This window comes from Streptomyces sp. AK08-02, assembly GCF_033795085.1.
Taxonomy (GTDB): domain Bacteria; phylum Actinomycetota; class Actinomycetes; order Streptomycetales; family Streptomycetaceae; genus Streptomyces; species Streptomyces echiniscabiei.
The window spans coordinates 400456-456766 of the sequence record NZ_JARAZV010000004.1; the positions used below are offsets into that span (position 1 = coordinate 400456).

General features: G+C 70.2%; 52 protein-coding genes (2 of these 52 running past the window's edge). 31 read left to right on the top strand and 21 right to left on the bottom strand.

The window, feature by feature from the left end; translation table 11 throughout:
* On the top strand, positions 1-409 hold the final stretch of the coding sequence (locus PV734_RS10340; protein ID WP_319090826.1) for a sensor histidine kinase. Its footprint begins 1058 nt before the window's first position; only the last 409 of its 1467 coding nucleotides appear in the window; its start codon lies off the left edge, out of view; it ends in the stop codon at positions 407-409.
* Between the two features lie 130 nt (positions 410-539).
* Positions 540-1184 (top strand): NAD(P)H-dependent oxidoreductase, encoded by a 645-nt coding sequence (locus PV734_RS10345; protein WP_319090825.1) that lies wholly within the window; start codon positions 540-542, stop codon positions 1182-1184.
* Positions 1185-1206: 22 nt separating this feature from the next.
* On the opposite strand, the gene PV734_RS10350 is transcribed toward PV734_RS10345, so the two are convergent.
* Complete coding sequence (locus PV734_RS10350) at positions 1207-1800, bottom strand: TetR/AcrR family transcriptional regulator (RefSeq protein ID WP_319090824.1); 594 nt, start codon at positions 1798-1800, stop codon at positions 1207-1209.
* Between the two features lie 22 nt (positions 1801-1822).
* Positions 1823-3895, bottom strand: a complete 2073-nt coding sequence (locus PV734_RS10355; RefSeq protein ID WP_319090823.1) for a discoidin domain-containing protein — start codon at positions 3893-3895, stop codon at positions 1823-1825.
* A gap of 269 nt (positions 3896-4164) precedes the next feature.
* Between PV734_RS10355 and PV734_RS10360 the strand changes: the two genes are divergently transcribed.
* The 8 genes from PV734_RS10360 to PV734_RS10395 all read left to right on the top strand — a co-directional run bounded on the left by PV734_RS10360 (position 4165) and on the right by PV734_RS10395 (position 12435).
* The gene (locus tag PV734_RS10360) at positions 4165-4815 is read left to right on the top strand and encodes a GntR family transcriptional regulator (protein ID WP_319090822.1); all 651 of its coding nucleotides are present in this window, start codon (positions 4165-4167) and stop codon (positions 4813-4815) included.
* A 64-nt stretch (positions 4816-4879) separates the two neighbouring features.
* On the top strand, positions 4880-5629 hold the full coding sequence (locus tag PV734_RS10365) for a PIG-L deacetylase family protein (protein ID WP_319090821.1): 750 nt from the start codon (positions 4880-4882) through the stop codon (positions 5627-5629).
* Positions 5626-6393 (top strand): 4-carboxy-4-hydroxy-2-oxoadipate aldolase/oxaloacetate decarboxylase, encoded by a 768-nt coding sequence (locus tag PV734_RS10370; RefSeq protein ID WP_319090820.1) that lies wholly within the window; start codon positions 5626-5628, stop codon positions 6391-6393. The genes PV734_RS10365 and PV734_RS10370 overlap by 4 nt, the downstream gene beginning before the upstream one ends.
* Positions 6394-6425: 32 nt before the next feature.
* Positions 6426-7514, top strand: a complete 1089-nt coding sequence (locus PV734_RS10375; protein WP_319289365.1) for a 4-oxalomesaconate tautomerase — start codon at positions 6426-6428, stop codon at positions 7512-7514.
* A complete protein-coding gene (locus PV734_RS10380) occupies positions 7514-8464 on the top strand; it encodes a catechol 2,3-dioxygenase (RefSeq protein ID WP_319090819.1) in 951 nt (316 codons plus the stop codon). Before PV734_RS10375 ends, PV734_RS10380 begins: the two co-directional genes overlap by 1 nt.
* Before the next feature lie 184 nt (positions 8465-8648).
* Positions 8649-9980 carry an aromatic acid/H+ symport family MFS transporter gene (locus PV734_RS10385; protein WP_319090818.1) on the top strand — a complete coding sequence of 444 codons (1332 nt, stop codon included), beginning with the start codon at positions 8649-8651 and terminating at the stop codon, positions 9978-9980.
* 164 nt (positions 9981-10144) lie between these two features.
* Positions 10145-11344, top strand: a complete 1200-nt coding sequence (locus PV734_RS10390) for an NAD(P)/FAD-dependent oxidoreductase (RefSeq protein ID WP_319090817.1) — start codon at positions 10145-10147, stop codon at positions 11342-11344.
* Between the two features lie 164 nt (positions 11345-11508).
* Positions 11509-12435: an RNA polymerase sigma-70 factor gene (locus PV734_RS10395; RefSeq protein ID WP_319090816.1), complete on the top strand. Its 927-nt coding sequence runs from the start codon at positions 11509-11511 to the stop codon at positions 12433-12435.
* Between the two features lie 23 nt (positions 12436-12458).
* Here PV734_RS10395 and PV734_RS10400 read toward each other — a convergent pair whose 3' ends face one another.
* The 4 genes from PV734_RS10400 to PV734_RS10415 form a co-directional block, all read right to left on the bottom strand.
* Positions 12459-13394: an alpha/beta hydrolase fold domain-containing protein gene (locus PV734_RS10400; protein ID WP_319090815.1), complete on the bottom strand. Its 936-nt coding sequence runs from the start codon at positions 13392-13394 to the stop codon at positions 12459-12461.
* 87 nt (positions 13395-13481) lie between these two features.
* A complete protein-coding gene (locus PV734_RS10405) occupies positions 13482-14291 on the bottom strand; it encodes an SAM-dependent methyltransferase (RefSeq protein ID WP_319090814.1) in 810 nt (269 codons plus the stop codon).
* 252 nt (positions 14292-14543) lie between these two features.
* On the bottom strand, positions 14544-14789 hold the full coding sequence (locus PV734_RS10410; protein ID WP_319090813.1) for a DUF397 domain-containing protein: 246 nt from the start codon (positions 14787-14789) through the stop codon (positions 14544-14546).
* A 3-nt stretch (positions 14790-14792) separates the two neighbouring features.
* Entirely contained in the window at positions 14793-15614 is an 822-nt protein-coding gene (locus PV734_RS10415) for a helix-turn-helix domain-containing protein (protein WP_415924186.1), read from the bottom strand.
* Positions 15615-16082: 468 nt separating this feature from the next.
* Here PV734_RS10415 and PV734_RS10420 point away from each other — a divergent pair, with 468 nt between their 5' ends.
* Complete coding sequence (locus PV734_RS10420; RefSeq protein ID WP_319090811.1) at positions 16083-16655, top strand: DUF6624 domain-containing protein; 573 nt, start codon at positions 16083-16085, stop codon at positions 16653-16655.
* Positions 16656-16713: 58 nt separating this feature from the next.
* Complete coding sequence (locus PV734_RS10425; protein WP_319090810.1) at positions 16714-17679, top strand: SDR family oxidoreductase; 966 nt, start codon at positions 16714-16716, stop codon at positions 17677-17679.
* A 45-nt stretch (positions 17680-17724) separates the two neighbouring features.
* On the opposite strand, the gene PV734_RS10430 is transcribed toward PV734_RS10425, so the two are convergent.
* The gene (locus tag PV734_RS10430; protein WP_319289310.1) at positions 17725-18312 is read right to left on the bottom strand and encodes a hypothetical protein; all 588 of its coding nucleotides are present in this window, start codon (positions 18310-18312) and stop codon (positions 17725-17727) included.
* A 189-nt stretch (positions 18313-18501) separates the two neighbouring features.
* Between PV734_RS10430 and PV734_RS10435 the strand changes: the two genes are divergently transcribed.
* Positions 18502-19197, top strand: coding sequence for a L,D-transpeptidase (locus PV734_RS10435; protein WP_319090808.1), 696 nt, complete (start codon positions 18502-18504; stop codon positions 19195-19197).
* Positions 19198-19223: 26 nt separating this feature from the next.
* Here the strand turns inward: PV734_RS10435 and PV734_RS10440 are convergent, their stop codons facing one another.
* The 4 genes from PV734_RS10440 to PV734_RS10455 all read right to left on the bottom strand — a co-directional run bounded on the left by PV734_RS10440 (position 19224) and on the right by PV734_RS10455 (position 23768).
* Entirely contained in the window at positions 19224-20426 is a 1203-nt protein-coding gene (locus tag PV734_RS10440) for a Gfo/Idh/MocA family oxidoreductase (RefSeq protein ID WP_319289311.1), read from the bottom strand.
* 47 nt (positions 20427-20473) lie between these two features.
* On the bottom strand, positions 20474-21829 hold the full coding sequence (locus PV734_RS10445; RefSeq protein WP_319090806.1) for a sugar ABC transporter substrate-binding protein: 1356 nt from the start codon (positions 21827-21829) through the stop codon (positions 20474-20476).
* Positions 21830-21892: 63 nt separating this feature from the next.
* Complete coding sequence (locus PV734_RS10450) at positions 21893-22849, bottom strand: carbohydrate ABC transporter permease (RefSeq protein WP_319090805.1); 957 nt, start codon at positions 22847-22849, stop codon at positions 21893-21895.
* Between the two features lie 16 nt (positions 22850-22865).
* Positions 22866-23768: a sugar ABC transporter permease gene (locus tag PV734_RS10455; RefSeq protein WP_319289312.1), complete on the bottom strand. Its 903-nt coding sequence runs from the start codon at positions 23766-23768 to the stop codon at positions 22866-22868.
* Positions 23769-23940: 172 nt separating this feature from the next.
* Here PV734_RS10455 and PV734_RS10460 point away from each other — a divergent pair, with 172 nt between their 5' ends.
* Both PV734_RS10460 and PV734_RS10465 read left to right on the top strand, forming a co-directional pair.
* Entirely contained in the window at positions 23941-25101 is a 1161-nt protein-coding gene (locus PV734_RS10460; protein WP_319289313.1) for an ROK family transcriptional regulator, read from the top strand.
* A gap of 109 nt (positions 25102-25210) precedes the next feature.
* Positions 25211-25396: a hypothetical protein gene (locus PV734_RS10465; RefSeq protein WP_006380218.1), complete on the top strand. Its 186-nt coding sequence runs from the start codon at positions 25211-25213 to the stop codon at positions 25394-25396.
* A gap of 176 nt (positions 25397-25572) precedes the next feature.
* Here the strand turns inward: PV734_RS10465 and PV734_RS10470 are convergent, their stop codons facing one another.
* Complete coding sequence (locus PV734_RS10470) at positions 25573-26931, bottom strand: S1 family peptidase (protein ID WP_319289314.1); 1359 nt, start codon at positions 26929-26931, stop codon at positions 25573-25575.
* Between the two features lie 149 nt (positions 26932-27080).
* Complete coding sequence (locus tag PV734_RS10475; protein WP_319090800.1) at positions 27081-27902, bottom strand: SAM-dependent methyltransferase; 822 nt, start codon at positions 27900-27902, stop codon at positions 27081-27083.
* A gap of 272 nt (positions 27903-28174) precedes the next feature.
* On the opposite strand from PV734_RS10475, the gene PV734_RS10480 reads away from it, so the two are divergent.
* The 6 genes from PV734_RS10480 to PV734_RS10505 all read left to right on the top strand — a co-directional run bounded on the left by PV734_RS10480 (position 28175) and on the right by PV734_RS10505 (position 34049).
* Positions 28175-29500 carry a sugar ABC transporter substrate-binding protein gene (locus PV734_RS10480; protein ID WP_319289315.1) on the top strand — a complete coding sequence of 442 codons (1326 nt, stop codon included), beginning with the start codon at positions 28175-28177 and terminating at the stop codon, positions 29498-29500.
* Positions 29497-30408, top strand: coding sequence for a sugar ABC transporter permease (locus PV734_RS10485; RefSeq protein WP_319090798.1), 912 nt, complete (start codon positions 29497-29499; stop codon positions 30406-30408). Before PV734_RS10480 ends, PV734_RS10485 begins: the two co-directional genes overlap by 4 nt.
* Positions 30405-31349 carry a carbohydrate ABC transporter permease gene (locus tag PV734_RS10490; protein WP_319289316.1) on the top strand — a complete coding sequence of 315 codons (945 nt, stop codon included), beginning with the start codon at positions 30405-30407 and terminating at the stop codon, positions 31347-31349. Before PV734_RS10485 ends, PV734_RS10490 begins: the two co-directional genes overlap by 4 nt.
* A 40-nt stretch (positions 31350-31389) precedes the next feature.
* The gene (locus tag PV734_RS10495; protein WP_319090796.1) at positions 31390-32298 is read left to right on the top strand and encodes a 5-dehydro-4-deoxyglucarate dehydratase; all 909 of its coding nucleotides are present in this window, start codon (positions 31390-31392) and stop codon (positions 32296-32298) included.
* A 32-nt stretch (positions 32299-32330) separates the two neighbouring features.
* The gene (locus PV734_RS10500; protein ID WP_319289317.1) at positions 32331-33593 is read left to right on the top strand and encodes a glucarate dehydratase family protein; all 1263 of its coding nucleotides are present in this window, start codon (positions 32331-32333) and stop codon (positions 33591-33593) included.
* A gap of 63 nt (positions 33594-33656) precedes the next feature.
* A complete protein-coding gene (locus PV734_RS10505; RefSeq protein ID WP_319289318.1) occupies positions 33657-34049 on the top strand; it encodes a PPOX class F420-dependent oxidoreductase in 393 nt (130 codons plus the stop codon).
* A gap of 72 nt (positions 34050-34121) precedes the next feature.
* On the opposite strand, the gene PV734_RS10510 is transcribed toward PV734_RS10505, so the two are convergent.
* The 5 genes from PV734_RS10510 to PV734_RS10530 all read right to left on the bottom strand — a co-directional run bounded on the left by PV734_RS10510 (position 34122) and on the right by PV734_RS10530 (position 41252).
* A complete protein-coding gene (locus PV734_RS10510; protein ID WP_319289319.1) occupies positions 34122-36908 on the bottom strand; it encodes a hypothetical protein in 2787 nt (928 codons plus the stop codon).
* A gap of 183 nt (positions 36909-37091) precedes the next feature.
* Positions 37092-37502 (bottom strand): Zn-ribbon domain-containing OB-fold protein, encoded by a 411-nt coding sequence (locus PV734_RS10515; RefSeq protein WP_319090790.1) that lies wholly within the window; start codon positions 37500-37502, stop codon positions 37092-37094.
* 108 nt (positions 37503-37610) lie between these two features.
* On the bottom strand, positions 37611-38336 hold the full coding sequence (locus tag PV734_RS10520) for a TetR family transcriptional regulator (protein WP_319091312.1): 726 nt from the start codon (positions 38334-38336) through the stop codon (positions 37611-37613).
* A gap of 151 nt (positions 38337-38487) precedes the next feature.
* The gene (locus tag PV734_RS10525) at positions 38488-39780 is read right to left on the bottom strand and encodes a cytochrome P450 (RefSeq protein WP_319289320.1); all 1293 of its coding nucleotides are present in this window, start codon (positions 39778-39780) and stop codon (positions 38488-38490) included.
* A 101-nt stretch (positions 39781-39881) separates the two neighbouring features.
* A complete protein-coding gene (locus PV734_RS10530; RefSeq protein WP_319289321.1) occupies positions 39882-41252 on the bottom strand; it encodes a glutamine synthetase family protein in 1371 nt (456 codons plus the stop codon).
* A 361-nt stretch (positions 41253-41613) separates the two neighbouring features.
* Here PV734_RS10530 and PV734_RS10535 point away from each other — a divergent pair, with 361 nt between their 5' ends.
* From PV734_RS10535 to PV734_RS10580, 10 genes are all read left to right on the top strand, one after another.
* Entirely contained in the window at positions 41614-41802 is a 189-nt protein-coding gene (locus tag PV734_RS10535) for a ferredoxin (RefSeq protein WP_055535835.1), read from the top strand.
* 1 nt (position 41803) lies between these two features.
* Positions 41804-43072 (top strand): NAD(P)/FAD-dependent oxidoreductase, encoded by a 1269-nt coding sequence (locus tag PV734_RS10540; RefSeq protein ID WP_319289322.1) that lies wholly within the window; start codon positions 41804-41806, stop codon positions 43070-43072.
* Positions 43069-43881: an acetoacetate decarboxylase family protein gene (locus PV734_RS10545; RefSeq protein ID WP_319289323.1), complete on the top strand. Its 813-nt coding sequence runs from the start codon at positions 43069-43071 to the stop codon at positions 43879-43881. Before PV734_RS10540 ends, PV734_RS10545 begins: the two co-directional genes overlap by 4 nt.
* A 103-nt stretch (positions 43882-43984) precedes the next feature.
* Positions 43985-45481: an aldehyde dehydrogenase gene (locus tag PV734_RS10550; RefSeq protein WP_319289324.1), complete on the top strand. Its 1497-nt coding sequence runs from the start codon at positions 43985-43987 to the stop codon at positions 45479-45481.
* Positions 45474-46394: a 3,4-dihydroxyphenylacetate 2,3-dioxygenase gene (locus PV734_RS10555; RefSeq protein ID WP_319090782.1), complete on the top strand. Its 921-nt coding sequence runs from the start codon at positions 45474-45476 to the stop codon at positions 46392-46394. Before PV734_RS10550 ends, PV734_RS10555 begins: the two co-directional genes overlap by 8 nt.
* A 1-nt stretch (position 46395) precedes the next feature.
* Positions 46396-47241: a fumarylacetoacetate hydrolase family protein gene (locus tag PV734_RS10560; protein ID WP_319090781.1), complete on the top strand. Its 846-nt coding sequence runs from the start codon at positions 46396-46398 to the stop codon at positions 47239-47241.
* A 26-nt stretch (positions 47242-47267) separates the two neighbouring features.
* On the top strand, positions 47268-47876 hold the full coding sequence (locus PV734_RS10565; RefSeq protein WP_319090780.1) for a TetR/AcrR family transcriptional regulator: 609 nt from the start codon (positions 47268-47270) through the stop codon (positions 47874-47876).
* Positions 47877-48024: 148 nt separating this feature from the next.
* Positions 48025-49485: an APC family permease gene (locus PV734_RS10570; RefSeq protein ID WP_319090779.1), complete on the top strand. Its 1461-nt coding sequence runs from the start codon at positions 48025-48027 to the stop codon at positions 49483-49485.
* A 106-nt stretch (positions 49486-49591) separates the two neighbouring features.
* Complete coding sequence (locus PV734_RS10575) at positions 49592-51082, top strand: aldehyde dehydrogenase (protein ID WP_319090778.1); 1491 nt, start codon at positions 49592-49594, stop codon at positions 51080-51082.
* On the top strand, positions 51079-51798 hold the full coding sequence (locus tag PV734_RS10580; protein WP_319090777.1) for a gamma-glutamyl-gamma-aminobutyrate hydrolase family protein: 720 nt from the start codon (positions 51079-51081) through the stop codon (positions 51796-51798). The genes PV734_RS10575 and PV734_RS10580 overlap by 4 nt, the downstream gene beginning before the upstream one ends.
* A gap of 423 nt (positions 51799-52221) precedes the next feature.
* Here the strand turns inward: PV734_RS10580 and PV734_RS10585 are convergent, their stop codons facing one another.
* The 3 genes from PV734_RS10585 to PV734_RS10595 form a co-directional block, all read right to left on the bottom strand.
* A complete protein-coding gene (locus PV734_RS10585; protein ID WP_319289325.1) occupies positions 52222-53922 on the bottom strand; it encodes an amidohydrolase in 1701 nt (566 codons plus the stop codon).
* A 94-nt stretch (positions 53923-54016) separates the two neighbouring features.
* Complete coding sequence (locus tag PV734_RS10590) at positions 54017-55006, bottom strand: ABC transporter permease (protein ID WP_319090775.1); 990 nt, start codon at positions 55004-55006, stop codon at positions 54017-54019.
* On the bottom strand, positions 55003-56311 hold the 3' portion of the coding sequence (locus tag PV734_RS10595) for a sugar ABC transporter ATP-binding protein (RefSeq protein WP_319289326.1). It continues 434 nt past the right edge of the window; the window shows 1309 of its 1743 coding nt (coding positions 435-1743); its start codon lies beyond the right edge, outside the window; its stop codon occupies positions 55003-55005. Before PV734_RS10595 ends, PV734_RS10590 begins: the two co-directional genes overlap by 4 nt.

Here is a 56311-nt window from a genome sequence, read left to right on the forward strand (position 1 = left end):
GACGGCACCTCCGAAGGAACTGCGGCTGCGTCTCGACCCACTGCGTATCCGGCAGGTCCTGGACAACCTGCTGACCAACGCGGCCGTGCACACGCCCGCGGGCACAGCGGTGTCCCTGGAGGTGAGCGTCGACGACGGCCACGCGGTGGTCCGGGTCGCCGACGCTGGCCCCGGTATTCCGGCCGCCGACCGGGACCGGATCTTCGACCGTTTCTACCGGGTCGACAAGGCCCGCAGCCGTGACCGGGGCGGCAGCGGTCTCGGACTCGCGGTCGCGCTGTCCCTGGTCCGGGCGCACGACGGCACCCTCGACGTGACCGGCGGCCCCGGCGAGACCGCCTTCACCCTGCGCATCCCGCTCGACAGGACGGACAGGCCAGACGGGACGGACAGGCCACCGAGCAGCTGATCGAACCGGTCAGCGATACGAACACAACGACTCAACCGAACAGCACGACTCAACCGAACACAATGATTCAACTGAACACAACGACTCGGTCCGACGGCTCGGCACGGACGATCTGAGGAGACCCCCCACCGTGAACGTACTGATCGTTTTCGCTCACCCCGAACTCTGCTCATTCAACGGCGCGTTGAAGGTCAGAGCCGTGGACGTCCTGAAGCGGGCCGGGCACGAGGTCGTGGTCAGCGACCTGTACCGGCTCGGCTGGAAGGCGGCGGTCGACGCCGAGGACTTCCCCGGAGTCTGGACCGACCCCGACTTCCTGGATGTCTCGGCCGAGCAGGAACGTGTGTCGGCGGCGCACGAGACCCCGCCCGACGTCCTCGCGGAGCAGGAGAAGGTCACCCGGTGCGATCTGATGATCCTTCAGTTCCCGCTGTGGTGGTCCGGAATGCCCGCCATCCTCAAGGGCTGGATCGACCGCACGATGGCCCGCGGCTTCGCCCACGGCGAGGGACGCGCCTACGACACCGGCCCACTGAAGGGCAGACGCGCCCTGGTGTGCACGACCACGGGCACCGCTTCGGGCCTCTACGGCCGGGACGGTACCGACGAGGACCTGGACCGCGCCCTCTGGCCCATACAGCACGGCATCCTCGGCTGCCTCGGCTTCGACGTCCTCCCGCCGTTCGTCGCCCGCGCCCCGGGGGAGGCGTCGGCGAAGCAGCGGGAGGAGTACCTCACGGAGTACGCCGAACGGCTGCTGGCGGTGGCCCCGTAGGGGAGCGGGAGGTCCGGTCGGGCTACTCCCGTACGAGGGCGGCCACATGGTCGGTGACCGTGTCGAGGATCTCCGCGCAGGCCTTCTCGTCGCCGAGGGCCAGGAAGTTGAGCGTCAGCCCGTCCGTCATCGTGGCCAGATAGCGGGCCAACACCGGGACGGGCACGCTCAGTTCGAACTCCATGGTCTCGCGCAGCTGCTCCAGCAGTTCGGCGTACGTCTCGGCGTACAGCTCGTACTGCCGGCGGGCCAGATGTGCGAACCCCGGCTCGCGCAGGGCGTACTGGGTGAGTTCGTACGTCAGCATGTGCTCGCCCGGGTGGGCCGCCACATGGTCCCAGTACGCCCTGAAGCCCGCCCTGATCGTCTCCCGCAGGGTGGACTGGGGCTGGATCGCCTCGTGCACCACATCGACGTAGTGATCCATGATCGTCGTGATGACCGACTCGATCAGGGCCTGCTTGGAGTCGAAGCAGTAGTGGAAGACGCTCAGTGACACGCCTGCCTCGGCCGCGATGGACCGGGTCGTCGTCCTGGGGACGCCGTCCCGGGTCATCGCGCGGATGGCCGCCTCTGTCAGCTGCCGGCGCCGCTCGGCCGACGGCTTGCGTGCCATGAACTCCCCCTTGGTACGGAACTCAGCTGCTGTAGACACCTACCTCGTAGAGTGAGTATCCCCAGTCAGTGCCCCGATCCAGTCCGTGGACGCGCACATAGCGGGCAGGTACCCCCGCGAACTGCGCGGTGTCCAGGCCGCCGTCGCCGACGGTCGTGGACCACGCGGTCTGCCAGGTCGTACCGTCGGTCGAGAGCTCGATGCGGTACTCCTTGCCGAACGCCTTCTCCCAGTCGAGGGTGACCCGCTTGACCAGGTTGGTGGACCCGAGGTCGAGCTGGAGCCACTGGTCGTCGCTCCAGTCGCTCGCCCAGCGGCTGCCGGAGTCGCCGTCCACGGCCCGGCCGGGCTGGTAGCTGGTGAACGGGTTCGACTCGGACGAACTGGCCGTCGCCGTAACGCCCTTGGCGAGGTTCACCCCGGCCTGGTGGGTCTCCGAGGCGCCCCAGGTGTCGAGGTAGGACTCGGCGCCCCGGAACAGGTCGCTCACCGCGTCCGCGCCGCCGACCCGCTTGATGTCCTGGATCCAGTCCGGGATCATCCCGACGTGCGCGGCCCCGTCGGTGTTGATGTCCCAGGTTCGGGACCCGGTGGTCTGCCGGTCGATCACCGAGCCGCCGTCGACACTGGTGAACGGGTACGTCACCGTCGTACCGGTGTCCGTGCCGCGCGGGGCGGGGTGGTCGCCGATGCCGTTGAAGTCGGTGCCGTAGCCGTAGCCCTTGTCGTACTTGGTGCGCAGGGCGTCGGTGCGAGCGGCCTCCGCGACGAACTCCTTGGAGGAGTGCATGTACTGGGCGATGAAGCCGCCGAGACCGTAGACCCGGTCGGTCCAGTTGAGGTCCATCCAGCTGTGCGAGGAGAGGATGCCGGGGTAGGCCTCCGCCGCGAAGATGTCCATCGCCTGGCCGGCGGCCTTGACGCCCATGTGGTCGATTTCGAGCATCATCTTGCGCTTCACCATGCCGCGCACCGCGTACTCGCCGAGCGAGGTGAGCCCGCGCTTGTTGCACTGCGCGTCCGAGGCGTACGTGGGCAGTTCGGTGCCCGTCGGCAGGTCCTCCGTCGCGCTGGTCGCCGTGGCGCCGCCGATGGGGTTGTCGTGCATCGCGCTCGTGCACTTCTCCGTCTGCCAGAAGGTGCCCGTCGACAGGAACTGGCCGACGTTGATCGCCGTGCCGAGACCGCCCTCGTCGAACCGCACCCCGCACAGCGCGTTGTCGAACTTGTGGCACAGGAACATGCTGCGCACACCGAGGCCGTACAGCTCGTCGAGGCCCTTGTCGATGTCGGCCTTGCTGCACTGCGCGATGTCCAGGATCTGCTTGCAGCCGAAGGGCTCGGACGTCTCGACACCGAGGACGACGGCCAGCTTGCCCTGCTTGATCACCTCACGTGCCTGCGCGCTGTCGGTGACGATCCGGAACCAGCCCTTGCCGGTGCCGCCGTACTGGGCGTCGATGAAGTCCTGCAGCTGGTACGTCAGTTTCGCCTGGAGGCGGATCGACGTCATCTCGTCGCAGCTGCGGTCCTTGAACGGGTAGATCGAGCAGATCATGCCGTTGGTGACCAGGTCGTTGACCAGTACGCGCTGACCGCCGCGCCAGGCGCGCTCGATCCAGGCGTAGTAGTTCGCCTGGTGGGTCATCGAGTCGTACGCGGGCCAGTCCTTGAACGTCGGGTAGCCGACCGGGTCGTGCTTGCCGTCGCCGCCGTGGGTGATGTAGTCGAAGATCGCGAGGGTGCCGTCCGGGTAGTGCTCCGGACAGTCCTTGAGTGCGTCGGCGATCCCGCTGGTGGAGAAGACCTTCCCGCAGATGAGCCGCCCGCCGAAGGCCTCGTTGGAGAACAGGTGGTTGTGCGCGTCGACGAACCCCTGTACCTCGCCCTGGGAGTTGGTGCCCTTGAAGGGCTCACCCGTGACGTTGATCTGGGAGTCGGGCGTCGGGCGCGCGGTCGGCGTCCACCAGTCCGTGCCGGCCGCCGAGCTGGGCCCGGTACCGAGCATCAGCGCCAGTACGGCGAGCAGGAGAGGCAGCACGGTCAGGGGTCTGCGACCGCGACGCGGGCGAGGGGGGAAAACAGGCTCGGTCATCACTCACGTCCTCGCACAAAGGTTGTCATGGCTCGCGCAAATCTGTGATGAGGATCGCTACAGCAAGGTGATGGAGTCAATAGTCCGGGACGCTTGACCTGATGGCCGGAGGGGCCGTAACGGCGGTTATCTGCGCGTAAACCACGAGCCAAGTGCTCGCCAATCGAAGGCCAACGGCCTGTCAACTGTGCGTGAATATGGAGAACAATATTGTTGACAATGTTGTCCGTCTAGATTTAGCGTCGACAGGCACTCACCCAGGAGGGCACATGCCGAACCAAGCCCGCCCAGGCACCGGAGAGCAGGCCAAGCAGCACGCACTTGAGCGGCTGCGGCAGGCGATCCTGCGCGGCGACATGGCGCCGGCCCAGCGGCTGGTGGAGAACGAACTCGCCGAGCAGTTCGGTGTGACACGGGCCAGCGTCCGGGCGGCGCTGATCGAGCTGGAGTCGGAGGGACTGGTCGAGCGGATCCTCAACCGCGGCTCGCGGGTTCGGGTGGTGACCGTGGAGGAAGCGGTCGCCATCACCGAGTGCCGGATGGTCCTCGAAGGGTTGTGCGCGGCCAAGGCGGCCGTGGCGGCCACCGACGACCAACTCGCCGAACTGACCGGAATCGGCGAGGCGATGGCCAAGTCCGTGGCCGACGGCGAGCCGGTCACGTACTCCGAACTCAACCAGGAACTGCACGCCCGGATCAGACAGTTCTCCGGCCAGCGGACGGCCGTGGAACTGCTGGAGAGGCTCAACGCCCAGTTGGTGCGCCACCGTTTCCAGCTCGCGCTGCGACCGGGGCGGCCCCAGCGCTCCCTGGGCGAACACCTGGCCATGATCGAGACGATCACGGCCAGGGACCCACAGGCGGCCGAAGCGGCCGCTCGGGCCCATCTCACGAGCGTGATCGCCGCACTGCGCGAATAACGCGATGCCCGAATGACGCCGCCGAGGTGGGCCGACCGACCTGTCCACCAAGGAGATCTCTGTCATGACACACGACGCGGTGCCCGCCGCCGCTCGCTCGACGCTGGTGATCAGCGCACACGCCGGTGACTTCGTCTGGCGGGCGGGGGGTGCCATCGCGCTGGCGGCCTCGCGCGGCGAGCGGGTCGTCATCGCGTGCCTGTCGTACGGGGAACGCGGTGAGTCGGCCAAGGCCTGGCGCGAGGGCAGGTCCCTCGACGAGATCAAGGGGATACGCCGGACCGAGGCCGAGCAGGCCGCCGCCGCTCTCGGCGCCGAGGTCCGCTTCCTCGACGCCGGCGACTACCCCCTCCTCGCCACACCCGAGTTGACCGACCGACTGGTGGGTGTCTACCGCGACACCCAGCCCGACGTGGTCCTCACCCACCCGCTGTCCGACCCCTACAACGCCGACCATCCCGCCGCCTCCCGGATGGCGCTGGACGCGCGTGTCCTCGCCCAGGCCATCGGCTATCCCGCCCCCGGTGAAGTCCTGGGCGCCCCACCGGTGTTCTTCTTCGAACCCCACCAGCCGGAGATGTGCGACTTCACCCCGCAGGTACTGCTCGACATCACCGAGGTGTTCGACACCAAGCGCAAGGCCATGGAGTGCCTGCCCGCCCAGCAGCATCTGTGGGACTACTACACCGACCTCGCGAAACGACGCGGCGTCCAGCTCAAGCGCAACGCCGGCCCCAACCTCGGCCTGCCGCACACCACTTACGGCGAGGCCTATATGCGCCCCTACCCGCAGGTCACGGGAGAACTGGCATGAGCGGCGTGATCGTCACCGACCCGCCCCGCGCGGCCGCCGCGGACGTCGAGGCGCTGGCAGGCCACGGCGTGGCCACCGTCCATGAGGCACTGGGCCGCACCGGTCTCCTCGGACCCGCCCTGCGCCCGATCCAGCAGGGCGTGCGCGTCGCGGGCACCGCTGTCACCGCCCTGTGCTGGCCCGGCGACAACCTCATGATCCACGCGGCCGTCGAACAGTGCGCCCAGGGCGACATCCTGGTCGTCACCACCACGTCCCCCTGCACGGACGGCCTGTTCGGCGAGCTGTTCGCCACCGCCCTCCAACGCCGGGGCGTACGCGGCCTGGTCATCGGCACCGGGGTACGGGACACCGCCGAACTGCGCGCCATGGGTTTCCCCGTCTGGTCGGCGGCGGTCTCCGCGCAGGGCACCGTCAAGGCGACGGGCGGCTCGGTCAACGTCCCCGTCGTGGTGGGCGCCCAGCAGATCCACCCCGGCGACGTGATCATCGCCGACGACGACGGTGTCATGGTCGTGCCCCGGCTGCGGTCCGCCGAGGCGGTCAAGGCGTCCGAGGCCCGCACAGCGAAGGAGGAGGCGTCCCGACTCGCCTTCGCCGAAGGTCAGTTGGGGCTGGACCGGTACGGGCTGCGCGAGACCCTCGTACGGCTGGGGGTGCGGTATCAGTCGTACGAGGAGCATGTGCGGGCGGCCGACCCGGAGACCGGCGTGGAGACTGGTGCGGGACCCGGCCGGGACGCCGGACCGGGAACCCGCTCGTGAGCACGGCCCGCCCGGAGGAGGGCCTGCGCTGCATGCTGATGCGGGGCGGCACCTCCAAGGGCGCCTACTTCCTCGCCGAGGACCTGCCGGCCGATCCCGCCGCCCGCGACGACCTGCTGCTGCGGGTCATGGGCAGCCCCGACCCCCGCCAGATCGACGGACTCGGCGGAGCGCACCCCCTCACCAGCAAGGTGGCCGTCGTCTCCCGCTCGCGCGACGGACAGGCCGACGTCGACTATCTGTTCCTCCAGATCGGCGTGGACCAGGCGACAGTGACGGACCGTCAGAACTGCGGGAACCTGCTCGCGGGCGTCGGACAGTTCGCCGTGGAACGCGGACTGGTCGTGGCGGGGGAGGAGTCGACCTCCGTACGCGTCCGCATGGTCAACAGCGGCGGCCACGCCATCACGACCTTTCCGACAGCGGGCGGGCGTGTCGTGTACACGGGTACGACCGAGATCTCCGGTGTGCCCGGCCGCGCCGCTCCGGTCACGATCGGGTTCGAGCGGGGGAGCGCACCCCTGCTGCCGACCGGCCGGGCCCGCGACACCGTCGCCGGAACACCGGTGACCTGCGTCGACAACGGCATGCCGACCGTGCTGATCGCCGCCGCCGCGCTCCAGGTCACCGGTTACGAGGACCCGGGGGACCTGGAGGAGAACGTCACCCTCAACGAACGGCTGCACGAGATCCGGCTGGCGGCAGGCGAGTTGATGGGCCTCGGCGACGTCTCCGCGACGACCGTGCCCAAGCTGACCCTGCTCGCCCCGCCCGCTCACGGCGGCACCGTCATGACCCGCACCTTCATCCCGGTCCGCTGCCACCCGGCGATCGGCGTGCTCGGCGCCGCGAGCGTCGCCGCCGGCCTGCGCCTGACCGGCGGCGTCGGCCAGGGCGTGGCGCGCCTCCCCGCCCACGACGACGACCCGCTGCGCATCGAACACCCCACCGGATTCCTGGACGTCGAAGCCGTCGTCGACACGGACGGCCCTGCCCCGGCCGCGCACCGCACGGCCGTCGTCCGCACCGCCCGCAAGATCTTCGACGGCACGGTCCACCCCCGCCCGGCCGCCCCTCCCCGCGATCTTCCCGCTGTCCCTCACTCTGTCAGGAGCCGCTGATGACCCCGCCGCTCGGCGACATCGCCCACCTCGGCCACGTCGAACTCCTCACCCCCGACCTCGACGCGAGCGTCCGGTTCTTCACCACGATCCTCGGCCTGACCGAGAACGGCCGCTCCGGCGACTCGGTGTACCTGAGGACCTGGGACGACTACGAGCACCACAGCCTCACCCTCACCGCCCACTCGACCTCGGGCATCCGCCGCACCGCCTTGCGCGCCTCCAGCGAGGAGGCCCTGCGGCGCAGGGTGGAGGAGACCGAGAGCGCCGGCCGCCCCGGCCGCTGGGTGGAGGACGAACCCGGGCTCGGCCCGCTCTACGTCACCACCGATCCCGACGGTCACGAGATCGCCCTGTACTGGGAGAGCGAGTGGTACGAGGCGCCGCCCGGGCTGCGGCCGGGCCTCAAGAACCAGCCGCAGGCCAAACCCGCGACCGGCGTCGGTGTCCGCCGCCTCGACCACGTCAACTTCCTCGCCGCCGCGGTCGAACCGAACGCCGGTTTCATCCAGCACGTCCTCGGCGCCCGCCCCACCGAACAGATCGTCCTCGACGAAGGACGCCTGGCCGCCCAGTGGCTGACGTTCACCAACAAGTCGTACGACATCGTCTACACGGAGGACTGGTCCGGCTCCACCGGCCGCCTCCACCACATCGCGTTCGCCACGGACACCCGCGAGGACATCCTGCGCGCCGCCGACCTGTGCCTGGACAACGGCGTCCACATCGAGACCGGCCCGCACAAGCACGCCATCCAGCAGACGTTCTTCCTCTACGTCTACGAACCGGGCGGCAACCGCGTCGAACTGTGCAACCCGCTCACCCGCCTGGTGCTCGCCCCCGACTGGCCGCTGATCACCTGGACACAGGCGGAGCGCGCCAAGGGGCAGGCGTGGGGCCTGAAGACCATCGAGTCCTTCCACACGCACGGCACGCCTCCGCTCGACTGACGCCCCGCCGACGGTGTGGGCGGCGCACGGCGAGGTCACGGCCCACACCGTTCCTGAGATTGTTGACGAAAACGTTGACACTAATCCCGATGGCTCCCTACCGTCGGGCGCACCCCCCTCCCCATGGCGCAGCGACTCCTCCCCTCCCCAGGGGACCGACTCTGCCGGACGACAGGAACCAACGATGTCTCCTTCCTCCGCCCCACCCGCTCGCGGCGGCAGACTGGCCGCGCTCGTCGTCGGCCTGTGCTGGCTGGTCGTCTTCTTCGACGGCCTCGACATGTTCGTCTACGGCGCCGAACTGCCCCACATGCTGGAGCACAAGGCCCTCGGACTCGTCCCCGGCCAGGCCGGAGACCTCGGCAGCTACGCCACCTTCGGCATGCTCATCGGCGCCCTGTCCGCGGGTACGGTCACCGACTGGATCGGACGCAAGAAGGTGATCATCACCTCCACCGCCGTGTTCTCGCTGGCGTCCGCCCTGTGCGCGCTCGCCCCCAGTCTCGGCGTGTTCGGCCTCGGCCGCTTCATCGCCGGCCTCGGCCTCGGCGGCCTGCTGCCCACCACGATCACCATGGTCGCCGAGTACGCCCCACGCGGCCGGGGCGCCCTGATCGTCGGCACTCTGATGACCGCGCACCAGGCCGGCGGCATCATGGCGGGCTTCCTGGGGCTGTGGACGAGCGGCCCCGACGGATGGCGTGTCGCCTACTGGATCTGTGTGGTCCCGCTGCTCGTCGGCGTCCCGCTGGTCGCGAGGTTCCTGCCCGAGTCGATGCGCTTCCTGCTCGCCAAGGGCCGCGTCGAAGAGGCCCGCGCGCTCGCCGACCGCTACGACGTCGAGCTGCCCGTCGCCGCGACGGAGCGTCCCGCGACCGGGAACCGCTGGAGCGCCGTCGCGGCCCTCTTCCGCGGCGACCTGTGGCGCACCACCGCCCTCTTCTGGCTGGCCTCCTTCTGCGGCCTGCTGCTCGTCTACGGCGTCAGCAACTGGCTGCCGACCATGATGCGCGGCGCGGGCTACGAGCTCGGCTCGTCCCTGTCCTTCCTCATCGTCATCAACCTCGGCGGCATCGTCGGCATGCTGGTCGCCGGCCGCTGCTCCGACCGCTACGGCGCCGCCCGCATCGCCACCGTCTGGTTCGCGTGCACCGCGGTCGGCGTCCACCTCCTCGGCGTCCACATGGCGCTGCCGCTCACCTACACCGTGGTCTTCCTCACCGGCATGTTCCTCTTCAGCGCCCAGGCCATGGTCTACGCGGCGGTCGCGGGCCGGTCGACCGACGCGAACCGTGCGACGGCGGTCGGGTGGGTGTCCGGCATCGGCCGCTTCGGCGCTGTGTTCGGCCCGTGGCTGGGCGGCCGGCTGGTGGCGAGCGGTTCGGAGGGCTGGGGGTTCACGGCGTTCGCCGTCGCGGCGGTACTCGCCACGGTGTTCGTCGCCCTCACCGGCCTGCGCACATCCCGGCAGCCGACGGCGGCCGAACCGGCCCAGGAACTGTCCACGGCGGGCTGAGGGGTCCGGGGGCCGAGCCGTGCGGGGGTCCGGAGACCGAGCCGTGCGGGGGTCCGGGGGCAAGAAAGAAGAAATGGTCCCCGCACCTGTCACAACCCTCGCTCAGCCGGTGTCTTGAGGCCGAACCCCCTTCAGGGGGCGACCGTCGAAGCGGAGGAGACACCATGAGCGGCAACACCGAAGTGGTCGTGATCGGCGGCGGCTACGCCGGAGTCATGGCGGCCAACCGTCTGACACAGCGAGCCGACGTGACCGTCACCCTGATCAACCCGCGCCCGGCCTTCGTCGACCGGATCCGCCTGCACCAACTCGTCAGCGGCACCCACGACGCGGTCACCGACTACCGGAAGATCCTGGCCGAGGGCGTCCGGCTGACGGTGGACACCGTGACCCGGATCGACACGGCCGGGCGCGGTGTCACGCTCGCGAGCGGTGCCACCGTCGGATACGACCACCTGGTCTACGCCGTCGGCAGCGGCAGCGCCGACCCCCGCGTCCCCGGTGCCGCCGAGTTCGCGTACCCGATCGCCTCCATGGAGGAGGCACAGCGGCTCCGGCCGGCCCTCGACGCCGCGCCCGCCTCGGCGCCGGTGACCGTGGTCGGTGCCGGTCCGACCGGTATCGAGACCGCCGCCGAGCTCGCCGAACAGGGCCGCACCGTGACCCTGGTGTGCGGCGGTCTGCTCGGTCCGTCGCTCCATCCGCGGGGCCGGCGTGCGGTGGCCAAGCGGCTCGCCGCACTCGGGGTGAGCGTGCTCGACGGCCCCGACACGAAGGTGACGGAGGTGACCCACGACGCCGTACGACTCGCCGGTGGCCGCGAGCTGCCGAGCGCGGTGACCGTCTGGACCGCCGGATTCGGGGTGCCGGACCTGGCCGCCCGCAGCGGACTGCGCACCGACGCCCTGGGCCGCCTGCTCACCGACGAGACACTGACCAGCGTCGACGACGAGCGCGTCGTCGCGGCCGGGGACTCGGCGGCGCCGTCGGACCTGCCGTTCCGGATGAGCTGCCAGGCGGCGGTCCAGCTGGGCCCACAGGCCGCCGAGACAGTGCTCAGCCGGATCGCGGGGGAGCGGCCCGCCGCCATCGACGTGGGGTTCGTCGCCACCTGCATCAGCCTGGGGCGTCACGCCGGCGTCTTCCAGGTCATGGGCAAGGACGACACCGCCAAGGGGTACTACCTCGGCGGCCGGACGGGCGCGAAGGTCAAGGAACTCATCTGCAGGAGCATCCCCTGGCAGCTGTCGTACGAGGCACGCAAGCCCGGCGCGCGCACCTGGTGGAGCAAGGACGCCAAGCGCCGTCAGCTCCTCCAGGCAAGGACCGGCCAGGAAGGGGTCACCGCCGAGCGGGCAGCCTGAGACACTGCCCGGCGTGTCACCGCCGGGCGCCGGGCAGTGTTCCCCTGCCGATCGAACGGCTGTCGACCGGCTGTCGACGACAAAGAAGAGGACCCCGCTGTGGAATCACGCCCGAGAACCGACGGCGGCCGGTGCCGCCCCCCGCGCCGGACGGGGGCCGGGACATGAGCGACCGCACCACGGCCCCCGGCACCGGCCCGGGCCCCGCGACCGACCCGGCGACCGAGACGTTCGTCGCCCACCGCAACCTGCTCTTCACCGTCGCCTACGAGATGCTCGGCTCGGCGGCCGACGCCGAGGACGTCCTCCAGGAGACCTGGCTGCGCTGGGTCGCGGTCGACCTCGCCCAGGTCCGCGACCAGCGCGCCTACCTGGTCCGGATCACGACCCGGCAGTCCCTCAACCGACTGCGCACGATGAGCCGCCGCAAGGAGGCCTACGTGGGCCAGTGGCTGCCCGAGCCGCTGCTCACCGCGCCGGACGTGGCCGACGACGTCGAACTCGCCGAGAGCATCTCGATGGCACTGATGCTCGTGCTCGAAACCCTCTCGCCGACCGAACGCGCCGTCTTCGTGCTCCGCGAGGTCTTCGACACGGGCTACGACGAGATCGCCGCCGCCGTCGACAAGACTCCCGCGGCCGTCCGTCAGATCGCCCACCGCGCCCGTCGGCACGTCGACGCCCGCCGCCCCCGCCAGAAGGTGTCGGCCGAGGAGACCCGGGCCGTCCACGAATCGTTCCGGCGTGTGCTGGAGACCGGGGATCCACAGACTCTCCTGGACGTACTCGCCCCGGACGTCGTCATGGTGAACGACGGCGGCGGAATCAAACAGGCGGCGCTGCGCCCGATCACCGGCGCCGAGAAGGTGGCCCGGTTCCTGGTGGGCGTCCTGGGCAAGAACAAGGCCCCGATCACCGTCGCCCCCACCGTGGTCAACGGCGGCCCGGCACTCGTCGTGCACCTGGACGGCGAGCTCGACGGCATCATGGCGATGCGCGTCGAGAACGCCCTGGTCACAGGCCTCTACTACGTCCGCAACCCGGAGAAACTGACCCGGGCCGAGACGGAGACCCCCCTCACCCTGCGCTGAACGCCCGGGCCGGCGGCACGAGATCAGAGGGCCGCCGTGGCCTGCCGTACGTGGTCGGCGACGAGGGGGTAGACCTCCCGGGCCTTCTCCTCGTCGTCGAGGTCGTAGCCGTGGTCGACCCCGGCCATGTCGAGATGCTCGACCAGCGATCCCACCTGGCGCAGCCGCTCGGCGTAGCGCACGGCCTCCGCCCGGAGGCGGTCGTGCGCCGCCGTGACGACCAGGGCCGGGGCGATGCCCTTGAGGTCGGCGGTCTCCTTCGGGTGGGCGGGGGAGACGAGCCGGTCGGTGCGCTCGCGCGGGTCCGGTACGTACGCGCTGTCGAACACCTCGCCCATCCACGGACGCAGCATCGGCTTGGCGATCGCCGCCCGCTTGTCCTTCGCCGCGGTCGCGAGATCGAGGGGCGCGTAGTGCAGGACCTGGAGCGCGATCGAGGGGCCGGCCTCCTCCAGGGCCTGGCGGGCCACGGCCGCGGCGAGACCGCCGCCGGCGCTCTGCCCGCCCACGGTCAGCCGGGCACCGTCCCAGCCGTGCTCGGCGCCGTGTGCCGCGATCCACCGGACGACCTCGTACGCCTGCAGGGGCGGTGCCGGGAACGGGTGCTGCGGGGCGACGACATAGTCGACGTTGACGACCACCACGCCCGCGAGCGCGGCCACGGCACGGCAGAAGGCGTCGTCGGACTCCGTCAGCGGCATGATGAATCCGCCGCCGTGGAAGTTGACGTGGACCGGCGGGGCCGGGTCCTCGGTCGCGGGCCGGTAGACCACGACCCGGGCCGGGGCGACCGTGGTCGGGATCGTCAACTCGCTTGTGGCACGCGGGAATTCGGGAAGGCGAGCGTGGGACGCGGCGGCGGAGCCCCGCCCGCTGGGCCGTCGGTCCGCCAGTATGGTGAGACGCTGCAAGATCTTGGCGATGAGGGAGGCCACCGCAGGCCTGGCCAGGAGGGACATGCGGGTCCGTTCGGTCGGGCTATTGCCAGGAATCCTGTCGATCGACAGGATGACATTAAACACGACCGACCGGTACGGCGGAAGCGGCTACGGCTTGTACGCGACGCCTCCGTACACATCCGTCGGCTGCGGAGTGGTGCCCGGTTCCGGGCGCCACAGGGGGCAGGAGACGATGCCCGGCTCCATCAGTTCCAGACCTTCGTAGAGCGCGGAGAGCTTGTCGGGGCTGCGCAGGACGTACGGGACCGCGCCCGTGTCGTCGTACCCCTGCTGGGCGCGCTTGAGCTCCTCGTCGGTGTCCGTGCTGTCGTAGTGCACGAAGTAACTGCCCGGCGGCAGGGCCGCCTGGAGGCGTCGTGTGATCGCCTTGGCCTCCTCCCAGTCCTGGATGTGGCCGAGGATGCCCATCAGCATCAGCGCCACCGGCTTGTCGAAGTCCAGATACCGGCGAGCCGCCTCGATGATCTTCTCGGGTTCGTGCAGATCCGCGTCGATGTAGTCGGTGCTGCCCTCGGGAGTGCTGGTGAGCAGGGCCTGCGCGTGCCGCAGGACGAGCGGGTCGTTGTCGACGTAGACGATGCGCGACTCGGGGGCCACCTTCTGGGCCACCTGGTGCGTGTTGTCGTACGTCGGCAGGCCGGTTCCGATGTCGAGGAACTGGCGGATCCCGCGCTCGCTGGCCACGAAGGTGACCGCGCGGATGAGATAGGTGCGTGAGGCGCGTGCCATCGTCTCGATGTCGGGGGCGATCTCGCGGTACTCGTCGCCCGCCGCGCGGTCGACCTCGTAGTTGTCCTTGCCGCCCATCCAGTAGTTCCAGATGCGGGCGGAGTGGGGCACCGTGGTGTCGATCTTGGACAGTGCTTCCTGGTCGGGGGTGGGCCGGCCGTCTGTCATCGGAGTTCTCCTGACTTGCCTCGCGCGGACCTTGCCAACCTATCGTCAACTGCCGCTTTGATCACGGGAGTTGGGACAGATGAGGCGCGGGGGCACGGATGCGGCGAGGCCGCGCGGTGGCGCGTCGACTCCCTCAGTGTGTACGGGACTCCCGCGCGGCGGGAGTCCCCGAACGGGTTGTCCGGTTGTGTGGATGGGGTGGTGCGCCGTACGCGGACCGTTCGCGCCGGAGGCGTACGGCGGGCCGGGGCGTCAGGCGATCAGGAAGTCCGCCTGGCCGGACTTGGCGCCCTCCAGGAACGACACGATCTCCTCCCGGGAGTAGACCAGCGCGGGCCCGTCCGGGTCCTTGGACTGCCGGAAGGCCACACTGCCGTCGGGCAGCCGCTTGGCCTCGACGCAGCTTCCGCCGTTGGTGCCGCTCCAGGGCTTGTGCCAGCCCTCGGAGCCGAGTTCGGCCGCGGGCATGCCGCTGTGGACGGGGTTGTCGGTTGCCATGGTTCACAACTCCTTACGCAGTGCTGCCAGGGTCTCCCTGGTCCGAGCGACCGGGTCCGCCTGAACGGACATCCGGTCCAGTACCTCCAGGTACGTCACGACGTCGGCGGGCTGGTCGAAGTACTGCGCGCCGGCGAGGCTCTCCGTGTAGACGACGTCGGGCAGTTCGGAGAAGCCGAAACGGAAGTAGTGAAAGGGACCGAAGGCTCCCGGATGCGGACCCGCGGCGAAGCGCATGATCTGGAGCCGGACCTTCGGATACTCCAACACCTCACTGAGGTGGTCGATCTGAGCCCGCATCACCTCGGCCCCGCCCACGGGCCTGCGCAGCACGGTCTCGTCCAGTACGGCCCAGACGGCGGGCGCCTCGGGCTTGTCGAGCAGATCCTGGCGCTTCAGCCGCAGGGCGACCCGGCGCCGGATGTCCTCGGGACTGTCGTTGGGGAAGCCGATGCGCAGCAGCGCGACGGCGTAGTCCTCGGTCTGCAACAGGCCGGGGACGTAGTGGGGTTCGTAGAGCCGGATGACGGTGGCTTCGCTCTCCAGGCTCACATAGGCGCTGAACCAGTCCGGCAGCACATCGCGGTACGTGTACCACCAGCCAGGCTGGTTGGCCTCCCTGGCCAGGTGGAGGAAGTCGTCGATCTCCTTGGCCAGGACCCCGTAGGTGCGCAACAGCTCCTTCACGTAGGGGATGCGGAGGCCGACCTCGGCCTTCTCCATCCGGCGGACCGTCAACGGCGTGACCTCGATCGCCCGTGCGGCTTCCTCGAACGACACCCCTGCTCGCTCCCGCAGATGCCTCAGCCGCTTGCCGAGGACCATCCGAAGGACGGTGGGGGCACTTCCGCCTGAGCGGTTGTCGCTCACGTGGGACCTCCGGAAACCGCCGTCACAGCGGGCAGTGTGCCATGTCTTCGGTTGACACCGACAGGGCTTTGCGCTTCATTCTGAAATTATCAGAACGAAGGTTGCGAGCTGTGTCTGTCGGTCACCATAGTGATCGGGTGACCTGCCGCACATCGCGCGGTGCGTCACCGAAGCCCGTCCCCCGCCGGGAAGTTGACGTCCCGACAGATCCGGACGAGTACACAGCCCCACCCCGATGCGAGACCTGGATGGCCGCCGTGACGAACGGACAACCGAGGAGCCCCCGCGGGGGCGCGGGCGGAGCCGACACCGCGCCGCCGGACCCCTGGGCGCCGGGCAGGAAGGTGCGGCTCTCGATGTCCACCGAGGAGAAACCGTGAAGTCCGTCGGGGGCAGGAGAACGTCATGAGGAGCGCACCACCCATGGAGACCCCGCGAGGCGCGGCGGCCGAACCGCGACACCTCGCTCTGGCCGCCGAACTGGTACGCCGGTCCGAGGAGGACCAGCGGCTGACCCGGTTGGCCCGCGAGACACCCACAGCACTCAACCGGCATTTCGTCACCCGCTGCCGGGGTGCCAACGCCGACGCGCTGAGATCGGTCGTGGCCCGGCGAGGCTGGCCCCAGGCCGCCCAGGTCGGCGAGCCCGCGTCGACGGCGGCGCTGATGATCCTGCTGCACACCGCGGACCTCGGCTTCCAGCTCACCTGCCGCGACCTGATCGCGGAAGCCGTGGCGGACGGCGGCTGTCCGGCCGTGCACCACGCCTACATCGCCGACCACTGCGCGGTCGAGCTGGGCCAGCCGCAGTTCTACGGCACCCGCATCGACGCGGACACCCTGTGCCCGTACCCGATCCGCCACCCCGAGACGGTCGAGGAGCGCCGCGAGGACGTGGGCCTGGACCCGCTGGCGGAACAGCTGCCCGCCCTGCGGCATGTCGTCGGCGGAATACCCGACAGTGGATGTCCGGTATCAGCGACACCCTGGACGTGACGCCGGCCCGCAGGCCGGGCCGGTCGGGTTTGCGGTCACGCACGGAGGAGACACGGACATGCCGAGGACGACGGACAGCCCCCTGGACGGGCAGCGGGACGAAGGGGCTCGGGGCGGGAGGCTCGCGGGCAGGGTCGCCCTGGTCGCCGGGGCGACCCGCGGGGCCGGGCGCGGTATCGCCGTGGAGCTCGGGGCCGCCGGGGCCACCGTCTACGTGACCGGCCGCAGCACCCGGCGGCAGCGCTCCGAGTACGACCGGCCGGAGACCATCGAGGACACCGCCGACCTGGTCACCGCCGCGGGCGGCCACGGTATCGCCGTACCCACCGACCATCTGGACCCGGCGCGGGTACGGGCGCTGGTGGACCGGGTGGCCGAGGAGCAGGGCCGGCTCGATGTCCTGGTCAACGACATCTGGGGCGGCGAGAACCTCTTCGAGTGGGAGAGCCCGGTGTGGGAGCACGACCTCGACAACGGACTGCGGCTGCTGCGGCTTGCTGTCGAGACCCACGCGATCACCAACCACCACGCCCTGCCCCTGCTGCTGCGCAACCCCGGTGGCCTGGTCGTCGAGATGACCGACGGCACCGCCGACTACAACGGGAGCACCTACCGGAGCTCCTTCTTCTACGACCTCGCCAAGTCGTCCGTCCTGCGCATGGGCTTCGCCCTCGGCCACGAACTGGGCCCGCGCGGCGCCACCGCCGTGGCACTGACCCCGGGCTGGATGCGCTCCGAGATCATGCTCGAACACTACGGCGTCCGCGAGGAGAACTGGCGGGACGCCCTCGAACGCGTCCCGCACTTCGCCATCTCGGAGACCCCGCGTTTCGTGGGCCGCGCCGTGACGGCCCTGGCGGCCGACCCGGACGTGTCCCGCTGGAACGGTGAGTCCCTCTCCAGCGGCGGGCTCGCCAAGGTCTACGGCTTCACCGATCTCGACGGCAGCCGTCCGGACGCCTGGCGCTATGTGGTCGAGGTCCAGGACACGGGGAAACCGGCGGACGTGGCCGGTTACCGATAGAGATCATCGGGATCATCGGCTGACGCGCGGACGTGGGCCCGCGCGTCAGCCGCGGTCGCCTGTAACGCCCGCACTGCCCGTGCCGCCCGGGTCGCCTGTGGTCGCGGCCGCCGGGACCACAGGCCAGCGGGCGGAGTGGCCCGGTGGCAGTGCCAGGTCGCTGCGAACAGCCGCGTAGTAGCCCTCGCGCCCGGACCGCTGGCGTTGCAGCAGTACCTGCCAGGCTCGCGGATCCTCGGTCCGCTCGCGCAGGAACGCCTCCATCTCCAGCAGCGTGGCGACCCACTCCCGGGCCTTCGCCACCACCTCGGGGTCGCCCAGCAGAAGCAGGGCCTCCCCGTACGGGTCCCTGGCGACGGTGGCCTCGGCGATGAGCGGTGCCGCCTCCTCGGGCGTCAGGGGATGCGGATGCGGGTCGTTGCCGAGGCCCGCCGCGACCCGGTACGTCAGCGTGACCGACTTCTTGAGCACCCGCGCGTAGTCGGTGTACACCGACAGCCGCCGCTCCTCCCACCGCGCCTCCCGTTCGCGCGTGAAGCGAACCCGCTCCCCTCGTGCGACGGCCCAGTAGGAGCCGAGGGCGCCGATGACGACACCTATGAGAGCGGGGAGTTGCTGAATGAACGCGGACATGTCCGAACGCTATCTGCCCAGTTGATCGCCGGGACAGTACGGTTCGGACAGGACAAGGCCCTGCCACGGGAGTGTCACCGTTTCGTCCCGGCTCGGGCGGATCCACAACCGATCAGCCGGAACAGCGGTCTAGCAAGCAGAGAACGTTCATGACAACCCGCTCGTAGCACGCAGGAGAGAGGTACCGACATGGGGGACGTACGCAGACGAGGGGTCGTCGCGCTCGGGGTCGCGGGGCTCGTGGCGCCGCTCGCGCTCGTGGCCACCGCCGCCCCGGCGCAGGCCGCGAGCTGCACGACGCAGACCGGCCCGTACCAGAAGAAGGTGGAGAAGTTCCTGGGGCGGCCCGTCGACGGTGTGCAGTCCGCCGCCGACTGCAGGGCCACCCAGAACTTCCAGAAGAAGCACGGCATCACTCCCAGCGCGGGCTACGCCGGCTCCGTCACCTGGGGAGTGATGGACCTGATGCTGAAGCAGCGGGCCGTCGGGAACAACCCCAACAAGGAAGGCAAGTGCCCGACCAACAAGGGCCGTATCGCCTGCGTCAACCTCACGCTCCAGCTGAGCTGGATCCAGGACGGCAGCCGTCTCGTCTACGGCCCGGTGCCGGTCCGCACCGGCCGCGACGGCTACGAGACCCGCACCGGACTGAAGAAGATCTACTGGCGGGACATCGACCACGTCTCGAACATCTACAACGTGCCGATGCCCTACAGCCAGTTCTTCGACGGCGGGCAGGCCTTCCACTCGGTCGGTCTCAGCATGTGGAACCCGCCTGGCTCGCACGGCTGCGTCAACATGACGAAGGCGACCGCCAAGAAGTACTGGTCGTTGCTGAGGAACGGCGACGACGTCTTCGTGTACGGGCGCAAGCCGGGCACCTGAGGCACCCGGCCGACCCCAGGGCCTGGTCACGCCTCGGGCGCGTCCCCGAAGTCGGGGATCGGCAGCCTCGCCCCGCCCTGCCGCGCCGAGTCGTGCGCCACGATGCCCGGCAGGGTGTAGCGGGCGGCGACCCACGCGTTCACCAACGGCAGGGTGCGGGTGTTGACCGCCGTCACGAAGTCGTCCACCAGGAAGTGGTGACTGCCCTCGTGGCCGTTGTGCAGCTCGTCGAACTCCCTCGGGAGGCGGGAGCGGTCGTGCACCGGCGCGGAGCCGGAGGTGAACGCGGCCCGCAGGTCCGGGGCGATGTGCTGGAGTGACGGATCGTCAGCAGCCATGGTGGGCTTGGGCTCCAGCAGCTCACTGATGTCCGTGACCCCCTTCTTGTCCTGCCAGAAGGCGACCGTGGCGAGCTGCTCCATGCTCGCTTCCGTACCGAAGAAGCGGAACCGCGACTCCCTGATCTGCGAGGGGTAGCCGACCCGGCGGAACTCGTTCGTACGGAACGACCCGCCGCCCGCGACCTCGAACAGGGCGCTCGCGTTGGAGTAGTCGTTGCCGAACTGGCTGACCTCCTTGTCGAACACGCCGTCGCCGCGCTCGTCCCGTACCCCGATCGCCGACACGCTCACGGCGTGCGTCTGCCAGGCGCCGAGCACCCCGCCCACCGAGTGCGTCGGGTACAGCAACGGGGGATAGCTGGCCGTCGCCTTCCAGTTCTCGCCGCCGCTGTACTGGTAGGCCTCGTAGAACCCGAGGTCCATGTCGTGGACGTAGTCGCCCTCGGCGTAGAAGAGCCTGCCGAAGGCGCCCTCGGCGATCTGGTTCCGGGCGTGGACGGTCGCCGGGTTGTACTGACTCGTCTCACCCATCATGTACGTGAGTCCGGTGGCCCGTACGGCGTCGATGATCGCGCCGATCTCCTCGGCGGTGATCGCCATCGGAACCGCCGAGTACACGTGCTTGCCCGCGCCGAGGCCCTGGAGGACCAGCGGCCCGTGCGTCCAGCGCTGGGTGAAGATCGCCACCGCGTCGACCGCGGGCGACTCCAGCATCGCCTCGTACGACGCGAACGTGCCCGACAGGCCTTCCGCCGCGGCCAGTTGCTCCGCGCGCTCCGGCAGGAGGTCGGTCACATACACCTCGCCGACGCCCGGATGGGCGAGGAACAGCTTGGCGAACTGGCCGGAGAACTGCCCGGCGCCCACGATGCCGAGGGAGAACGTCATGTTGTGCGTGCCCTTCGTATGGTGTCCGACCGGTGACTTCGGTGACGTCACTGGTCGAGGATCAGGTTGATCTGGCTGTTGGTCCGGTCGAGGCTGGTCACGGACCTGCCGTTGCCGAAGACGTCCTGCATGGCCGGGTGCATCAGCGCGTACACGTCGGCCGCGTAGTTGGTGATCGGGTAGGAGAAGGTGGCGAACTCCTTTCCGCCCGCCTTCTCGTCGGCGACCGGCCGGGTGAACGCCGAGACGTCGATGCCCTTCTTCCTGTACGCGGCCACCGCGGCCTTCGTGCCGTCGGGCGTGGCCGGGAAGACGATTCCGTAACTCCCCACCGCCCGCTGGCACTCGGCGGACGCCAGGTACGCGACCCACTTCTTGGCGCCCGCCATGTTGTGGGCGTCCTTGGTGATGGAGTCCGCGAGGCCGTTCATCATCGTGGCGCGCTTGCCCGTCGGGCCGGCCGGAGTGACGGCGGTGGCCATGTCCAGCCCCTTGAAGCCGGCGTACGACGAGATCATCCAGGCACCGTCGAACGCGGCTGCCGCCCTGCCCGACGAGATCTGGGTGTTCGCCTGGTTGGACTGGGAGTTGTAGTCCGTGAAGGGGACCATGTAGCCCTTGTCCGCCAGCCCGAAGTACCACTTGATCACCGACTGGAAGGTCTTGCTGTCGTACTGGTACTCGGTGCCCCAGCGTTTCTTGTTCGTGTAGGTCCAGCCCGCCGAGGCGGCGAAGGTGCTCCACTGGGTCTGGCCGTCGCCGTCACCGCCGCCGTTGGTGGCGAGGCCGTACACCTTGACGTGGTTCTTGTCGAAGCCGGCCTCGTCACCCCGTTTGCCGTTCCTGTCCACGGTGAGGTGCGCGATGGCCTTCTCGAAGGTGCCGCCGTCCTTCGGGTTCCAGGACAGGTCGTTCAGCTGTGCGGCCGTGAGACCGGCGGCTTTCGTCAGTTTCCGGTTGTAGAAGAGGGCGACGGTGTCCCAGTCCTTCGGAGCGCCGTAGCGGTGGCCGTCCTGGCCCATCCAGTTGGCGGCCAGGCCGGGCTGGTAGGCGGAGTCCTCGATGCCGAGGTCGTCGAGCGGTTCGAGGACCTTCAGATCGGCGAACTGGCCGAACTTCTGGATGTGGTCGGTGAAGACGTCCGGCTGGGTGCCCGCGATGAAGCTGGCGGTGAGCTTGGTCCAGTAGTCGTCCCAGCCCAGTTGGGTGATCTTCACCGTCAGGCCGGGGTTCTCCCGCTCGAAGCCCTTCGCGCAGGCCTGGTAGGCGGGTTGCTGGTTGGCGTCCCACAGCCAGTACGTCACGGTGTCCGACGACGAGCCGGCCGCCCCGCCCCCCGCGCAACCGGTCGCGAGGGACAGCGCCAGAGCTCCGGTCAGTGCCACGACCGTACGAATTCGCATGTCCGTCCTTTCAGGTGAGCCGGTGTGCGGGTGAGCAGGCGGGCGGACGATCGGTCGGGGCGGTCACTTGATGCCCGTGAAGCCGACGGAGCTCACGATGCGACGCGCGAAGCACGCGAACAGCACGAGCATCGGCAGTGCGGCGATCAGGGTCGCCGCCATCAGCCCCGACCAGTCGACACCCGTCTGCGGGGTCTGTGCCCGGAAGATCGCCAGCGCCACCGTGAGGACGCGTGAACTGTCGCTGTACGACACCATCAGCGGCCAGAAGTAGTCGTTCCAGGCGGTGATGTACGTGAGGATCGCGAGCGTGAGCACCGGCGTGGACGCCATCGGCAGCAGCACCCGGAAGAACACGCGGATCTTGCCGGCGCCGTCGAGCAGCGCCGCCTCCTCGACCTCGCGCGGGATGTTCATGAAGAACTGGCGGAGGAAGAACACGGCGAACGGCGTCATGAACATCGTCGGCAGTGCGATCCCCAACAGGTTGTCCACCAGGCCGAGTTGCTTGATCAGGACGAAGTTCGGCAGCAGGGTGAAGATCGCCGGGACCATCAGCCCCGCCAGGAACAGTCCGAAGACCGTGTCCCGGCCGCGCCAGCGCAGCCGGGCGAAGGCGTACGCGGCCATCGCCGAGAAGAAGATCTGACAGCCGGTGATCAGGGTCGACACGAACACCGAGTTGAGCAGGTAGCGCCAGAAGTCCAGGCCGCCGCCCGCGCCGCCCTGCGCTATCGCCTCCTTGGTGGACTGCAGACCGAGCGCCCGCTCGAAACCACCGGTGGTCGGATGCACGGGCAGGGGGTTCGTCGGGTCGGCGGCGAGACCCGCGTTGGTGGACAGCGCGGTGCGCAGGATCCAGTAGAAGGGCAGCAGGGTGACCAGCACGATCGCGGTCATCATCGCCCAGGCGGCGATCCGCCCGAGGGAGGGCCCGCGCCGCAGCGGTCGCACCGCCGTCCGGGCGGGTGTCGGGGTCGGCGCGGATGCCGGTGTCGTCAGGGTTGCCGGAGTTGTCATGGTGTCGCTCCTCCCGTCAGCCGAGGTCGGTGTGGCCGGCTCGGGTGAGCCGGTACTGGAGGAAGGTGATCGCGCTCAGCACGACCAGCAGGGCCACGGACATCGCGGACGCGTAGCCGAACTGGAAGCGGCCGAAGGCGGCGCCGTAGATGTAGAACTGCAGCACGTTGGTGGCGTTCGCGGGACCGCCCGACGTCGTCACCGCGACCGTGTCGAAGACCTGGAACGAGCCGATCACCGTCATGATCAGGACCACCGCGAGAACGGGCCGCAGCAACGGCATGGTGATGCGCCAGAACATCCGCCCCTCGCTCGCCCCGTCCACCTTGGCCGCCTCGTACATGTCGTTGGGGATGGCCTGCAGCCCCGCGAACAGCAGCAGCGCGGTGTAGCCGACGTGCCGCCAGACGTTGATCAGCGCGATCGTCGGAATCGCCCAGGTCTCGTCAGCGAGGAACGGGATCCGGTCGAAGCCGAGAGCCGCGACGATCTCGTTGCCTATGCCCAGCTGGGTGTCGAGGATCCAGAGCCAGACGATGCCCGCGACGACGTTCGACATCAGATAGGGGGTGAGCACGATGCCGCGCAGGACCGCGGACTGGGTCAGCCGCTGGAGCAGCACGGCGATGGCGAGGGCGGACACCGTCTGAACGCCGATGTTGATGGCGACGTACTCGACCGTGACCGTCAACGAGTCCCAGAAGATGGGGTCTTGTACCATCCGGGCGTAGTTGTCGAGCCCCACCCACTCGGCGGGGGTCAGCAGATTGAAGCGGGTGAAGCTCAGATAGACGCCCCGCAGTGTGGGCCAGAGCAGGAACACCAGGAAGCCCAGCATCGCCGGGGCGACGAAGAGCGCCGCGAGCGCCCCGTCACCACGTGGTCGACGCAGGGGAGGGCTGGTGGAGGCGACGGTCATGGAGAGACTCCCTCGTCTGCTCGTCGGCGGCTCGTCCTCAGGGCACTTACTTTCGAGGTGGAAGAATCCATTCGTCAAGATGCGGGCGGATATCTTTTCCCGGCCAGGTTTCTCGCCGTATCGTGACCTTGTTAGTTTCGTGGCAAAAGAAAAGGTGAGGGGTCTGATCGGCATGACCGCAGTGACCGACGGCTGGCCGCCGCTGAGCCCCGGCGAGCGAACGGTGGCGATCGAGGTGCTCGTCCACGGCCCCCTGTCCCGCGCCGAACTCGCCCGGCGCCTCGACCTCTCCGCCGGCAGCCTCACCCGGCTCAGCAAGCCGCTGCTCGAGTCGGGACTGCTCGTCGAGGTGCCCGACGCCGGATACCCGGACGAGGTGCGCCAGGGGCGGCCCTCGCAGCCCCTCGACGTCGTCGCCGAGTCCCGCGCCTTTCTCGGCTTCAAGATCACCGACGACATGGTCTACAGCGTCGTCACCTCTCTGCGCAGCGAGGTCGTCGCCCGCCTGGACCGGCCTCTGACCAGCCATGATCCGGCCCGGGTGGCCGACCTGGTCGCCGGGATGGCCGCCGAACTGACCGCCGCCCACCCCGCCGTGTCGGGTATCGGGATCGGCGTGGGCGGCCGTGTCGAGAACCGCTCGGTGGTCGCCGACTCCGTCTTCCTGGACTGGTACGACGTCCCGTTCGCCGACCTCGTCGAGGAACGCACCGGACTGCGGGTGGTCGTGGAGAACGACGTCACCGCCCTCGTCGAGGCCGAGAGCTGGTTCGGCGCGGGCCGTGGCCTCGACCGCTTCGCGGTCCTCACCATAGGGGCGGGCCTCGGCTACGGACTGGTCAGCGGCGGTCGGCGGGTGCAGTCCTCCGAGGACGGTCTCGGTATCGGACGCCGCTGGATCGTCAATCCGAACGGCCCACTCACCCCCGACGGGGAGCGCGGCAGCGCGATCTCCCTGCTCACCATCCCCAGCATCCGCTACCAGATCCGCGCCGCCACCGGCCACGATCTGACGTACGACGAGATCCTCGCCCGGGCCGCCGCCGGTGACCCCATGGCCGCCCGCGTCGTCGACGAGGCGGCCCGCGCACTGGGCACGTTGGTCGCCCAGATCGCCAACTTCGCGATGCCCGAGAAGATCCTGCTCGCCGGGGAGGGGGTCGGGCTCGTCTCGGTGGCGGGTGCCGTGATCGAGGAGAGCATCCTCGCCAATCGGCATCCGCTCGCGGACCCGGTCAACCTGGAGACCAAGGTCTCCGACTTCCACGACTGGGCGCGCGGGGCCGCCGTACTGGCCATTCAGGTGCTGGTGCTGGGTGCGGCCGAGCGGTGAACTCCGAGGCGGGGGCGGGGAGGGTGACGTACTGCACGTGATCAGTAACACGGTCGGGAATGCCGGAATAGTCCGTATTAATCGATTTAGTTTTCACGCGGGGCGTCATATGCTTCACAGCATGTCCACCACTCTTCAATCCGCCCCTGATCGCTCGGCAGCCGACGTCAACGAAGAGATCCGGGCCCTGTGGCTCCGGTCGGGCGGGATCCTCAACAGCGAGCAGCGGCTGACGTATCAGCAGCTCGTCGCCGAATGGGCCGCGGTATCCCCGCACCCCGGGCGCGACGCGTAACCACTTTCGATCGACGTCTGGCCGACAGGCCGGGGCCGCGCACAGAGCGCGTCAGCCCCGGCCTTCAGTGTTTTTCCGCCGGTTCGACGTCCTCGCGTCCCTGAAGGGGCGCGAGGAACCGCGCGACCAGTCCCCACCGGGGCCGCGGCCGAAGCGCCGCCGAACCGGCGGAGCGTTCAGCCCCACGTCGCCGAGTACGACCTGCGGTAGTCCCTCCGGTCCTGTTCCACCCGGAACCACCGCGTGGCGACCAGGGCGATCAGACTGCCACCCGCGATCAGCAGCCCGGGGCCCACGTTCTTCGGGTCCGCGAGCTTGTCCAGCAGTGCCTCCCCGGCGGAGCCGCCCGCCACCGGCGCCACCGAGCCCGGCTGGGCCTCCCCGGGGGCGACGGCGCTCTGCGTGGCCGCCGCGGACGGCGCCGGAGCGGCCGCCTGGCCCGCCTGGCCGATCAGCCGCACATTGAGCGCGGCCAGCGCCTTGGTCACCGGCTGGAAGAACGTCGTACCGCCGGTCTTGCAGTCGCCGTTGCCGCCCGAGGTGATCCCGAGCGCGATGCCCTCGGAGAACAACGGGCCGCCGCTGTCACCCGCCTCGGCGCACACGGTGGTCTCGATCAGGCCCGACACCGTGCCCTCCGGGTAGTTGACCGTGGCGTTGAGCCCGGTCACCTTGCCGTCGCGCAGGCCGGTGGTGCTGCCGCTGCGGAACACCTTCTGCCCGACGGTCGGATCGGCCGCACCCGTGATCCGCACCCCCCGCCCGTTGCCGATGGCGACGACATCGGCGCCGTCACCGGCCGAGCCGCCGTCGTACTGCACCAGCGAGTAGTCGTTGATGGGGAAGCTGCCGCTGATCGTCTTGCCGATCTCGTTCTGACCCGCCGTGTCCGCGAACCACACCGAACCGTTGGGCCCGCAGTGACCGGCCGTGAGGATGAAGTCGGCCGACCCGTTGGTCACGTTGAAGCCCGCCGAGCAGCGCCCGCCGGTCGACAGGATCGGCTGCGCGGCGTTGATCCGGGTGGTGAACGTGCCTTCGCTCCGCTCCATCCGTACGGAACCGCCGATGCTCTTGGCGACCGCGGACAGCTTCGCCCAGTCGGCGGCCGACACGGTGCTGTCGGCCTGGACGACCACCTCGTTCTTCGTGTAGTCGACCGCCCACGCCGTGCCCGCCACGCGAGGAGCCGAACGCAGCGTCTGTGTCGCCGACTTGAGGTCGTTCATGCTGTGGTCCGCGACCTTGGCGCGAGCGCCGGCCTTCTCCACCTCCGACGCGGCCGCGGCGTCGGTCACCGCGACGACCGGCTTCCCGTCGGCCGCGATCCAGCTGCCCGCCGTCCGGTCGGTGCCGAGCTCGGTGACGAGTTCGCTCCCGGTGGTGCCGGCCGCCTGGGCGGAGCTGAACGGCAGATTGACTTCCGGCGGCTCGCTCGCCACGGCCTGGGTGACCATCAGTCCGCCGAGGATCACTCCGCCGACGGCCGCCAGCCGTGTCGCTCGCCGGACGATCCGTCGTCGTGCGTGCCTCATCAATGGCTCCCGAACCCCGAACGCGCGGTGTGAGACACCGCGGGGCCCTCCGGTCGTTGAGTGACCCTCACTTCCATACGTGGCGAGCGGTGTTCGTGTTCACCGACTCCAAGATCCCGTTCGGTTCCGCCGGCCGACGGCGGACCGGGTCAGGGCTTGCGGGCCACTCCGCAGTACATGGCGACCTCCGCCGGCTCGTCCTGGCCGGTGCGGATCGCCTCCGGGCGCCAGCGCGAGCAGGACACGACCCCCGGCTCCAGAAGGTCCAGGCCGTCGAAGAAACGTGTCACCTCCTCGGGGCTGCGCTGGGTCAGCCGGGGGGTGCCGTGCGAGTTCCAGTACCGCACCGCCGCGTCCACCTCGGCGAGCGCCGGGCCGGTGATGGTGTGCGACAGCCCGAGATGGCTGCCCGGCGGGAGGGCGTCCAGCAGTCGTCGTACGACACCGTGCGGGTCCTCGTCGTCGCCGAGGAAGATGACCACCCCGAGCAGCATCAGGGCGACGGGCCGGGTGAGGTCCAGGGTGCGCGCGGCCTGTTCGAGGATCGCGTCGACATTGCGCAGATCCTCGTCGACATGGTCCGTGCGCCCCTCGGGTGTGCTGGTGAGGAGGGCGCGGGCGTGGACCATGACGAGCGGATCGTTGTCGACGTACACGACCCGGGTCTCCGGAGCGATCCGCTGGGCCACCTCGTGTGTGTTGTCCGCGGTCGGCAGTCCGGTGCCGATGTCGAGGAACTGCCGTATCCCGCACTCGGTGACCAGATGGCGCACCGCCCGCCCCAAGAAGAGGCGGTCCGCTCGGGCGTACTCGCCGATGCCGGGGTGCAGTTCACGGATCCGGTCGCCCGCCGCGCGGTCTACCTCGTAGTGGTCCCGGCCACCGAGCCAGTAGTTCCAGATCCGAGCCGTGTGCGGCTGACGCGAGTTGATCCGCGCCTGCAGCGATGCGGCCGGGGGGTTCTCGGGCACGGGGGCAGCTCCTGGGCGCCGGCGAGAAAGTGTCAACCTGCAATCTAGACAAGGTTGTTGATGTTGGCGAGGGTCTGGACGCGTCGGTTGTGAACGGGTTCCAGGAGCCGTGCCCGACTCCATCGGTGCGGCTGTGGCCTCGGGCGCCGCGGGTCGTGTGGCGTCCGTGAAGACTCGGAACCATGTCTTGACATACGGCTGAGGCCGTTCGTAGCTTACAGCGATCATTTAGATTCGTGAAAGAGGTTCACGAATATGAACGGAGAACTTCCATGGGCGATCGCCGACGAAGTCGCCGCCTGGCCGCCGTGCTCGCCGTCACGGGGCTCGCTCTCACCACCGCCGCCTGCGGAACCGGTTCCGGCGGTTCCGGCGACGATCCGAACACGCTGGAGGTGTGGACCCGGAGCAACCCGGATGCCGCCGCCACCTACGGGCGGGTCTTCGCCGCCTTCACCAAGAAGACCGGGATCAGGATCGACTACCAGCCGGTCATCAACTTCGACCAGCAGCTGCAGAGCCGCGCGTCCACCAGGGACCTGCCGGACGTCATGATCAACGACACGGCGCTGATGGGCAGTTACCAGAGCCAGGGGCTGCTGAAGGCCGTCGACCCCGACTCGATCGCGGGCCATGACCAGATCACCGCCAAGTCATGGGCGTCGACCGTGGGCATCGACGGCAAGCACTACGGCATCCCTTACTCCCGGCAGGCCCAGACCCTGATGATCCGCAAGGACTGGCTGCGGAGACTGGGCCTTGAGGCACCCACCACCTGGCAGGAGATGCTGACCGTCGCCAAGGCGTTCGCCACCCGTGACCCCGACGGCGACGGCAAGGCCGACACCTACGGCATGGTCGTCCCCGGCAGCGCCCAGAACGGCTACGCAGCCTGGTGGGGCTCCAGCTTCCTCTGGCAGGGCGGCGCGAAGATCGTCGAGCCGGACGGCAGGGGCACCTACAGGCCGGCCATGGACTCGGCCGCCGCCGTCAACACCGTGACCTGGATGAAGGACAACCTCTTCTGCGGTGACAACGCTGTCACCCAGCCCGGCGCCCTGACCGCCGTCACCTCCACCGCCACCAACTTCCAGGACGGCAACGCCGGGATGTACATGACCGGCCCCTACAACATCACCACCTTCGACCAGACCCTCGGCAAGGACAGGTACGAGGTCGTCCCGGCCCCCGCGGGCCCCGCGGGCGGCGACGTACTGGCGGACGGAGAGAACGTCTACTTCGGCGCGAAGACCGGGAAGACGAAGCAGGAACAGGAACTCGCCGCGTTCCTCGTCAGCCCCGAGGGCCAGAAGACCGCCATGACCGGTGAGAACCAGCCCGTCGTCCGCATCCCCGTGAACTCCACGCTGGACGCCGCCACGGTCCGCGACGACCCCCGCTGGAGCGTGGTGCAGAAGGCGTACGAGGACGCCTCGCAGCAGTTCCCGAACGCGCCCGACTTCGCCCCCATCAAGCAGGACACCGCCGACAGCCTCAACGCGATCTTCACGTACTGCGGCGGCGACGTCCGCTCCCGGCTGAGGGAGCTCGACGAGACCCTCGCCGGTGACCTCAAGGACCAGGACCTGCTGAAATGACCGCAACCGTGACCACCCCCGCGGCGCGTGGAGGCCGACGCCTCACCAAGAGGTCCCTGGTGCCGTGGCTGTTCCTCGCGCCGGGCCTGCTGCTCGCCCTCGTCTTCAAGTTCTGGCCGATGGCCAAGGGCGTCTGGCTCAGCTTCTTCGACGTACGGCCCTTCCTCGGCGACAAGTGGACCGGCCTCGACAACTACACCCGGGTCCTGACCGACCACCGCTTCCAGGACGCCATCGGACACACCCTGGTCCTCGGCATCGGCCAGTCCTTGGGCGCCATCGTCCTCGGCTTCGTCCTCGCCCTGCTCCTGGAGGGCCAGGCCCGCTCGCTGAAGATCGTGCGGACCGCCGTCTTCCTGCCCGCCGTCACCGCCACCGCGGTCGTCGGCGAGCTGTGGCGGCTGATGTACTACCCGACCTCCGACGGCCTCCTCAACAGCGGCCTGGGCTTCCTCGGGATCGGCCCCGTCCAGTTCCTCGACAACCCGGATCTCGCGCTGTGGTCGACCATGGCCATGGGCATCTGGATCTGGGCCCCCTACAACATGGTCATCATCATGGCCGGCCTCGCGGGCGTCGACCGCTCGCTGTACGAGGCCGCCGCCATGGACGGTGTCTCCCTCGGCCAGCGGCTGAGGTACGTCACCCTGCCGGCGATCCGCCCCGCCCTCGGCATCGTCCTCACCCTCGCCGCGATCCGCGGACTGCGCGTCTTCACCGAGGTCTACGTCCTCACCGGCGGCGGCCCGGCCGGGTCCACCGAGGTCTGGATGACCCGCGCCTACACCCTCGGCTTCACCCGCAACGACATCGGCGGCGCGTCCGCGGCCTCCGTAGTACTGCTCTGCGTGACGCTGCTGCTCACCGTCACGGTCAACCACTTCCGCAAGAGGGGAGACGTGCGATGAGCGCCCCCGCCATCGACCCCGTCCGGACGACCGCCCCGAAAGCGACGGCCGGGCGGTCCGGCAGGGCCCGACGGACCACACCGGCCCGCTTCGACACCGCCCTCGGCTGGAACGACAAACCCGGCGCCGCCTGGGGCCTGCGCATCCTGCTCTGCGCTGTCGCCCTGGGCATCTTCGCCGCGCCCTTCCTCGCCATCCTCTCGGGCGCCTTCACCAGGAACGCCAGCGGCTCCTCGCTCTCCTTCCTGCCGCACGACAGCACGCTGCTGAACTTCACGGTGGCCGGCGAGCGCGGCATCTGGGACTACTTCTCCAACTCGCTCGTCATAGCGGGCGGCGGTCTGCTGCTGCAGCTCGTGGTCTGCACACTGGCCGCGTACGCGCTGGCCAGGCACCGTTTCCGCGGCCAGGCCCTGATCCTGACCCTGTTCATGCTCACGATGATGCTTCCCGAGGAGGTCATCGCGATCCCGCTTTCACTGGTCCTCGGTGACGTCCCGGTGATCCACCTCGACCTCAAGGGCACCGTCTGGGGCGTCATCCTGCCGCTGGGTGCCTGGGGCTTCTCGGTGATGATGCTGACCGAGTTCATGAAGGACATCCCCGACGAGATCGAGGAGGCCGCCCGCCTCGACGGTGTCGGCGAGTTGCGCATGCTGTGGCAGATCGTGCTGCCGCTGTGCAAGCCCGCACTCGGCGTCGCCGGTGTCCTCGGCTTCATCATGATCTGGGACCAGTACCTGCTGCCGCTGATCGCGGCCAAGGACCCCACCGACTACACGGTCACCGTCGCCCTGTCAGTCCTGCGCACCGACCCCGAGGTCGGCTCCGGGGTGGTGCTGGCCGGCGCGGTCATCGCCCTCGTACCCAGCCTGATCGTCTATCTGCTCCTGCAGCGCTCGCTGGTCACCGGCATCGCCGCCGGTGCCACCAAGGGCTGACACCCACCCTGTTCCCACCCCCCCCACTGTTGAGAGAGACATGAAGTTCCAAGGAGTGCTGTTCTTTCCGGTGACGCCCTTCGCGGCGGACGGAACGCTGGACGGGGAACGACTCGCCCAGCACATCGAGGCGGGAGTAGCCGCCGGTGCCGGCGGGGTGTTCGTCGCCTGTGGCACCGGCGAGTTCCACGCGCTGACGCCCGCCGAGATCGGGGAGGCGACCAGGATCGCGGTCGCCACGACGGCCGGACGCATCCCTGTGCTGGCCGCCGCGGGCGGGCCGGTGCCGGTCGCCCTCGACCAGGCCGCCCGCATCCGCGAGGCCGGCGCCGACGGCATCCTGCTGCTGCCCCCGTACCTGGTGACCGCACCGCAGCAGGGGCTCGTGCGGTACGCGCGGGAGGTGACGTCGGCGGCCCGGCTGCCGGTGATCTTCTACCAACGCGGCACCGCCCGCCTCACCGAGGCCACGGCCGCCCAGATCGCGAGCCTGCCCGGGGTCGTCGGCCTCAAGGACGGCATCGGCGACCTCGAACGCATGCACCGCGTCGTCCGTACCATCCGGGCGCTCCCCGGCGGCGAGGACTTCGCCTTCTTCAACGGCCTGCCCACCGCCGAGATGACGGCCGCCGCCTATCAGGGCGTCGGCGTCGACCTGTACTCGTCCGCCGTGTTCGCCTTCGCCCCGGAGATCGCCACCGCGTTCCACCGGGCGCTGGGGGAGGGCGACAGGGCCCTGGTCACCAAGCTTCTCGACGAGTTCTACGGCCCGCTCGTCGAACTCCGTGACGAGGTACCCGGATACGCGGTGTCGCTGGTCAAGGCCGGCGTGACCCTCCGGGGCCTGGACGTCGGCGGCGTACGGGCGCCCCTGCTCGACCCTACGCCGGAACACCTGGCCCGGCTCGCGAAACTCATCGACCACGGTCTGGAGGCGGTCCGCGCATGAGCGGCAACGCGAACGACGACAGGAGTACGCACATGAGTGGTACCGGAACCGGCACGCGTATCCGCGAACTGCTCATCACCCCCATCGCGTTCAGTGACCCCCCGCTCCTCAACGCCGACGGTGTCCACGAGCCGCTCGCCCTGCGCTGCGTCCTCCGACTCGTCCTGGAGAACGGCACGGTGGGCCTCGGCGAGTCGCCTGGCGGCAGTGCCCGTCTCGCCCGGCTCCAGGAGGCCGCGAAGGTCGTCGTCGGCATGGACGTCTTCGACACGACCGCCGTCGCCGCCGCCATCGATACCGTCCTGACACCGGCCGTCCCCCGGTCCCACGACCGCGGCTGGGCCACCTCGGCCGTCGAGGTGGCCTGCCTCGACGCCCAGGGCAAGCTCCTCGGCCGCCCGGTCAGCGACCTGCTCGGCGGCAAGGTCAGGGACGCCGTGCCCTTCGCCGCGTACCTCTTCTACAAGTGGGCCGAACACCCCGCCCTCGACGGCCGCGAAGCCATCGCCGACGAATGGGGCGAGGCCCTCGACCCGGCCGGAGTCGTCGAGCAGGCCAGGCTGATGCGACAGCGGTACGGCTTCACCTCGTTCAAGCTCAAGGGCGGCGTCTTCCCGCCGGACGAGGAGATCGCCGCGATGAAGGCCCTCGCCGAGGCCTTCCCCGGACAGCCGCTGCGCCTCGACCCCAACACGGCCTGGACGGTGGAGACCTCCAAGTACGTCGCCCGTGAACTCGACGGTGTCATCGAGTACCTGGAGGACCCGACCGCCACCATCCCGGGTATGGCCGAGGTCGCCAGGGACGCGCCGATGCCACTCGCCACCAACATGTGCGTGATCGCCTGGGAACATCTGCGCCCGGCCGTCGAACAGAACGCGATCCAGGTCCTCCTCACCGACCACCACTACTGGGGCGGACTGCGCCGGACCCGTCAACTCGCCGCCGTCTGCGAGGCGTTCGGCATCGAGCTGTCCATGCACTCCAACTCGCACCTGGGCATCAGCCTCGCCGCGATGACCCATGTCGGCGCCGCCATTCCCAACCTCGCGCACTCCTGCGACACGCACTACCCGTGGAACTCGGCCGGCGATGTGATCGTCCCCGGCGCCATCGAGGTCCGCGACGGCGCGGTGAAGGTACCGACCGGCCCCGGCCTGGGCGTCGAACTCGACCCCGACGCCCTCGACCGGGCCCATCGCGGCTACCTCGACTCCGGAATCAGGGACCGCGACGACACCGGGTACATGCGGCGGCTGCGGCCGGAGTACGAGCGGCGGCTGCCGCGCTGGTGAGGGCGGCCGAGGAGTGGAGGGCGCCGGGCGGCAGCCGAACTCCCGGCGCCTAGACTCGCGTTCATGGAAGACACCAGCACTCTGGACCGGCTCGGCGCGGGCAAATACCTGCTGATCACCAGCTTCCGCAAGAACGGCACGTCCGTCGCGACCCCGGTCTGGGTGGTGCGGGACGGGGACGCTCTCGGCGCCTGGTCGGCGGCCGACGCCTGGAAGGTGAAGCGGATCCGCAACCGGGCCGACGTCCTCGTCGGCCCCTGTGACGTCCGGGGCAACCCGACCGGCGACCCGGTCCCCGCCACCGCCGAGATCCTCGACCAGGCCGGGACCGACGTCTACCGGCAGCTCCTCGCCCGCAAGTACGGCGTACTGGGCCGCCTCACCCTCATGGGCAGCCGGTTGCGGCGCGGCAGGACGGGCACGGTCGGGATCCGGATCACTCTCGGGAACAACTGAAGGTGGGACCGCGCCCGCAGGGGCGGCGGTCCCACCTTCACTTAACGACGCACGTCCGTCAGGGACGCACCGCTACGACGCGTCGAGCACGGTGCCCGTGAACTCGGGCCCGGGGACGGGCTCCCCGGGCGCGTCGAGGTCGGCCAGTCGCAGCCGCACCGACTCCTCCGGCTCGGCCACCGTGTCCGCGACCGTCGGCAGGCTCACTTCGCCGCTCAACTGTCCCGGCTGGATGGGCACGAAGAGATAGAAGCCGTCGATCTTGGACAGCGGCCGTTCCGGCAGCGGCGACTCACCGGTGGTGCCCGCCAGCCAGTCCGGGTCGACATCCGTGGTGGACAGTTCCGCGTCTCCGGTGACCGGCAGCACCTCCAGGTAGGCGTACATATCGGCGCGGGAAGGCGCCGACAGCGTCGCGCGCCATGTCAGAGGCTGCCCCTCGGTGACCCGGTCCGCGACGGACGTGATGGTGACCGTGGGCCGGGGATCATCGTTCTCGACGTTCACCCCGCCGCTGTACGAGCCGATGACGGCACCGCGCACGGCTTTCACGAACACGCTGCGCCAGACGTCGTAGTCGTACAGGGTGTCGCCCGTCACCGTCACCGACACGTCGATGCTCTGCTCGCCGGGGCGCACCGTGACCAGCCGGGACGTCATGGTGTCCGTCCCGGGGTTCTGGGCGTACAGGCGGACCGTGCCGCCCCCCTGCCCGGTGATCCGGACCGGCACCCGGTAGGTCCGGGTGCCGGAGTCACCCTCCTTGACGATCAGCCGGCCGAGGTCGACGCGCGGCAACGCGGCCGGGCGCACCACGGGGGTGCCGGGGCGCCAGCCCCATGTGTCGATCAGCAGGGCCTGTCCCGCACGGCTGCGCGGAGTCAGCTCCACACTCCGTACCTTGCGCAGATCGACCCCGGCCTGAGCGGCGGCGGACAGCGGTACGCGGACCTCCCGGGCCCAGTACGAAGCCGTCCGGCTGGTGCCGGGCAGTCCGTCCACGCGGACCCGGCCGAGCGTGGCGCGCTTGCCCGCGGTGTCGGTGACGGACACGTCCAGCTGTGTCCCGGTGGTGTTCGGGGGCACGACGACGCGCAGGGCGAGGGCCTTGGCGCCGCTCAGGGACACCGGTCGCCCGGGAGTCACCCGCACCGCGGAGCCGGGCTGCGACCACTTGACGGCGACCGCCCGACGGCCGAGCTCCCGCTCCGTCGCCCAGCTCGCGAAGTGCGGGGACTGGCCGGCGTCCGGGGCCAGACACCTGACCGAGGGACGGTCGTCCACGGCCGAGCACAGCCGTCCGCCGCCGCCCTGCACGGTCACCGCGCCGTCCGGCAGGATGCCCGCTGAACGGTTCGCGCCCACCGCGTGCGTGAGGACGCGTGCCGGGTCGGCTGACGGCGCCCGCAGGCCGGTGCCGTCGAGCAGCGGGCGGACCCGGTCGTCGCCCGCGACGAACAGCCGGGCCGCCGCCGCGATGTAGGAGGCGCCCGCCCTGTGCTGCTGGTCGGGGGTCAGCCGGGTTCTGGTGCCCACGTCGCAGACCTTGTCCCGGTCGTTCGGGTCCGACCAGAAGTCGTCGTCCGCCGGTGCCTGCGCCTGGCCCGGCGTCCACTCGGTGTTGAAGTAGTTGTGGTTGGCGCCGATCACGTAGACCGCGCTGTGCAGGGCGGTGCCGCGACTGATCCCGCGGGTGCCGTCCACGGCCAACTCGCCCTGGAGATCGGACACATCGCCGTCGCAGCCGGGCAGGATCGTCATCGACGGCACATCGGCGACCGGGTTCTGACCGAAGATCGTCGGGCCGATGAGGACGGTGCCCCGGACGTTCCAGCGGACCGGGCCGGGGGCCCCGTCCTGGTCGGCCGGCGGCCGGTACAGGCTGTCCATGGCGGCGCGGTTGACGCCCTCGCCGCCTCGGGAGTGGCCGACCAGCAGCACTCGGGAGAGGTCGGCGGGCGGGGCGGTCCGTACGATCGCCGGGGCCGAGGGCCGGTTCGTGGCCCAGTCCGCCCAGCTGGCGAGATGCCGCCGGACCAAGGAGGAGCGGGCCTGTGCCCCGGCGTCCTCAAGGTCGGAGTCCTGGGCGTTGATGCCGTTGGCGGAGATCGACACCGTCACATAGCCCTGGGACGCCAGGAGCTTCTGGTCGCGGAGGTATCCCCGGTAGCTCGGAATCTGCTTCTCACCGGCCGGGCAGGGCCAGGTGCCGTCGACATCGGTGCTGCCGGGCTTGTAACAGGTGGAGTGGCGTCCGTGCAGGAACAGCGCGAGAGGCCTGCGGCCGGTGGCTCCGGTCGGGGCCACCACCACGGCCTTCATCTCCACCGGCACGGGCATTCCGGGCAGCTTCACCGAGTCGAGCGTGTACTCGCCCGAGACCGTTCGGAACGAGCCCGGCTTACCGGGGTCCACCGGATTGGCCGGCGCCGCGGCGGGCGGAGCGACTGCGGCCCGGCGCTCGTCCGGGGCCGCCGCGATTCCCGCCGCGTCCAACCGGCGTCCACCGGAGCGCACTTGAAGGTCACCGAACGCCTTGGCACCCTTGAGGTCGCTGACCTTGAGCGCCTTTTCCAGCGAAAGCCGGAACGTCCGGCCGTCCCGTGCCGCCACGGGCCGCCCGAGCAACTGGCCGCCCGCGTAGAACTCGACGCGAGCGTCACCCATCGGCACCGGCCTGCCGGAGCGCCAGACGAGCTGCCGCTGCGCACCGTCACCGGTGAACGTCCAGCCCGAGGGCAGCTGTTGGGCCGTGACCTCAGTCCTCGTCGGCTGCTGCGCCTGCGCCCATCCTGGCGATCCTCCCACCACGGCGAGTACCGCCGCAGCGGTGACCCATATTCGCCCGGCACGTAGCAATGCTCTCTCCTCCTGGCCCTTGCTCAGGAGCCCCCGGTCCTCCGACGGCCCCTCTCGGCTCGGAGGACGGCTTCAGGGACCTGTGGGTTGCCTGTGGAGGAGGATCAATCGACGTGTGCGCGGCGGGGGTTGGCGAAGCGGGGGAGGAGACCACCCTCGATGCTGCCAAAAATTGACGAAGTATCAGATCCAAGCCCGGTACGGCTCGTCGAGCAGCTGGAACACCGGCTCGCCGCGCACGGGGTCCTTCGCCATGGCGAGCCGGACCCTGTCGCCGCCGTGGATGCCGATGGCGGGGCCCATCACCCGGCCGCGTACGACGAATCCCTCGGCCATCTCGACCAGTGACACGTTGCGTGCGGCAGGGGTGTTCCGGTTGACCACCGTGGCGTGCCGGACCGTGCCCGTGCCCTCGCTGCGCTCCATGCGCAGGTCGCTGCCGGCGCAGACCGGGCACAGCAACCGGTGGTACATCGCGGTGGCGCACCAGCCGCAGCGCTGGAAGACGAGGGTGTTCGTGTCGGCCGGTGCGTCGAGCAGGCCTGTGGCGGAGCCTGCGCCCGTCGAACGCGTGGCGCCTAGTGAGTGGTACACGGTGTCTCCCTGCGCTCGGCCTGAATCCGAAGTGCGCGGTTCGCCGTGCCACCGTGCACGGCCTCAGGGTATGGCACTCAGTGTCATGCGTAAAGGCACTGCGTACCCTCACTTTTCGCGCGAGGTCCTCAGTACGGACTCGATCTCCTGGACGACCCGCCACATCGGCGCCCCGCGCCGCGAGACGACGACCACGACGTCCTCGGAGCCGGGCTCGGATTCGTGCTCGGGCCCGGGTCCTGGCCGGCGTTGGGGCTCGCTCTCTTCGAGGGGTACGGGCGGGGCGCCGAACGCCGACCTCACGTAGTCCAGGGCGTGGTCGACGGCCGTGGTCGCGTCACCGTGTCCGTCCGAGCGCAGCCAGGAGCGCAGTGCGTTGTTGTGGGCCGCGACGACGGACGCGGCGATCACGTCGGCCTGGAGCGTCCCGTCGGGCCGGCCGGCGAAACGCTCGCGCAGATACGCGGCCAGGGCGCGCTCGTACCGCCAGACCACCGACAACTCGGAGGCGCGCAGCCCGGGGACCTTCTTGGTGAGCCGGTAGCGCTGGACGGAGAAGGCCGGGTTCTCGGCGTACATGAGGAGCACCATGCGGGCCGCGGCGCACACCCGCCCGACCGGTTCCGCGTCCTCGGGGCTGTCGGCCAGGAACGCCGTCATGTCGGCCAGGCACCGCTCGTGGTCGGGGAAGACCACGTCCTCCTTGGACGGGAAGTAGCGGAAGAACGATCGCCGCCCGACCCCGGCCAGCGCCACGATGTCGTCCACGGTGGTCTGCTCGTAGCCGCGCTCCAGGAAGAGCTGGAAGGCCGCCGCGACCAGGGCGTCCCGCATGGGCGGTTTGGTCATGGTCCGGAAACTAGCATCCGAACGATACTGATGGCACTCAGTGCGCTCCGCGTGGGGAACTGAGTGTCCTGGAGATCGGATGCCGTATCGGTATCGGTATCGGAATCGCTGTCGGGTTCGGGTTCGGAGCGGTCCGTCACGCGAGGGTGACCTCCACCGGCAGCTTCTTGATCCCGTTGACGAAGTTCGAGCGCACCCGGGGAACCTCCCCGGTCAGTCGGATGTCCGCGAGGCGCGGGATCAGCTCCTCGAACATGATCCGGATCTCGGTGCGGGCGAGGAGGTTGCCCAGGCACAGGTGCGGGCTGCCCTTGCCGAAGGTGACGTGGTCGTTGTCCGTCCGGGCGACGTCGAAGGCGTACGGATCGTCGAAGACCGCCTCGTCGCGGTTGCCGGAGGCGTACCACATGACGACCTTGTCACCCTCCTTGACCAGCTTTCCGCCGAGCTCGACGTCACGGGTCGCGGTGCGCCGGAAGTGGTAGACGGGGGAGGCCCAGCGCAGGAACTCCTCGACCGCCGTCGGTATCAGCGTCGGGTCGTCCTTCAGCCGGGCGAGCTGCTCGGGGTGCTGGAGGAGGGCGAGCATGGAGTGGGTGATGGTGTGCCGGGTGGTCTCGTTGCCGGCGACCACCAGGAGCAGGAAGTAGTTGTCGAAGTCCTGCGCGGACAGCGGCACTCCGTCGCGCGGGGTGGTGTTGACGAGCTTGGACACGAGGTCGGTGCCCGCGCCGCCGCGTCGCTGCCTGGCCAACTCCCGTCCGTACTCGAAGACTTCGAGGGAGGCGGGGGAGCGGAAGGGCAGGTCGCGGTACTTCTCGCTCTCCGCGCTGTGCAGCAGCACGTCGGCGTAGTCGGGGTCGGTGTTGCCGATGATCCGGTTGCCCCAGTCGATGAGCTGCTGGTTGTCCGTGGGCGGGACGTCGAGAAGCCGCGCCAGAACGTTGATCGGGAAGTCGGCGGACACCTCCCGTACGAAGTCGAAACTCCCCTTGGCCAGCGCCGCGTCCAGGGTCTGTGCGGTCAGGCCGCGCAGGAAGTCGGTGTAGCTGTTGATGACGCCCGCGCCGAACTGCCGCTGGATCACGCTGCGCAGGGCGCGGTGCCTGACTCCGTCCAGTTCCAGGATGGACGCGCGCTTCTTGATCTGGTCCTCGTCGACCTCTTCGAGGTTCACGAACCTCGTGGAGGTGAAGGTCTCCGCGTCACGGTCGACGCGCGCGATGTCCGCGTGCCGGGTCACCGCCCAGAAACCGGAGTTGGGCGACTCCTCCGGCTGCCAGTGCACCGGGTCCTCGTGACGCAGGGTGTGGAACATCCGCCAAGGGGTCACCCCGTCGGTGAAGTTGTCGAGGTCGGCGAGGTCGACGGCGTCGAGGGGGAGCGGCTCGTGAGCGGCGGCGGAGGAAGCGGGCAGGGTCTCGGTCATCGAAGGCTCCAGGAGGACGTGCGGAGGCGATCGGGGGTGATCGGTGAAGGGCTAGGGGGCTCGGGGAGATGGGGGAGCGCCAGGGAACGCTGGGGGAGCGGTCAGAGGTGGTACGCGTACTCGGTGAACTCCCAGTCGGTGACGTGCCGCCCGAAGCGTTCGACCTCGTCGCGCTTGTACGCGAGAAAGGAGGCCACGAAGTCCTTGCCGAGCACCTCGGTGAGCGCGGTGTCCGCCTCCAGGGCGTCGAGCGCGGCCGTCAGGCTCATCGGCAGTACGGCGGACCTGTCGGTGTCGTAGCCGTAGCCCTCCAGCGGGGCGGCCGGCTCCTGGCCGGCGAGCACGCCGAGCAGTGCGGCGGCGACAGCGCCGGCGATCGCGAGGTACGGGTTGGCGCTGGCGTCACCGAGCCGCAGTTCGAGCCGGGCCCCGGCACCCCGTTCCGGCGGCACTCGGACCATGGCGCTGCGGTTGTCGAGGCCCCAGTCGATCAGCCAGGGCGCGAGGGTGTCGGGACCGAAGCGCTTGTACGAGTTCACGGTCGGGTTGAGCAGCGCGGCGAGGGCGGGCGCGTGGGCGAGGAGACCGGCCGTCGCGTGCAGGGCCGTCGCGGACAGCCCGTACCGGCCCGAGGGGTCGTCGAAGAGATTGCGCGCGCCGCCTGCTCCCTCTGGGTCCGAGTCGCAGGAGAGGTGGAGGTGGAAGCCGGAGCCGCCCGCGTCGTTGAAGGGCTTCGCCATGAAGGTGGCGAGTCGGCCCTCCTTGCGGGCCAGTTCCTTGATCGCGGCTTTGAAGCGGAAGGCCCGGTCGGCCGCCGACATGGCCTCCGAATGCAGCAGGTTGATCTCGAACTGTCCGCCGTCGAACTCGTGGTTGCCGCTGAGTACGCCGATGCCCAGATCGCGTACATGGCGCAGGGTGCGCAGCAGATGGTTGTCGGGGTCGGCCCGTAGACCGGCCGTGTAGACGACACCGGGGTCCCGGTTGTACCGCTGCCAGCCGCTCGCGCCTCCCGGCGCGGGATCGCAGAGGAAGTACTCCAGCTCGGGCCCGACAACAGGCCGTAGCCCGTGCTCGGCACACCGGTCGAGGACGGCGCGGAGCAGATCGCGGGGCGACTCGGGCGCGGGTGAGCCGGTCGCCGGGTCGACGACGTCGCCGAGGCAGACCGCGACGCCGGGCTCCCAGGGCAGGGCGACGAGGGTGGTCAGATCGGGCCGTACGCAGATGTCGGGCAGTCCCGCGTCCAGGCCGCCGCTGACCGGGACCACATCGCCCTGGGGGCTGGTGTGGTACACGGCCCGGCAGAAGGCGAGTCCGTGCTCGCAGGCGCGCGGCAGCTCGTCGAGCAGGACGTCGCGGGCGCGGTCCGTGCCGATGAGGTCGGGATAGACCACCCGGACCACGTCGATCCCCTCGGCGGCGAGCCGCTCCATGTGCCGGCGGACTTCTGGAAGGTCGATTGCGCTCACCGTTGTCTCCTCGGGCGGACGTCGGGTACCTCCGGAACGGGGGTCCGGGAGGCGGGTGGCGTGGGGAGTGCGGCCGGGGCGCGTGGAACGGGCGGACATCCCGGACGAGTTGTTTGAGGCCAAACGGCATGGAGGAGTGACCCGTCCCGCAAGGGGGTCGGGGAAAGAATTTATCCATCCGGATAGCTATTGACCAGACCGCGACCGCTTCCTATCTTGTTTGAAGCCAAACGAGTCAGGGGTCGGGTCACCGCCCCCTTTGGCCGGGGCCCGGTCCGACAACGGTCGGGCCCCTCCCCTCTCCTCCTCTTCACCCCTCCCTCCCCCCGTTCCGACGCCCTCACCACCAGGAGGACCGGCCATGAAGGTCGTCGTCGACATGAACAAGTGCCAGGACCACGGCCAGTGCGTCTTCGCGGCACCCGACGTCTTCTCGATGGACGACGGCGGTCACCTGCTGTACGTCTCCGACCCCGACGACGCGCTGCGCGACGAGGTCGAGGAGGCCGCGGACGTCTGCCCGCTCCAGGCCATCCGGATCGAGGACTGACATGACCGACGGGACGAACGCACCCCCGGGGCGCGTGGTCGTCGTCGGCGCCTCCATGGCCGGCCTGCGCGCCGCCGAGCAGCTGCGCGCGGCCGGCTGGACCGGGGCGGTCACGGTCGTCGGCGACGAGCCGCACATGCCCTACAACCGCCCTCCGCTGTCCAAGGAGGTGCTGGCCGGCAAGGCGTCCTTCGACTCCCTCGCCTTCACCCCGAAGGCGTCGGCGGCGGACGTCGAGTGGCGCCTCGGCACCAGGGTTGTCGCCGCCCGTCTCGCCGAGCGGGCCGTCGACCTCGACGACGGCTCGACACTCCCGTACGACGGTCTGGTCGTCGCCACCGGAATGCGCCCCCGGCGTCTGCGTTGCCCCGGCCCGCAGGCCGGCCGGCACACCGTACGCACCCTCGCCGACGCCCAGGGCCTGCGCAACGCGCTGACCAGGCCCGGAGTCAGGGTCGTCGTGGTCGGCGCCGGTTTCATCGGCTGCGAGGTCGCCGCCACCGCCGTCGGACTCGGTGTCGCCGGGGTCACCGTCGTCGATCCGCTGCCCCTGCCCATGGTGGGACCCCTCGGCGAACTCCTCGCCCGCGCTCTGCTCCGGCGGCACGAGGAACGTGGGGTGCGCTTCGCGCTCGGCGCGTCGGTCGCCGGCTTCGAGGGTGACGACCGGGTCACCGGCGTCGTCCTCGGCGACGGTACGGTCCTGCCGGCCGACGTCGTCGTGGAGTCGGTCGGTTCCGTCGCCAACGTCGAGTGGCTGGACGGCAACGGGGTCGACCTCGGCGACGGCGTGCTCACCGACGAACGGCTCAGGGTGGGCGGGCGCCCGGAGGTCGTCGCCGTCGGCGATGTGGCCCGCTTCCCCAACGCCCGCTACGACGGCGTGCCCCGCCGGGTCGAGCACTGGTCGATCCCGACCGACACCGCGAAACACGCGGCGAAGTCGCTGACCGCTCATCTCGCGGGCAGAGAAGGGGAGTTGGCGCCGTTCGCGCCGCTTCCCACCTTCTGGAGCGACCAGCACGACTTCCGGCTCCAGTCCTTCGGGGCGCCCGTTCTCGGCATCGACGACGTGCGTGTCCTGGACGGAGACCCGGCCACCGACGTCCTCGTCGGCTACCACCGCGGTGACCGCCTCGTCGGTGTCGTCGCCCTCGGCGGACCCGCCACAGTCGCGAAGGCCGCCCGCTACCGCGCCGAACTGCTCACGCGGCCCGTCCCGGCCGTGACCGTGCCGTCCGGCCTCACCGTGCAAGGAGCATCCAAGTGACCGGCCCCCGTGGGTTCTTCCACCCCAGGACAGCGAGTGGTGCCTCGTCGCTGATCCCCTCCCCGCCCTGGCACTACTCGGGCGACCTGCTGACCGTCGAGTACCGCACGGATCCCGCGCGGGTACGTGAACTGCTGCCTCAGCCGCTGGAGTTGGCCGACGAGGATCCGGGTGCCGTCGCCCTGATCTGGGCCGACTGGCAGTCGTGCTCGGCGGCCGGGGACGAGCTGCTGGACCCCGTGCGGGGTCAGTACAAGGAGGCGTTCGCGGTCGTCCGCTGCAAGTACCGGGGCGAGACGTACTCGCGGTGCGTGTACATCTGGGTCGACAAGGACTTCGCGATCGCGCGCGGGCTGCACCAGGGGTATCCGAAGAAGTTCGGGTCGATCCATCAGACGCGTCCGCATCCCTACGGGCCCGCTCCGCGGATCGAGGCGGGGGCACGGTTCGGGGCGACCCTGGCTGCGGCGGACCGGAGGTTGGCCCAGGCCGTGGTGACGCTGCAGGAGCCTTCCTCGACGAACGGGTTCGTCAATGGGCATCCCATGGCTCATCATCGCTGGCTGCCGTCCATCGAGAGTGGCAAGGGGCTGGCTCTGGACGAACTGATCGAGACGGGCGCGGCTTCGTTCGAGGGTGGGCAGGCGTGGGTCGGGGACGCGGAGTTGGAGTTGTTCTCGGCTCCCACGGAGGAGTTGGCCCGGCTGGAGATCCGTGAGCCGATCGCCGCGTACTACCGCCAGGTCGGCGTGGTCTGGGACGGCGGGCGGTTGTTGGAGTCGGGGACTTCGGGGGTGGGTGCCTCTTGATGTGTGTGGGTTGGTGCGGGCTGTGTGTGGCTGGTCGCGCAGTTCCCCGCGCCCCTGAAAGCAGGTTGGTCCACCCCGACTTCCTTTGATTGGAGCCGCTCTGATGTTTGAAAAGACTGTTGTCGCCGGAGTTTCCGTCGACACCCGGCACTGGATCGGTGGTGAACGCGTCGCGTCCGTCGCCACCTTCACCGACACCTCGCCCATCGACGGTCGTGCTCTCGGTGAGATCGCTCGCGGCGGGCCCGCCGAGGCCGCCGCCGCCGTGGCCGCAGCGAAGGCGGCCTTCCCTGGCTGGGCCGCGACCTCGCGCACCGAACGGGCTCGCGTCCTGCACGCCGTCGCCGACGGGGTGGAGAAGCGGATCGAAGAGCTGGCGATCGTCGAGACCAACGACAACGGCGCCCTCCTCCGCTCGCACCGCCGGGGGGTGATGCCCCGGGTCGCGCACAACTTCCGCTTCTTCGCGGACTGGTTGCTGAAACTGGACCACGAGGACTTCGAGACCCGTGGTCACACCAACCATGTCTCGTGGGACCCGGCGGGCCCGAGCGTTCTGATCACCCCGTGGAACGCCCCCCTGATGCTGGCCACCTGGAAGGTCGCCCCGGCGCTCGCCGCCGGCAACACGGTGGTCCTCAAGCCGGCCGAGTGGTCCCCGCTCACCGCCTCCCTGCTGGCCGACATCGCCGCCGAGGCGGGGCTCCCCGCAGGTGTCCTCAACGTCGTGCAGGGCTACGGCTCCGAAATCGGCGACGCGCTCACCTCGCATCCGGACGTACGCCGGATCAGCTTCACCGGATCCGTGCCGACCGCCAGGCACATCGCCGCGTCCGCCGCCGCGAACCTCACCCCGCTCAGCCTCGAACTCGGCGGCAAGTCACCGCTGTTGGTGTTCGCCGACGCCGACCTGGAACTGGCCGTCGACCTCGCCGTGGAGCAGTACGACAACGCCGGACAGGTCTGTCTGGCCGCGACCCGCATCCTGGTCGAGGAGTCGATCGCCGACGAGTTCACTCGACGTTTCGTCGACAAGGCGACACGGCTGACGCAGGGCGACCCGCGCGACGAGGCCACCGACCTCGGTCCCAACATCCACGTCCGCCAGCTGGAGAAGATCGACGGATTCGTGCGGCGCGCCCTCGCCGACGGGGCCCGGGCCGTCATCGGCGGACACCGCACGGACGGGGGCAGGGACGGAGACGGGGACGGGGACGGGCACGGTCAGTACTACGCGCCCACCCTCCTCACCGAGGTCGCCCAGGACTCGGAGATCGTCCAGGAGGAGGTCTTCGGGCCGGTCCTGACCCTCCAGACCTTCGCCGACGAGGACGAAGCGGTCCGGCTGGCCAACGACACCCGGTTCGGTCTCGCCGCGACGCTCGCCACCGGTGACCCCGAACGCGCCGAACGCGTCACCGCACGGCTCGTCGCGGGCACGATCTGGGTCAACTGCTTCTTCGTACGCGACCTCCAGGCGCCCTTCGGCGGCTCCCGGCTCTCCGGCGTCGGCCGCGAGGGCGGTACCTGGAGCTTCGACTTCTACTGCGACGTCAAGAACACCGTCACCGCGCCGAACGGATGGAACAACCATGGGTGAGATCGTCGGGGCGGGCCTGCTCGCCCACGTCCCCACCATCGTCCTGCCCGAGGCCGACCGGCTCGAACTGAACGAGGGCAAGGAGATCACCCTCGTCACCGGCCTGCAGCAGCTCAGGAAGGACGTCTTCGAGCGTGACGCCGCCAACGACTACGACACCGTCGTCGTCCTCGACTCGCACTGGGCCACGACCGTCGAGTTCGTCGTCGGAGCCCAGCAGCGCAGGGCAGGCCTGTTCACCTCCGAGGAGCTGCCGCGCGGGATGTGCCGGATGCCGTACGACTATCCCGGCGACCCCGAACTCGCTCACAACATCGCCCAGTTCGCCGACAAGCACGGCACGTGGATCACCCCGATCGACGACGACCACCTGCCGGTGTACTACGCCACGATCAACCTGTGGAAGTTCCTCGGCGAGGGCCTGCCCGACAAGCGGTGGGTGACCATCGGGGTCTGCCAGACCGGTGACATGGAGGACCATCTGCGCCTCGGGCGAGCGCTCGCCGACGGTATCGCCGCCACCCCGGGGCGCCGGGTCCTCGTCATCGCCTCCGGTGCTCTCTCGCACACCTTCTGGCCGCTGCGCCAGATCCGCGACCACGAGGCCAGCGATCCGGTCCACATCTTCACGCCGGAGGCCCGAGCCGCGGACGAGGAGCGCATCGCCTGGTTCAAGGAGGGCCGTCACGACCGAGTCCTCGACACGATGCCCGAGTTCTGGAAGTACAAGCCCGAGGCGAAGTTCTTCCACTATCTGATGCTGGCCGGCGCCCTCGGCGAGCAGGCCTGCACCGCACCCGCCCGCCAGTACGGCGAGTACGAGAACTCCGTCGGCACCGGCCAGGTCCACCTCTGGTTCGACCGACCCGCAGAGGGCTGGACCGCCCCCCGAACCCCCGTACAGGAGCCCTGACATGCCCGAATACCGTCGCATTCTGCTGGACGGCGCCACCGTCCAGGTCCTCGTCGAGGGTGACGAAGTCGTGGCCGGGGACGGCCGCCGGGTCAAGATCGAGGAGGCGCGGCACCTGCCTCCCGTCGTGCCCTCCAAGGTCATCGCCGTGCACCTCAACCACCGCAGCCGGGTGGACGAGTTCCAGATCCGACTCACCTCCACCCCCACCTACTTCCACAAGCCGACCTCCTCCCTCAACTCCCACAAGGGCGCGGTCGTCCGCCCCGAGGGCTGCAGGTGGCTCAACTACGAGGGCGAGGTCGCCATCGTCATCGGGCGGACCGCGCGGAACATCTCGCAGGCCGAGGTGGGGGAGTACATCGCCGGATACACGGTCGCCAACGACTACGGCCTGCACGACTTCCGTGACACCGACGCCGGCTCGATGCTCCGCGTGAAGGGCTCCGACACGCTCTGCCCGCTCGGCCCCGGGCTGGTCACCGACTGGGACTTTCACGGCAAGTACCTGCGCACGTATGTCAACGGCGAGGTCGTACAGGACGGTTCGACGGACGAGATGGAGTGGGACATGCACTACCTCGTCGCCGACATCGCCCGCACCATCACCCTCCACCCCGGCGATGTGCTGCTCTCCGGTACGCCCGCCAACTCCCGGCCCGTCCAGCCCGGTGACGTCGTAGAGGTCGAGGTCGAGGGGCTCGGACGGCTGACGAACCACATCGTCACCGGGCCCACCCCGATCCGGACCGACGTCGGCGCGCAGCCCACCGAGTCCGAGGAGGTGCTGTCCACCGCGCTCGGCGGTGACTGGGAGTTCCGCGGCATCCGGGCGCCACGGCGTTGACCATGGTCACGGGTAGGGTCACGGGCATGACCGAGCCCGCCGCCCCGCGCCGCCCCCGCAAGCGCGTGACCTACGGAGCCGGCCGCGAGGCCCTGCTGAACGCCGCCGTACGCGTGGTGGCCCGCGGCGGGCTCCGCAAGCTCACGTACCGGGCGGTGGCCGAGGAGGCCGGTGTCACCCACGGGCTCGTCGTGCACCACTTCGGCTCGCGCGACGCGCTGATCGAGGAGGCCCTCACCCACGCCATCCGCTCCTCCCTGACCAGCAGCGACCTCGAACCCGGTACGGGCAGCGCGGACGACTTCTCGGCCGGGCTGACGGAGATGGTGGAGAGCGGCCCCGAGCTGCAGGCGTTCCAGTACGAACTGCTCCTGGAGTCCCGCCGCAGGCCCGAGCTGCTCACCCACCTGCGGGCCCTGTACAACGACGAGTACTTCGAGGCCACCCGGCGCGAGCTGGCCCAGATGCTGCCCGGCCCGGTCGGCGAGGGCCTCTCCCGGATGGTCTTCGCCACGCTGGAGGGCCTGGTCCTGCACCAGCTCGTGTTCGGCGAGCGCGAGATCATCGAGGACGCCCTCGAAGAGCTGCGGGGCGTCCTGCGGCTGCTGGCCGCCCACCGGGACCGCGAGGTCTGAGCGGTCGCTGATGACGGCCGGGTAAGAAATCCCGTCCGGGCCGGATCCGCCACGCCAAACCCCTTGCCAAACGGATAGTTCCACCCCACCATGAGGCAACTCGTTTGGCCTGAAACGATTACCCCTCTTCCCCTGGCAGGTGATCCGAGTGGACAGTCAGACGGTCTCCCCAGAGCAGACCGCGCGGGACGCATCCACCGCAGGCAAGCTCAAGCCCAACGCCCTCGGCGTGCTGGGCATCCTCTTCCTCGTCCTGTCCGCCCAGGCGCCGCTCACCGGCATCGCCGGGTCGGTCCCCATCTCCGTCGCGATCGGCAACGGTCCCGGCACCGCCGGTGCCTACGTACTGGTCGGCGTGGTGACCCTGCTCTTCGCCGTCGGCTTCGTCACCATGGGCCGGCACGTCGTCGACGCGGGCGCCTTCTACACGTACATCGGCAAGGGCCTCGGGCGGACCGCCGGCGCCGGCAGCGCGGGCGTCGCGCTCTTCGCGTACTGCGCCATCCAGGCCGCCATGTACGGGCTGTACGGCGTCATCGTCAACGGCCTCGTCAGCGCCCATCTGGGTCTCGACCTGCCGTGGTGGGTGTGGTCGCTGGCCACGATGGCCCTCGTGCAACTGCTGGGCGCCACCGGCATCGACATGGGCGCCAGACTGCTGGCGGTGTTCGTCCTGGCGGAGTTCAGCATCCTGCTGGCCTTCAGCCTGGTCACCCTCTTCAAGGGCGGCGGTCCCGAAGGCCTCGGGATCTCGGAGACCTTCTCGGTGGGAGCCGTGACGCAGGGCGCGCCGGGCGTGGCCGTGATGTTCGCCCTGGCGTCGATGTTCGGCTTCGAGGCCACCGCGATCTACGGCGAGGAGGCGCGCGAACCGAAGAAGACCGTCCCGCGGGCCACCTACCTCGCGATCGTCGTGGTCGTCAGCTTCTTCGCCCTGACCTCCTGGATGCTGGTCTCCGCACACGGCGCCTCGACAGCCGTGGCGGCGGCGGGCAAGGCGCTGGAGAGCGGTGACTCGACCGTGTTCGTCTTCGCCCCGATCGCCACCCTTTTCGGCGACTGGGTCAACGACGTCCTGCCGATCCTGCTGGCCACCTCGCTCTTCGCCGGTCTCCTCACCTTCCACAACTCGGCCAACCGCTATCTGTTCTCGCTGGGCCGCGACGGACTGCTCCCCGGCAGCCTCTGCACACTCAACAACCGCCGTTCGCCGTGGGTGGCCGGCTGCGTACAGACCGCCGTCGCGGTGGCCCTCGTCGTGCCCTTCGCCCTGGCCGGCAAGGACCCCGTGCTGACGCTCTTCTCCTGGTTCAGCGGGGTCGCCGTGCTCGGGATGATGCTCCTGTACCTGCTGACCTCGGTGTCCGTGGTCGTCTTCTTCCGCCGGGAGCGTCTCGACACGCGCCTGTGGAACACGCTGATCGCCCCGGCACTGGCCACGGTCGCCGTCGCGGCGGCCGTCTGGCTGATCCTCGACAACTTCACCACCCTCATCGGCGGCGACAGCGACACCGCCCTGTGGCTGGAGCTGACCGTCCCCGCCGTCATGGCCCTCGGTCTCGTCGCCGCCCGGCTGACCCGCCCGCGCGTACCGGCCGCCGACGCCTGACCCGGCCGCCCATCCGCCTCCGGAGCGGCATACCCGGCTCCGGAGGCGGGTGGGCGCGTCCCCCGCCCCCTTCCTTCCCGCACATCCATCCGTTTCGGAGGCCCGCATGTCGCCTGTCACCCACGACGAGTGGCTCCGCCGAGCCAAGGCGCCGGCGGTGTACGGCGCACACCACATCGACGGCCGCGACGAACCCGGTGGCGGCGCCACCTTCGCCGTCGTCTCCCCACGCGACGGCCGGACACTGGCCGAGGTCGCCGACGGCGGGCCCGCGGAGGTGGACGCCGCCGTGGCCGCAGCGCGGCGGGCCTTCGACACCGGCCCCTGGCCGCGCCTGGCGCCCGCCGAACGGGGCCGGGTCCTGCTGCGGCTAGCCGAACTCCTCGAAGAACAGCGCGAGTCGCTCGCCCTGACGGTGACCCTGGAGATGGGCAAGCCGATCACGGACGCGCACGACATCGAACTGCGCGCCGCCATCAACACCTTCCGCTGGTACGGGCAGTTGGCGGACAAACTCACCGACGAGTCCCCGCACACCGCCCCCGACGCGCTCGCCCTCGTCACCCGCGAACCGGCCGGTGTCGTCGGAGCGGTCGTCCCCTGGAACTTCCCCCTCACGCTGGCCGGCTGGAAGGTCGCCCCGGCGCTCGCCGCCGGCTGCACCGTCGTCCTCAAGCCGTCGGAGAACTCCCCGCTGTCCGCGTTGCGACTCGGCCGGCTCGCCACCGAGGCCGGGTTGCCCCCAGGTGTCCTCAACGTCGTCGCCGGGGACGGTCCGGGGGCCGGGCGGGCGCTCGGGCTCCACCCGGACGTCGACGTACTGGCGTTCACCGGCTCCACGGCTGTGGGGCGCCACTTCCTGCGTTACGCCGCCGACTCCAACCTCAAGCGCGTCTGGCTGGAGCTGGGCGGCAAGTCGCCCAACATCATCCTCCCCGACGCCCCCGACCTGGAGAAGGCCGCGGCCACCGCGGCCTGGGGCATCTTCTTCAACCAGGGTGAGATGTGCACCGCGCCCTCGCGACTCCTGGTCCACTCCTCCGTCGCCGAGCAGGTCACCGAGGCGATCGTCCGCCGGGCCCGTGAACTGCGGGTCGGGGACCCCCTCGACCCCGCCACGGAGATGGGCGCGCTGGTCGGGGAGGCCCACCTGGGCCGCGTACTCGACCACATCGGCACGGGTACGCGGGAGGGCGCCCGGCTGCGTACCGGCGGCGCCCGCGTCCTGGAGAGCACCGGCGGCACCTACGTGGAGCCGACCGTGTTCGACCAGGTGGGCGCCGGGAGCCGCCTCGCCCGCGAGGAGATCTTCGGCCCGGTCCTGTCCGTCCTCACCTTCGACGACGTGGACCAGGCGATACGGCTGGCCAACGACACCGAGTACGGCCTCGCCGCCGGCCTGTGGACCTCGGACCTGACCACTGCCCACCAGGTCTCACGGGCGCTGAAGGCAGGCACGGTCTGGGTCAACTGCTACGAGGAGGGCGACCTGACCGTTCCGTTCGGCGGCATGAAGCAGTCGGGCAACGGCCGCGACAAGTCCGCTCACGCCCTGGAGAAGTACACCGAGCTCAAAACCACCTGGATCCAGCTGTGACCCGTAGCGCGGCCAGACCGCTCATCGCGATCCCGGCCCGCTTCTCCGCCACCACCTCCGCGCTGCGGTACGCCGCCGAGGTCAACGCCCGCGCCCTGGTCGAGGCCGTCTGGCGGGCGGGCGGCGAACCGGCGACGATCCATCCCGCGCCCGGCACCGCCCCCGAGGCCGCCGCCCGTCTCGCCCGCTTCGACGGCGTCCTGCTCCCCGGCGGCGGCGACCTCGCCCCGCACCGCTACGGCGCCGCCGACACCCACGACACGGTGTACGACGTCGACGACCTGCAGGACACCTTCGACCTCCAAATCGCGTGCGGCGCCCTGGAGTCGGGCGTCCCGCTGCTCGCGATCTGCCGCGGCCTGCAGGTCGTCAACGTCGCACTGGGCGGCACCCTGCACCAGGACATGGGCGGACCCGAGCGCGAACACCGGCACCTCGTGCACCCCGTGACGATCCGTCAGGGTTCGCTGCTGGCAGAGGTGTCCGGCGCCGAGAAGGCGGAGGTGTCCTGTTATCACCATCAGCACGTCGACCGCCCGGGCACCGGCCTCCAAGCCAGTGCGACAGCGGCCGACGGCACGATCGAGGCACTCGAACTCCCCGACAGCCGGGCCTGGTTCACGGCCGTGCAGTGGCACCCCGAGGACACCGCACACGAGAACCCGACCCAACAGGCCCTGTTCGACGCGCTGGTACGGGCGGCCGGGGCCGGCTGAGCCGACGGCGGCACCGGTGAGCCGCCCTGGAGCCGGAGCCCACTTCCCGGCGAGCCCCGGGAAGTGGGCTCCGCGCGGGCCGCAGCGCCGTGTGCCTCGGGAATGGGTGCCTTCCGCGCGGGCGCGGAGCCGACAGGACGCCCTCCACCGATCTGTCGCCTGCGGCCGGTCGATCAGGCTCCTGACCAGTGGTCGCGTTCCCTCTGCCGGGTCGGGCTGGTACACCGGGAGCGTTCTGACCACCGAAGCGCGAGCGGCTGAGCGATGGATCGGACGACCGTCCGCCGGCCTGCTTTGGCGCGGAGCACCCACCAGCGCCTCGACGTCCGCCTTTGCAGAGGGCGCGGGAAACGGCGAGACAGCCCCCACCGGGTGGGAGCCGAAGGGCTCCCACCCGCGTACCACCCCGCCCGGCGGAGCGGTTCAGCCCCGCTCGAAGACCACCCGCCCGTCGAACACCGTGAGGTCCACCTCGACCTCGGTGATGTCGTGCGGGTCGAGACCGAGCAGGGGGCGGTCCAGGACGCACAGGTCCGCGACCGAGCCCGGCTCGATGGTGCCCTTCCAGTCGTCCGCGAAGTCCTGCCAGGCCGGGGTGGCCGTGTAGGCACGCAGCGCCTCGGCGAGTGTCACGCACTGCTCGGGGCCGCTGGGCCGGCCGCTGGCCTTCGACTCGCGCAACAGCATCGCGGCCACCCCCTGACGCCAGTCCGGCCTGGTGATCGGTGCGTCGGAACTCGCGCACACCCGCACCCCGGCCTCGATCGCCGACCGCACCGGCCACTGGTACGCCGACCGTACGGGTCCCACGACCTCGTCCATCAGGTCGGAGATGGTCCACTTGATGGCGGGGTTCATGTTGACCCCGTATCCGTGCGCCGCCAGTTTCGCGAGGCTGTCGGGGCCGATGAAGTCGCCGTGGATGACGTAGTGCCGGGCGTCGGCGCGTGGCGCGGCGGTCTCGGCGTCGAGAAACGCGTCGACGACCGTGTCGATCGCCCGGTCGCCCGTGACATGCACGCCGAGTTGGAAACCGGCTTCGTGCGCGACCCGGATCATCTCCCGCAACTCGTCCACCTGCAGCGCGGGCGTGGCCCCGTGCACACACAGCGCGCCGTGACCGCCCTCGGGGTAGGGGTCGTTCATCCAGGCCGTACGGTTCGGCGGCACCCCGTCGGCGAAGATCTTGACGCCGATGGCGTTCAGAAGCCGGGGGTCGGCCGACGCCGGCCGGCGCAGTTCGGCGAGCCCCTTGCGTACGTCGTCGGCCGAGCCGCCCATGGGTGCCGGCAGCAGCAGCACGCTGATCCGGGCTTCCAGCTCGCCTTCCGCGGCGAGTTCGGCGTACGCCGTCCAGTTGTCGGTGCTCAGCCCGCCGAAGAAGGTCCCGGCACCGCCCGGCCCGAGACCGGGCTCGGTGTAACTGGTGATGCCGCGCGAGTGCAGCTCGCGGACGACCCCCTTGATGGCCCGGCGCCGCTCGGCGACGGTGGGGGAGGGGAGGCCGGCCTGCACGAGTGCCTGGGCGGCCTCGCGCAGGATGCCGGTGGGCTGCCCGTCCGTGCCGAGGTCGATGACACCGCCGCCCGGCGCCGTACTGTCCGCGTCGATCCCGCACGCTCGCAGCGCCGCGGTGTTGAGCCACGCCATGTGCGAGGAGAAGTCGGTCAGACAGACCGGGTGGTCCGGCGCGACCGCGTCCAGGTCCTCGCGACGCGGCAACCGCCGTGGGTCGGCGAGGCACTCCGCCAGATACCCGGGGTCCCAGCCCAGCCCGACCACCCACGCACCGGGCGGCGTCTCCCGTACCGCCCGCCGCACGACCTCGGCGATGTCGGCGATCGATCCGACGGCCGGATGGCCGACGTCGACGGCGAAGGGCGGCTTCGTCATTCCGTAGGCGGCCCCGTGCAGATGCGAGTCGTTGATGCCGGGCAGAACCGTACGTCCGTCCAGTTCGACGACGCGGGTGTCCGGGCCGGCGAGGGCGCGCACCTCGGCGTCGGTCCCGACGGCGACGATGTCCCGGCCGCGCACGGCGACGCCTTCCGCCACGGTGAAGTCGCCGTCGACGGTGAGGACCTGACCGCCGGTCAGGATCAGGGTAGGAGAGCTGTCGCTCACGCGGAAACCTCTTCCATGGAGTTCACGGTGTTGATCGAGTTGGCGGCACGACTGGTGTTGACCGAGTTCACAACCGACAGGTCGGCAGAAGGGTTCACCGGGCCGACCGCTCCGACCGGGGCGCGAAGTGGGCGAGCGCGGCGCCCGCCACGAGAGCGGTCCCCTGCGCCATCTGCTGCCAGAAGGTGGGCACGTCGAGCAGTGTCAGCCCGTTCTGCAGGCTGCCGAGGAACAGCACGCCGAGCAGCACTCCGAGGACCGACCCCGAACCACCGCTCAGCGCTACCCCGCCCAGCAGTACGGCGGTCAGCACCGTCAGCTCGAACCCCGCTCCCGAGGTCCCGCCGACCGCGCTGTCCAGGACGGACGCCTTGATGGCCCCGGCGAGCGCGGCGGCCACCCCGGTCACGACGAAGAGCGCGAAAGGCGTACGCCGGATGCTGATGCCGGACAGATAGGCGGCCTCCCGGTTGACGCCGATCGCGAAGACGTGCCGCCCGGCCGGTGTGAGCGCCAGGAACAGGGCGCCCGCGACCAGCACGGCCGCCGCGATGACGACCGGTGCCGCGATTCCGGCGATCCTCGACCCGCCGAGCCATGCGAACCCGGCGCCGAACCCGCTGAGCGGCAACGGGAAGAGCTGCTGCGCCAGCCCGCGTACGGCGGTCAGCATGCCCAGCGTCACGATGAAAGCCGACAGCCCGAAGTAGCAGCACAGCACGCCGTTCACGGCACCGACCGCGGCCCCGGCGGCCAGTCCGCCCAGCACGGCGACCACCGGAGACTGCCCCTGGCCGGCGAGCCGGCCGGCGACCAGTCCGCCCAGGGCGAGCGTCGAGCCGACGGACAGATCGAGATACCCGCTGATCACCAGCAGCGCGAGCGGCACGGCGACGATGGCGAGGGTGGCCGCGTCGGTGGCGATCCCGCGCAGATTGGCCGGGTCGAGGAAGGTCCCCGTGGACACCTGGAACACCAGCACCATCACGGCCAGTACCAGGATCAGGGGATGCCGTCGCACGGCGCCGAGACCGCCTGTGGCGAGGGCGCGCGGGCGCACGAGGACGGAGTCGGCGGTGGTCATACTGCTCCTTCGGCGGGGCCGGACCGCTGGTTCGCGGGCGTGGCATCCGAGTTGTGCGGGCCGTCCGAGTGGTCGACGGGAGAGGCGGGAGGGATGCGAGAGACGGAAGTGGCTAGAGCGATGGAAGCGACGGGAGCGGCGGGAGCGCTGGAACCGCTGAGGTCGGCGGAGGCGTCGTGCACCGCCGACAGCAGGGCCTCTTCGGTGAGTTCGGCTCCGGACAGTTCACCGACGACCCGGCCTCCGGCGACGACGAGGCAGCGGTCGGCGAGCGCGACGATCTCCTCCGGGTCACTGGACGCGAACAGCACCGCCGTGCCCCGGTCGGCGGCGAGTGAGCGCACGACCTGGTAGATCTCCTGCCGGGCCCCCACGTCGACGCCCTGGGTCGGTTCGTCGAGGAGCAGTACGCGGACGTCGCGGGAATCGTTGATCCAGCGGCCGAGGACGAGCTTCTGCTGGTTGCCGCCGGAGAACGAGGCCGCGGGCAACCGGGGCCGCACCGGGCGCAGCCCCACCGCCCCGGCCACCGCGTCGAACAGCCGCCGCTCGGCGCCGAGTGCTCGTACGCCGTACCGGGCAAGGGGGCGGACCGCCGGAAGCAGCGTGTTGTCCCGGGCGCTCAGTGCCGGGAACAGCCCCTGTCTGCGCCGGTCCGCCGGTACGAGGGCGATGCCGGCGGCCAGCGCGTCGCCGGGCCGGGTGGCCCTGACGGTACGGTCGCCGACCCGCACGGTGCCGCCGGACGCGCGGCGCCTGCCATAGAGGGTCTCCAGGACGCGCGTACGACCGGAACCGATGAGCCCGTACAGCCCGACACGTTCACCGCTGCCCACGGTGAGGGTGACGGGTCCGAAGCCGGGGCCGCGCAGGCCCTCCAGTTCCAGACCTCCGCCGGGGGAGCCCACACCCCGCGCCACTGGAGCGGCGGGGGAGGTCGTGGCGCGGGGTGTGGTGTCGATGGCGGCGGCATGTGCGTCTGCGTCCGTCGGCCGGTCCTCGACGGTGGGATCCGCCGGTTTTCCGGCAATGGCGGCGACCAGCTCCCGGCGGCGCTGTCCGGCGCCCACCGACTGATGGGTGACCCGGCCGTCCCGCAGGACGGTGACCGCGTCCGCGAGCCGTTCGACCTCCGCCAGCAGATGGGTGACGTAGACGATGGCCAGTCCCTGGACGCGCAGGTCCTCGACCCGTTCGGCCAGGGCGTGGCTCTCGGCGGCGGACAGGGCGGCGGTCGGCTCGTCGAGGACCAGGACCGAAGCGCTACGACTGAGCGCTTTGGCGATCTCCACCAACTGGCGCTGA

What these genes read in the sequence shown, in the direction of transcription:
- PV734_RS10350 (WP_319090824.1), bottom strand. Translation starts at nt 1,800, where the DNA reads ATGGCACGCAAGCCGTCGGCCGAGCGGCGCCGGCAGCTGACAGAGGCG.
- PV734_RS10355 (WP_319090823.1), bottom strand. Translation starts at nt 3,895, where the DNA reads ATGACCGAGCCTGTTTTCCCCCCTCGCCCGCGTCGCGGTCGCAGACCC.
- PV734_RS10360 (WP_319090822.1), top strand. Translation starts at nt 4,165, where the DNA reads ATGCCGAACCAAGCCCGCCCAGGCACCGGAGAGCAGGCCAAGCAGCAC.
- PV734_RS10365 (WP_319090821.1), top strand. Translation starts at nt 4,880, where the DNA reads ATGACACACGACGCGGTGCCCGCCGCCGCTCGCTCGACGCTGGTGATC.
- PV734_RS10370 (WP_319090820.1), top strand. Translation starts at nt 5,626, where the DNA reads ATGAGCGGCGTGATCGTCACCGACCCGCCCCGCGCGGCCGCCGCGGAC.
- PV734_RS10375 (WP_319289365.1), top strand. Translation starts at nt 6,426, where the DNA reads ATGCTGATGCGGGGCGGCACCTCCAAGGGCGCCTACTTCCTCGCCGAG.
- PV734_RS10380 (WP_319090819.1), top strand. Translation starts at nt 7,514, where the DNA reads ATGACCCCGCCGCTCGGCGACATCGCCCACCTCGGCCACGTCGAACTC.
- PV734_RS10385 (WP_319090818.1), top strand. Translation starts at nt 8,649, where the DNA reads ATGTCTCCTTCCTCCGCCCCACCCGCTCGCGGCGGCAGACTGGCCGCG.
- PV734_RS10390 (WP_319090817.1), top strand. Translation starts at nt 10,145, where the DNA reads ATGAGCGGCAACACCGAAGTGGTCGTGATCGGCGGCGGCTACGCCGGA.
- PV734_RS10395 (WP_319090816.1), top strand. Translation starts at nt 11,509, where the DNA reads ATGAGCGACCGCACCACGGCCCCCGGCACCGGCCCGGGCCCCGCGACC.
- PV734_RS10400 (WP_319090815.1), bottom strand. Translation starts at nt 13,394, where the DNA reads ATGTCCCTCCTGGCCAGGCCTGCGGTGGCCTCCCTCATCGCCAAGATC.
- PV734_RS10405 (WP_319090814.1), bottom strand. Translation starts at nt 14,291, where the DNA reads ATGACAGACGGCCGGCCCACCCCCGACCAGGAAGCACTGTCCAAGATC.
- PV734_RS10410 (WP_319090813.1), bottom strand. Translation starts at nt 14,789, where the DNA reads ATGGCAACCGACAACCCCGTCCACAGCGGCATGCCCGCGGCCGAACTC.
- PV734_RS10415 (WP_415924186.1), bottom strand. Translation starts at nt 15,614, where the DNA reads ATGGTCCTCGGCAAGCGGCTGAGGCATCTGCGGGAGCGAGCAGGGGTG.
- PV734_RS10420 (WP_319090811.1), top strand. Translation starts at nt 16,083, where the DNA reads ATGGAGACCCCGCGAGGCGCGGCGGCCGAACCGCGACACCTCGCTCTG.
- PV734_RS10425 (WP_319090810.1), top strand. Translation starts at nt 16,714, where the DNA reads ATGCCGAGGACGACGGACAGCCCCCTGGACGGGCAGCGGGACGAAGGG.
- PV734_RS10430 (WP_319289310.1), bottom strand. Translation starts at nt 18,312, where the DNA reads ATGTCCGCGTTCATTCAGCAACTCCCCGCTCTCATAGGTGTCGTCATC.
- PV734_RS10435 (WP_319090808.1), top strand. Translation starts at nt 18,502, where the DNA reads ATGGGGGACGTACGCAGACGAGGGGTCGTCGCGCTCGGGGTCGCGGGG.
- PV734_RS10440 (WP_319289311.1), bottom strand. Translation starts at nt 20,426, where the DNA reads ATGACGTTCTCCCTCGGCATCGTGGGCGCCGGGCAGTTCTCCGGCCAG.
- PV734_RS10445 (WP_319090806.1), bottom strand. Translation starts at nt 21,829, where the DNA reads ATGCGAATTCGTACGGTCGTGGCACTGACCGGAGCTCTGGCGCTGTCC.
- PV734_RS10450 (WP_319090805.1), bottom strand. Translation starts at nt 22,849, where the DNA reads ATGACAACTCCGGCAACCCTGACGACACCGGCATCCGCGCCGACCCCG.
- PV734_RS10455 (WP_319289312.1), bottom strand. Translation starts at nt 23,768, where the DNA reads ATGACCGTCGCCTCCACCAGCCCTCCCCTGCGTCGACCACGTGGTGAC.
- PV734_RS10460 (WP_319289313.1), top strand. Translation starts at nt 23,941, where the DNA reads ATGACCGCAGTGACCGACGGCTGGCCGCCGCTGAGCCCCGGCGAGCGA.
- PV734_RS10465 (WP_006380218.1), top strand. Translation starts at nt 25,211, where the DNA reads ATGCTTCACAGCATGTCCACCACTCTTCAATCCGCCCCTGATCGCTCG.
- PV734_RS10470 (WP_319289314.1), bottom strand. Translation starts at nt 26,931, where the DNA reads ATGAGGCACGCACGACGACGGATCGTCCGGCGAGCGACACGGCTGGCG.
- PV734_RS10480 (WP_319289315.1), top strand. Translation starts at nt 28,175, where the DNA reads ATGGGCGATCGCCGACGAAGTCGCCGCCTGGCCGCCGTGCTCGCCGTC.
- PV734_RS10485 (WP_319090798.1), top strand. Translation starts at nt 29,497, where the DNA reads ATGACCGCAACCGTGACCACCCCCGCGGCGCGTGGAGGCCGACGCCTC.
- PV734_RS10490 (WP_319289316.1), top strand. Translation starts at nt 30,405, where the DNA reads ATGAGCGCCCCCGCCATCGACCCCGTCCGGACGACCGCCCCGAAAGCG.
- PV734_RS10495 (WP_319090796.1), top strand. Translation starts at nt 31,390, where the DNA reads ATGAAGTTCCAAGGAGTGCTGTTCTTTCCGGTGACGCCCTTCGCGGCG.
- PV734_RS10500 (WP_319289317.1), top strand. Translation starts at nt 32,331, where the DNA reads ATGAGTGGTACCGGAACCGGCACGCGTATCCGCGAACTGCTCATCACC.
- PV734_RS10505 (WP_319289318.1), top strand. Translation starts at nt 33,657, where the DNA reads ATGGAAGACACCAGCACTCTGGACCGGCTCGGCGCGGGCAAATACCTG.
- PV734_RS10520 (WP_319091312.1), bottom strand. Translation starts at nt 38,336, where the DNA reads ATGCGGGACGCCCTGGTCGCGGCGGCCTTCCAGCTCTTCCTGGAGCGC.
- PV734_RS10525 (WP_319289320.1), bottom strand. Translation starts at nt 39,780, where the DNA reads ATGACCGAGACCCTGCCCGCTTCCTCCGCCGCCGCTCACGAGCCGCTC.
- PV734_RS10535 (WP_055535835.1), top strand. Translation starts at nt 41,614, where the DNA reads ATGAAGGTCGTCGTCGACATGAACAAGTGCCAGGACCACGGCCAGTGC.
- PV734_RS10540 (WP_319289322.1), top strand. Translation starts at nt 41,804, where the DNA reads ATGACCGACGGGACGAACGCACCCCCGGGGCGCGTGGTCGTCGTCGGC.
- PV734_RS10550 (WP_319289324.1), top strand. Translation starts at nt 43,985, where the DNA reads ATGTTTGAAAAGACTGTTGTCGCCGGAGTTTCCGTCGACACCCGGCAC.
- PV734_RS10555 (WP_319090782.1), top strand. Translation starts at nt 45,474, where the DNA reads ATGGGTGAGATCGTCGGGGCGGGCCTGCTCGCCCACGTCCCCACCATC.
- PV734_RS10560 (WP_319090781.1), top strand. Translation starts at nt 46,396, where the DNA reads ATGCCCGAATACCGTCGCATTCTGCTGGACGGCGCCACCGTCCAGGTC.
- PV734_RS10565 (WP_319090780.1), top strand. Translation starts at nt 47,268, where the DNA reads ATGACCGAGCCCGCCGCCCCGCGCCGCCCCCGCAAGCGCGTGACCTAC.
- PV734_RS10575 (WP_319090778.1), top strand. Translation starts at nt 49,592, where the DNA reads ATGTCGCCTGTCACCCACGACGAGTGGCTCCGCCGAGCCAAGGCGCCG.
- PV734_RS10590 (WP_319090775.1), bottom strand. Translation starts at nt 55,006, where the DNA reads ATGACCACCGCCGACTCCGTCCTCGTGCGCCCGCGCGCCCTCGCCACA.